General features: G+C 69.9%; 50 protein-coding genes, 4 pseudogenes and 1 riboswitch. Of the genes and pseudogenes, 33 read left to right on the top strand and 21 right to left on the bottom strand.

Going from position 1 to position 52,110, the window contains the following annotated elements; all coding sequences use genetic code 11:
- The coding region (locus ACFOYX_RS01285) for a DUF2637 domain-containing protein (protein ID WP_377533759.1) at positions 1–883 on the bottom strand (883 nt) is incomplete at its 3' end.
- A gap of 594 nt (positions 884–1,477) precedes the next feature.
- Here ACFOYX_RS01285 and ACFOYX_RS01280 point away from each other — a divergent pair.
- The 4 genes from ACFOYX_RS01280 to ACFOYX_RS01265 all read left to right on the top strand — a co-directional run bounded on the left by ACFOYX_RS01280 (position 1,478) and on the right by ACFOYX_RS01265 (position 6,357).
- Complete coding sequence (locus tag ACFOYX_RS01280; protein ID WP_377533758.1) at positions 1,478–3,277, top strand: RNA-guided endonuclease InsQ/TnpB family protein; 1,800 nt, start codon at positions 1,478–1,480, stop codon at positions 3,275–3,277.
- Between the two features lie 78 nt (positions 3,278–3,355).
- Positions 3,356–4,711, top strand: a complete 1,356-nt coding sequence (locus ACFOYX_RS01275; protein WP_322442941.1) for a hypothetical protein — start codon at positions 3,356–3,358, stop codon at positions 4,709–4,711.
- A complete protein-coding gene (locus ACFOYX_RS01270; protein WP_322442942.1) occupies positions 4,708–5,523 on the top strand; it encodes a hypothetical protein in 816 nt (271 codons plus the stop codon). The genes ACFOYX_RS01275 and ACFOYX_RS01270 overlap by 4 nt, the downstream gene beginning before the upstream one ends.
- Positions 5,524–5,853: 330 nt before the next feature.
- Entirely contained in the window at positions 5,854–6,357 is a 504-nt protein-coding gene (locus ACFOYX_RS01265) for a hypothetical protein (protein ID WP_322442943.1), read from the top strand.
- A gap of 82 nt (positions 6,358–6,439) precedes the next feature.
- On the opposite strand, the gene ACFOYX_RS01260 is transcribed toward ACFOYX_RS01265, so the two are convergent.
- The gene (locus tag ACFOYX_RS01260) at positions 6,440–6,829 is read right to left on the bottom strand and encodes a VOC family protein (RefSeq protein ID WP_322442944.1); all 390 of its coding nucleotides are present in this window, start codon (positions 6,827–6,829) and stop codon (positions 6,440–6,442) included.
- A gap of 515 nt (positions 6,830–7,344) precedes the next feature.
- Here ACFOYX_RS01260 and ACFOYX_RS01255 point away from each other — a divergent pair.
- Positions 7,345–8,208: an aldo/keto reductase family oxidoreductase gene (locus ACFOYX_RS01255; RefSeq protein WP_322442945.1), complete on the top strand. Its 864-nt coding sequence runs from the start codon at positions 7,345–7,347 to the stop codon at positions 8,206–8,208.
- A gap of 10 nt (positions 8,209–8,218) precedes the next feature.
- On the opposite strand, the gene ACFOYX_RS01250 is transcribed toward ACFOYX_RS01255, so the two are convergent.
- Complete coding sequence (locus ACFOYX_RS01250; protein WP_322442946.1) at positions 8,219–9,145, bottom strand: NAD(P)-dependent oxidoreductase; 927 nt, start codon at positions 9,143–9,145, stop codon at positions 8,219–8,221.
- A 353-nt stretch (positions 9,146–9,498) separates the two neighbouring features.
- On the opposite strand from ACFOYX_RS01250, the gene ACFOYX_RS01245 reads away from it, so the two are divergent.
- On the top strand, positions 9,499–10,407 hold the full coding sequence (locus ACFOYX_RS01245) for an EamA family transporter (RefSeq protein ID WP_322442947.1): 909 nt from the start codon (positions 9,499–9,501) through the stop codon (positions 10,405–10,407).
- Between the two features lie 596 nt (positions 10,408–11,003).
- On the opposite strand, the pseudogene ACFOYX_RS01240 reads toward ACFOYX_RS01245, so the two are convergent.
- Positions 11,004–11,552, bottom strand: a pseudogene (locus ACFOYX_RS01240) (GNAT family N-acetyltransferase); the annotation flags it as partial.
- Positions 11,553–11,599: 47 nt separating this feature from the next.
- Between ACFOYX_RS01240 and ACFOYX_RS01235 the strand changes: the two are divergent.
- From ACFOYX_RS01235 to ACFOYX_RS01205, 7 genes are all read left to right on the top strand, one after another.
- A complete protein-coding gene (locus ACFOYX_RS01235) occupies positions 11,600–12,187 on the top strand; it encodes a TetR/AcrR family transcriptional regulator (RefSeq protein ID WP_322442948.1) in 588 nt (195 codons plus the stop codon).
- A gap of 147 nt (positions 12,188–12,334) precedes the next feature.
- The gene (locus ACFOYX_RS01230) at positions 12,335–12,616 is read left to right on the top strand and encodes a hypothetical protein (RefSeq protein ID WP_322442949.1); all 282 of its coding nucleotides are present in this window, start codon (positions 12,335–12,337) and stop codon (positions 12,614–12,616) included.
- A gap of 12 nt (positions 12,617–12,628) precedes the next feature.
- Positions 12,629–12,883, top strand: a complete 255-nt coding sequence (locus tag ACFOYX_RS01225) for a hypothetical protein (RefSeq protein ID WP_322442950.1) — start codon at positions 12,629–12,631, stop codon at positions 12,881–12,883.
- 436 nt (positions 12,884–13,319) lie between these two features.
- Entirely contained in the window at positions 13,320–13,544 is a 225-nt protein-coding gene (locus ACFOYX_RS01220) for a hypothetical protein (protein WP_322442951.1), read from the top strand.
- The gene (locus ACFOYX_RS01215; RefSeq protein ID WP_322442952.1) at positions 13,544–14,017 is read left to right on the top strand and encodes an SUKH-3 domain-containing protein; all 474 of its coding nucleotides are present in this window, start codon (positions 13,544–13,546) and stop codon (positions 14,015–14,017) included. The genes ACFOYX_RS01220 and ACFOYX_RS01215 overlap by 1 nt, the downstream gene beginning before the upstream one ends.
- Entirely contained in the window at positions 13,908–14,459 is a 552-nt protein-coding gene (locus tag ACFOYX_RS01210; protein ID WP_322442953.1) for an SUKH-3 domain-containing protein, read from the top strand. Before ACFOYX_RS01215 ends, ACFOYX_RS01210 begins: the two co-directional genes overlap by 110 nt.
- Positions 14,460–14,537: 78 nt before the next feature.
- Positions 14,538–15,866, top strand: a complete 1,329-nt coding sequence (locus ACFOYX_RS01205; protein WP_322442954.1) for an AAA family ATPase — start codon at positions 14,538–14,540, stop codon at positions 15,864–15,866.
- Positions 15,867–16,157: 291 nt separating this feature from the next.
- Here ACFOYX_RS01205 and ACFOYX_RS01200 read toward each other — a convergent pair whose 3' ends face one another.
- The gene (locus ACFOYX_RS01200) at positions 16,158–16,907 is read right to left on the bottom strand and encodes a hypothetical protein (protein WP_322442994.1); all 750 of its coding nucleotides are present in this window, start codon (positions 16,905–16,907) and stop codon (positions 16,158–16,160) included.
- Between the two features lie 8 nt (positions 16,908–16,915).
- A complete protein-coding gene (locus ACFOYX_RS01195; RefSeq protein WP_322442996.1) occupies positions 16,916–17,602 on the bottom strand; it encodes a hypothetical protein in 687 nt (228 codons plus the stop codon).
- Between the two features lie 7 nt (positions 17,603–17,609).
- Between ACFOYX_RS01195 and ACFOYX_RS01190 the strand changes: the two genes are divergently transcribed.
- Positions 17,610–18,017, top strand: a complete 408-nt coding sequence (locus ACFOYX_RS01190) for a hypothetical protein (protein ID WP_322442997.1) — start codon at positions 17,610–17,612, stop codon at positions 18,015–18,017.
- Between the two features lie 24 nt (positions 18,018–18,041).
- On the opposite strand, the pseudogene ACFOYX_RS01185 reads toward ACFOYX_RS01190, so the two are convergent.
- A pseudogene (locus ACFOYX_RS01185) lies at positions 18,042–18,173 on the bottom strand (hypothetical protein); the annotation flags it as partial.
- On the opposite strand from ACFOYX_RS01185, the gene ACFOYX_RS01180 reads away from it, so the two are divergent.
- The 3 genes from ACFOYX_RS01180 (at position 18,111) to ACFOYX_RS01170 (ending at position 22,626) form a co-directional block, all read left to right on the top strand.
- Entirely contained in the window at positions 18,111–18,518 is a 408-nt protein-coding gene (locus tag ACFOYX_RS01180; protein WP_336636506.1) for a hypothetical protein, read from the top strand. The pseudogene ACFOYX_RS01185 and the gene ACFOYX_RS01180 overlap by 63 nt on opposite strands.
- A 119-nt stretch (positions 18,519–18,637) precedes the next feature.
- Entirely contained in the window at positions 18,638–20,239 is a 1,602-nt protein-coding gene (locus ACFOYX_RS01175; protein ID WP_322442955.1) for an AAA family ATPase, read from the top strand.
- Positions 20,236–22,626, top strand: coding sequence for a pentapeptide repeat-containing protein (locus ACFOYX_RS01170; protein ID WP_322442956.1), 2,391 nt, complete (start codon positions 20,236–20,238; stop codon positions 22,624–22,626). Before ACFOYX_RS01175 ends, ACFOYX_RS01170 begins: the two co-directional genes overlap by 4 nt.
- Here ACFOYX_RS01170 and ACFOYX_RS01165 read toward each other — a convergent pair.
- Positions 22,593–23,432 (bottom strand): SDR family NAD(P)-dependent oxidoreductase, encoded by an 840-nt coding sequence (locus tag ACFOYX_RS01165; RefSeq protein ID WP_322442957.1) that lies wholly within the window; start codon positions 23,430–23,432, stop codon positions 22,593–22,595. The two genes, ACFOYX_RS01170 and ACFOYX_RS01165, sit on opposite strands and share 34 nt — an antisense overlap.
- A gap of 225 nt (positions 23,433–23,657) precedes the next feature.
- On the opposite strand from ACFOYX_RS01165, the gene ACFOYX_RS01160 reads away from it, so the two are divergent.
- Positions 23,658–23,810 (top strand): aldo/keto reductase, encoded by a 153-nt coding sequence (locus tag ACFOYX_RS01160; protein WP_322442958.1) that lies wholly within the window; start codon positions 23,658–23,660, stop codon positions 23,808–23,810.
- A gap of 49 nt (positions 23,811–23,859) precedes the next feature.
- Here ACFOYX_RS01160 and ACFOYX_RS01155 read toward each other — a convergent pair whose 3' ends face one another.
- Positions 23,860–24,039: an NlpC/P60 family protein gene (locus ACFOYX_RS01155; RefSeq protein WP_322475141.1), complete on the bottom strand. Its 180-nt coding sequence runs from the start codon at positions 24,037–24,039 to the stop codon at positions 23,860–23,862.
- Between the two features lie 58 nt (positions 24,040–24,097).
- On the opposite strand from ACFOYX_RS01155, the pseudogene ACFOYX_RS01150 reads away from it, so the two are divergent.
- Positions 24,098–24,878, top strand: a pseudogene (locus ACFOYX_RS01150) (AAA domain-containing protein); the annotation flags it as partial.
- Positions 24,879–24,901: 23 nt separating this feature from the next.
- On the opposite strand, the gene ACFOYX_RS01145 reads toward ACFOYX_RS01150, so the two are convergent.
- Both ACFOYX_RS01145 and ACFOYX_RS01140 read right to left on the bottom strand, forming a co-directional pair.
- Positions 24,902–25,861, bottom strand: a complete 960-nt coding sequence (locus ACFOYX_RS01145) for a hypothetical protein (protein ID WP_322442960.1) — start codon at positions 25,859–25,861, stop codon at positions 24,902–24,904.
- Complete coding sequence (locus ACFOYX_RS01140; protein WP_322442961.1) at positions 25,831–28,284, bottom strand: NACHT domain-containing protein; 2,454 nt, start codon at positions 28,282–28,284, stop codon at positions 25,831–25,833. Before ACFOYX_RS01140 ends, ACFOYX_RS01145 begins: the two co-directional genes overlap by 31 nt.
- A 292-nt stretch (positions 28,285–28,576) precedes the next feature.
- On the opposite strand from ACFOYX_RS01140, the gene ACFOYX_RS01135 reads away from it, so the two are divergent.
- Positions 28,577–30,178, top strand: a complete 1,602-nt coding sequence (locus ACFOYX_RS01135) for a DHA2 family efflux MFS transporter permease subunit (protein WP_322442962.1) — start codon at positions 28,577–28,579, stop codon at positions 30,176–30,178.
- Between the two features lie 98 nt (positions 30,179–30,276).
- Positions 30,277–30,747: pseudogene (locus ACFOYX_RS01130) on the top strand (AAA domain-containing protein); the annotation flags it as partial.
- 45 nt (positions 30,748–30,792) lie between these two features.
- Here ACFOYX_RS01130 and ACFOYX_RS01125 read toward each other — a convergent pair.
- Positions 30,793–31,485, bottom strand: a complete 693-nt coding sequence (locus ACFOYX_RS01125; protein WP_322442963.1) for a C40 family peptidase — start codon at positions 31,483–31,485, stop codon at positions 30,793–30,795.
- 445 nt (positions 31,486–31,930) lie between these two features.
- Positions 31,931–32,081: riboswitch (cyclic di-AMP (ydaO/yuaA leader) on the bottom strand.
- A 303-nt stretch (positions 32,082–32,384) separates the two neighbouring features.
- Positions 32,385–33,149 carry an SDR family NAD(P)-dependent oxidoreductase gene (locus ACFOYX_RS01120; protein ID WP_322442964.1) on the bottom strand — a complete coding sequence of 255 codons (765 nt, stop codon included), beginning with the start codon at positions 33,147–33,149 and terminating at the stop codon, positions 32,385–32,387.
- 100 nt (positions 33,150–33,249) lie between these two features.
- Here ACFOYX_RS01120 and ACFOYX_RS01115 point away from each other — a divergent pair, with 100 nt between their 5' ends.
- On the top strand, positions 33,250–34,104 hold the full coding sequence (locus tag ACFOYX_RS01115; protein ID WP_322442965.1) for a helix-turn-helix transcriptional regulator: 855 nt from the start codon (positions 33,250–33,252) through the stop codon (positions 34,102–34,104).
- Between the two features lie 187 nt (positions 34,105–34,291).
- On the opposite strand, the gene ACFOYX_RS01110 is transcribed toward ACFOYX_RS01115, so the two are convergent.
- A complete protein-coding gene (locus tag ACFOYX_RS01110; protein ID WP_322442966.1) occupies positions 34,292–34,882 on the bottom strand; it encodes a hypothetical protein in 591 nt (196 codons plus the stop codon).
- Between the two features lie 577 nt (positions 34,883–35,459).
- Between ACFOYX_RS01110 and ACFOYX_RS01105 the strand changes: the two genes are divergently transcribed.
- The 4 genes from ACFOYX_RS01105 to ACFOYX_RS01090 all read left to right on the top strand — a co-directional run bounded on the left by ACFOYX_RS01105 (position 35,460) and on the right by ACFOYX_RS01090 (position 39,456).
- On the top strand, positions 35,460–36,773 hold the full coding sequence (locus tag ACFOYX_RS01105) for an AAA domain-containing protein (protein ID WP_322442967.1): 1,314 nt from the start codon (positions 35,460–35,462) through the stop codon (positions 36,771–36,773).
- A 221-nt stretch (positions 36,774–36,994) separates the two neighbouring features.
- Positions 36,995–37,570, top strand: a complete 576-nt coding sequence (locus ACFOYX_RS01100; protein WP_322442968.1) for a type IV toxin-antitoxin system AbiEi family antitoxin domain-containing protein — start codon at positions 36,995–36,997, stop codon at positions 37,568–37,570.
- Positions 37,571–37,597: 27 nt separating this feature from the next.
- On the top strand, positions 37,598–38,470 hold the full coding sequence (locus ACFOYX_RS01095) for a nucleotidyl transferase AbiEii/AbiGii toxin family protein (protein WP_322475140.1): 873 nt from the start codon (positions 37,598–37,600) through the stop codon (positions 38,468–38,470).
- A 692-nt stretch (positions 38,471–39,162) separates the two neighbouring features.
- A complete protein-coding gene (locus ACFOYX_RS01090) occupies positions 39,163–39,456 on the top strand; it encodes a hypothetical protein (RefSeq protein WP_322442969.1) in 294 nt (97 codons plus the stop codon).
- A gap of 230 nt (positions 39,457–39,686) precedes the next feature.
- Here the strand turns inward: ACFOYX_RS01090 and ACFOYX_RS01085 are convergent, their stop codons facing one another.
- Genes ACFOYX_RS01085 through ACFOYX_RS01065 form a run of 5 tightly spaced genes read right to left on the bottom strand, consistent with a single transcriptional unit; the run spans position 39,687 to position 43,670 of the window.
- A complete protein-coding gene (locus tag ACFOYX_RS01085; protein ID WP_322442970.1) occupies positions 39,687–40,664 on the bottom strand; it encodes an NAD(P)H-quinone oxidoreductase in 978 nt (325 codons plus the stop codon).
- A 19-nt stretch (positions 40,665–40,683) separates the two neighbouring features.
- On the bottom strand, positions 40,684–41,673 hold the full coding sequence (locus tag ACFOYX_RS01080; RefSeq protein ID WP_322442971.1) for a transketolase C-terminal domain-containing protein: 990 nt from the start codon (positions 41,671–41,673) through the stop codon (positions 40,684–40,686).
- Positions 41,670–42,521, bottom strand: coding sequence for a transketolase (locus tag ACFOYX_RS01075; RefSeq protein ID WP_322442972.1), 852 nt, complete (start codon positions 42,519–42,521; stop codon positions 41,670–41,672). The genes ACFOYX_RS01080 and ACFOYX_RS01075 overlap by 4 nt, the downstream gene beginning before the upstream one ends.
- Positions 42,518–42,904, bottom strand: coding sequence for a cupin domain-containing protein (locus ACFOYX_RS01070; RefSeq protein WP_322442973.1), 387 nt, complete (start codon positions 42,902–42,904; stop codon positions 42,518–42,520). The genes ACFOYX_RS01075 and ACFOYX_RS01070 overlap by 4 nt, the downstream gene beginning before the upstream one ends.
- A gap of 10 nt (positions 42,905–42,914) precedes the next feature.
- The gene (locus ACFOYX_RS01065; protein ID WP_322442974.1) at positions 42,915–43,670 is read right to left on the bottom strand and encodes an IclR family transcriptional regulator; all 756 of its coding nucleotides are present in this window, start codon (positions 43,668–43,670) and stop codon (positions 42,915–42,917) included.
- 285 nt (positions 43,671–43,955) lie between these two features.
- On the opposite strand from ACFOYX_RS01065, the gene ACFOYX_RS01060 reads away from it, so the two are divergent.
- From ACFOYX_RS01060 to ACFOYX_RS01030, 7 genes are all read left to right on the top strand, one after another.
- A complete protein-coding gene (locus tag ACFOYX_RS01060) occupies positions 43,956–45,137 on the top strand; it encodes an extracellular solute-binding protein (RefSeq protein ID WP_322442975.1) in 1,182 nt (393 codons plus the stop codon).
- Positions 45,137–46,051, top strand: a complete 915-nt coding sequence (locus ACFOYX_RS01055; RefSeq protein ID WP_322442976.1) for an ABC transporter permease — start codon at positions 45,137–45,139, stop codon at positions 46,049–46,051. The genes ACFOYX_RS01060 and ACFOYX_RS01055 overlap by 1 nt, the downstream gene beginning before the upstream one ends.
- A gap of 5 nt (positions 46,052–46,056) precedes the next feature.
- Entirely contained in the window at positions 46,057–46,866 is an 810-nt protein-coding gene (locus ACFOYX_RS01050; RefSeq protein ID WP_322442977.1) for an ABC transporter permease, read from the top strand.
- Positions 46,863–47,921, top strand: coding sequence for an ABC transporter ATP-binding protein (locus ACFOYX_RS01045; protein ID WP_322442978.1), 1,059 nt, complete (start codon positions 46,863–46,865; stop codon positions 47,919–47,921). The genes ACFOYX_RS01050 and ACFOYX_RS01045 overlap by 4 nt, the downstream gene beginning before the upstream one ends.
- 35 nt (positions 47,922–47,956) lie before the next feature.
- On the top strand, positions 47,957–48,568 hold the full coding sequence (locus ACFOYX_RS01040; protein ID WP_322442979.1) for a hypothetical protein: 612 nt from the start codon (positions 47,957–47,959) through the stop codon (positions 48,566–48,568).
- A gap of 20 nt (positions 48,569–48,588) precedes the next feature.
- On the top strand, positions 48,589–49,416 hold the full coding sequence (locus ACFOYX_RS01035) for an SDR family NAD(P)-dependent oxidoreductase (protein ID WP_377533756.1): 828 nt from the start codon (positions 48,589–48,591) through the stop codon (positions 49,414–49,416).
- An 84-nt stretch (positions 49,417–49,500) separates the two neighbouring features.
- The gene (locus ACFOYX_RS01030; protein ID WP_322442981.1) at positions 49,501–51,009 is read left to right on the top strand and encodes an NAD-dependent succinate-semialdehyde dehydrogenase; all 1,509 of its coding nucleotides are present in this window, start codon (positions 49,501–49,503) and stop codon (positions 51,007–51,009) included.
- 80 nt (positions 51,010–51,089) lie between these two features.
- Here the strand turns inward: ACFOYX_RS01030 and ACFOYX_RS01025 are convergent, their stop codons facing one another.
- Positions 51,090–51,491: an NAD(P)H-binding protein gene (locus tag ACFOYX_RS01025; RefSeq protein ID WP_322442982.1), complete on the bottom strand. Its 402-nt coding sequence runs from the start codon at positions 51,489–51,491 to the stop codon at positions 51,090–51,092.
- A gap of 21 nt (positions 51,492–51,512) precedes the next feature.
- Positions 51,513–51,878, bottom strand: a complete 366-nt coding sequence (locus ACFOYX_RS01020) for a GYD domain-containing protein (protein ID WP_322442983.1) — start codon at positions 51,876–51,878, stop codon at positions 51,513–51,515.
- Between the last annotated feature and the right edge of the window lie 232 nt (positions 51,879–52,110).

The following is a 52,110-nucleotide window of genomic DNA, read 5'->3' as shown; positions in this document are numbered from 1 at the left end:
AAGCCCGAGCCGCAACGACAAGCCGCTTAACTCCCGCTGGCCTCAATCCCTTGACACGTTCCGCGACGGCCTCGGCGCGTAGGACGCGCACGAGTGCTGAGGCGGTGGCGTTGGACAGGTGATGCCCGTCCGCGCGAAGTTGCCGGGCGAGTTCCTTGCGGGACAGCGGTGTCCCGTGGGCGGCGAGCGTGTGGGCGGCGGTCCGGGCGGCCGGGACCAGCGCGGTGATCTCCGGACCCCGGTCCCGGACCGGCGGGCCGCTGTCGCGGCGGTCCCGGACCGCCGGGTCCTGGTCCGCGGTAGCCGGAACCGCGGTGGTGCAGTCCCGGACCGTGGCAGTGGGCGTGGGGACCGGCAGCGGCGGTCCGGGGACCGGCTCGCGGGTGTCCGGGACCGCGGCGTCCACGATCAGCGGCGGTCCTGGCTCGCCCGGTGTGGGTCGGGCGGTCTGCTCGGGTGGGGCGGGGTCGGCACGGCCGAGGGTGATCTTCACCATCGTCAGGAAGCCGAGCGCCGGCAACGCGGCGGCGACCCAGCCGATCACCGACGCTTCCGCCTCCACGACCTGGGCCGACAAGGACAGGAACACCGCCACTGTCAGCACGATCGCCGGGAACGCGACGCTCTTTCCTAGGCGCCGGTCGCGGCGCAGTTCCAGACCGACGGCGATCGAGGCCAGTTCCAGGACCACCGCGCCGGCCCACGCGAGCCAGCCCGGCTGGCCGTGCGCCGCCGCAACGTCATGGACGTGACGGAAAGTGGCTGCGCCGGCCGCGCCGCCGATCAACAGCATGATCAGCACCTGGATCCGGTTCTCCAGCCGCTCCCGCCCCGACCGCACCTCGTTGGGCAGGTCAGGCGTCCGCTGCTCAAGTGGTGCCAATGGCCCACCACCTGTCGATACGTCGTCCGGGTAGAGCCTCGAATGGCGTCACCCTGGGCCGGCGAACCGAGAAGGCAGCCGCCAGCCTATTTGTATTGATGAAGGTCGAGGTCATGTTCGTGCTCCAGCTTCGTTTGTAGGGATTCAAGGGCGACGGGGATGCCGTCCAGGTCCCGCCTACCCACACAGGGCCAGTTCGCGGGCGGGCGCGACCCCTGCCGGGGGTTGCCCGGGCAAGGCGCACCCCTTGTGCGTGCAGAGGTCGGCCAATACCTCACTGTGATCGAGCCAACGAACAATCCAGGCCCCGCGCAGGGGCAAGCAGCCGGGCAGCAGGTGCCGCCACAACCCGTACCGCAGGCTGAGGTCAACGAGCGGACACGGGGCGGCCAAGCCGAGCCACAAGCGGTCGCAACTCTCGCCACCGGCAGCGCTCGACAAGCGCCACAGTGGTGCAGCTCAACTTGCCGACGAGTGATCCTTCATGTGGGACCTCCCATCTCTCGACGCCCCCCAACGCCAGCGCGAGCAACAGCCGGCACCCCGTCCTGAGAGTGCCTGCGGCCTCTTTCTGGCCGACCGCGCCAGCCGGCGATGCGAGAACGTATATCGAGTACGCCCCGGGAACACCCGCCGAGTCAACCCCGATTTCCGTGCAGCTCAGTCACCGAACCTTGGCGCCAGTCCGGTGGAGTGCTATCCGCCAGGGCATTCGCCGCCAGACTGGCGATAGGTGCCCGGTCCTTTCGCCAGAGCACGTCATCGCGCTGCATCCAAACCCGGCGGCCTGAAACAAGCGCTGAACGCTCTCGCCATGTTCTACGGCGAGCGCATCACCGGAAACTGAGAAGGCGACCACCGCCTCACACACAAAGATCCGGACAGTCCCAGGCCGTGTTTCAAAAGTGTCGTAGGTGGCGGGCATGCTGTGGGGTTGTGGGGAGGTTTACGGCGTTCCGGTTCACGGTTGACCCGTCACCGTCGCAGGTGGTGGTGTTGGCGCGTCATGCGGGGGCGTCTCGGTTCGCGTTCAACCAGTGCCTGGCTCTGGTGAAGGAAGCCCTGGATGCGAAACGTCGGGACGGGTCGGTGGTGGTGCCGTGGTCGGGTTTTGACCTGATCAACGCGTTCAACTCGTGGAAGACCTCGGCGCAGGCGGGTCGCCGGTTCGTGGTCGACCGGTCCCGCTCGACGGAGATGGTCGCGACGGGGTTGTCGTGGCGGACGCAGGTGTGTCAGCAGGTGTGTGAGGAAGCCGCCGTCGACCTGGGTCGTGGCCTGAGCGCCTGGACGGACTCCCGGGGAGGGAAACGGCCGGGCCGCCGGGTGGGGTTCCCGACATTCAAACGCAAGAGCCGCTCCCGTGCGTCGTTCCGGATCCGCTGCACAACGAAGGCGGGTCGGGCGAGCATCCGGGTGGGGGATCCGACGGCGGGACCTCGCAGTGTCTGTCTGCCGAAGATCGGGATCCTGAGGGTACGGGAGGACACCCGCCGGCTGCGGCGGATGATCCGCACCGGCCGAGCCGGCATCCGGTATGCCACCGTCTCCTGCCGGGCCGGCCGATGGACCGTCACCGTGACGGTGGAGGCGGCGGACCTGCACCCCGCCCACCGGCACCCGCCTCGGCCCGACGCCGACGGCGGTGGTTGGGTAGGCGTCGACCGCGGCCTCGCCGCCCTCGTCGTGGCCGCCGACACCACCGGCCGACAGGTACTGCGCGTCGATGATCCGCCACGCCCGCTGCGGACCGCCCTGCCGAGGCTACGGCGTCTGTCCCGCCAGGTCAGTCGTCGACAGCCAGGCTCCCGCAATCGGGCTGAGGCTGCCGCCCGGCTGGGCCGGGCCCACCTGCGTGTGGCGAATGTGCGTCGCCACTTTCTGCACACGGTCGCCAACCGGCTGGTCAAGACCCACGACCGGCTGGCTCTGGAAGACCTGCACACCGCCGGTCTGCTGCGTAACCGGCGTCTGGCCGCCGCCATCTCCGATGCGGGTTGGGCTGACCTGGCCCGCATCATCGGGTACAAACAACGCTGGCGCGGCGGGCAAGCCACCCCGGCACCACGGTGGTATCCGTCCACCAGGATGTGCAGTGCCTGCCGCACCACCGGCCCCGCCCTACCCCTCTCAGTGCGCATCTTCGGCTGCGACGAGTGCGGGCATACGGCCGACCGGGACGTCAACGCGGCGGTCAACCTCGCCGTCTGGGCCGAGCAACACGATGTCCAGACCCGGGACCCCGAAGCACGAGGCCCGGTCACCAACGCCCCCCGAGAGGCCGGCTCTGGCCAGCGCCCACGCGCCGGCGAAACCAGCCTCGACGACGGAGGAACCCCACCGCCACGAACACCCGTGACGGCAGGGACGCCCGAGAAGGGCGGTGTCTCATGACCCAAACGACTATTGAGACACGCTGTAGGGTCTCGTCTGGCCGTCGGTACGGCGGCTGGCGGACACGGGGAGGTGTCAATGCGGCGTCGTCAACTGCTGGCGTCCGGGATGTTCACGGCGATCGGGCTCAGCACCGCGGACCTACTGACAGCAGCACCGGCCGCCGCCGAGACGGCCCCGCTGAAAAGCGTCGGCGTTCAGCTGCCGGTAAACGACCTGCGGGCGATCGAACTCGACGAGGCGCGCGGCCGCTTCTATATCGCTCAGGGGGTCGGCGGCGGGCTGCCGCTGGTGGTGACCGACCTGGACGGCCGGCTGCTGAACCGGATCACGGCCGTCGCCGACCTCTCTGACCTCGTCCTCAGCGACGACGGGCGCATCCTGTACGCGGCCCAGGGCTTCAACCGGATCATCGCGTTGGACGCCGCCACCCTCACCATGGTCGCCAGCTACCCCGCACCCCCCGGCGCCCACTTGTACACCGTCGAACCGACCGGGGAGAAGGTCGTCGGCGGGTTCATCGACGCCGGCATCGGCTCCGGCGGTCTGCTGATCTGGTCCGCGCCCGGCACCCCGCCGGTGGTCTACACCGGGGGCCCCAACTACCACCCGATCATCGACGCCAGCCCCGGCGCGCCCGGCCTTCTCGTCGCCGGCGACACCGGGTATTCGCCCGTCACCACGTACGTCATCGACGTCTCCGGTGACAGCCCGACGATCGTCGCCCGGCGGGACAACACCGGCAGCAACCTGATCGACTACGCCGTGAGCCCGGACGGCACCGAGGTGGTGGAGACGGTCGGCCACCCGTACGAGCATCACTCGTACCGGCTGCCGGATCTCGCCGACGCCACCGTCTATCCCAGCGGGGTCTACCCGCAGGACGGCGCCTGGTCCGGGGACGGCTCGACCGTCGCCATCGGGCGCGCCTCGACGGCCTCCGGTGACGCCGATGTCTTCCTCTATGCCAAGGGCAGCACGGCCCCGACGTACGCCGTCGATTTCCGCAGCGGCGACAGCCTCTGGGAGGGCACGCTGCTGGTCAACCGGGACGGCACCCGGGCCTGGGCGGTCAGCTCGACGGATCCCTACCAGGAAACGCAGCTGCTGCACTCGTTCGGACCGGCGCACCCGCCGAAGCCCCCGGTCACCGACCTGGCTGTCACCGCCCAGGTCGGGACCGGCAAGGAGAAGGGCACCGCGCAGCTCACCGTGACCTGGAGCTCGCCGATCGGCGACGACAGCTACTGGTGGATCACCGCGTCGACCAACGGCGGGGCCGAACGGGAGTTCTGGCGCGGCAAGATGGACGTTAGCGGCAGGTACACCCTCACCTACTCGCTGCCACGCGGCGCCACCACCTTCACGGTCCGGTACCGCGACTACTACCAGTTCTACCCGGACGGCTACGCGACCGCGGTGCTGCAGCGGTGAGCGCACCGATCCGGCGCCGCTCTCCGCTCGTGCGCCGCAGCGCACTGGCGCTGCTGCTGCTCGCCACCGGCCTTGCGGGCTGCGCCCGACCCGGTACCACCGGAGCCGGCGCCGTCTGGGCCACCCAGGCGCCGACCGCCGCAGGGACGACGAGCGCCGCCGCGGCGACGACGAGTGCGACGGTGACACCAAAGTCGCGCAACCTGTCCGCGACCGCCTCCCCGACGCCGAAGCCCCGCCCGTCGGGGGCAGCGCGGGCCGGCTCGGCCGCCGCCCCGCCGCCGGCCCCGGCCGCCAGGCCCACTCCGGCCCCGGAGTTCCCCCGCGGCTACACGCTGCTGTCGCAGACCTGCACCCTCCAGGTCGGCCAGCAGGTGTACGTCTCGCGCGGCGGCAAGACGAAGGGGAATTTCCGCTTCTGCACCCAACGGCTGCGTAAGAACGACACGGGCGGCTACTACCTCAACCCGTACGTCTTCGTGGAGCCCTTCTTCCTCGACGGCGGCCGATGGTTCCCGGACTCGCGCGAGCCGCTGAGCCTGACCATCACCTGTCGGGTCATCCATTCCGGCGAGCAGGACTACTCCCTCACCGCCACCTCACCGAGCGGGAACGGGCCCGGGCACACCGCGTCCTGCGGCCGGCTGGTGCCGCACGCGGTCACTCCGACGACGGGCAGCGACGCCTACACGATCCGATTCAGCGGATACACCTCGGGCGGACACTACGGCGTGCTCGCCTTCGACACCGAGGTGCACTTCCCGGGCGCCGGCAAGCCGACGCCGGAGCAGCAGGTGACCGTAGCCCGCTGACGCGGACGTACCGCCATCCCGACGTGCGAGGCGCTTCGGCAGCGGCGACGCAACCGGCCCCGTTGCTCGCGCCGGCACGCGTAACCGGATCTGGCAGGCGTCGAAGCCTCGCTGATCCACGGCCTCACCCGCCGTAGAGCCGATCGATGCGATTGCGGGTCCGCGTCCGAGTGTCGACCGCCCACCGGCTGCTCGCGATGCTGGGATCAACCGAGGGCCAGGTCTGGGCTGCCGGGCCGGTGCGGTTGTCCGCCGCGGCGGCCGAACGGGCGTAGGGTCGGTGCCGTGGTAGGGGCGGGACGTCGATACCGGTACGTCGGCCCGGCGGACGTGTGGGCGTCGGTCGCCGACGCTCCCGAGGGCTGGCCCATCCGGTCACTGGTCGATCTCGGCACCTACCTGACGGCCGCGGATCCGCGCGACCGTGACGAGCCGTTCACGTACGTCATCGACCCTTCCGGTACGTTGCGGCTCGCGCCGAGACGCAGCGAGCATGTCGCCTGTGCCGGCCGTGGGGAGGTCCTCGGCGCCGGGGAGATCGCCTTCGCCGGCGAGCGGGACGGCTGGGTCGTGACCGAGGTGAGCAACCAGTCCACCGGGTACTGCCCCGATCCCACCTCATGGGTGGCGGTGGCGGGCGCCCTCGACCGGGCGGATATTGACCGTCCGGAAGGCTTTACCGAGGCGGTCGTCTTCCGGCGCTGCCTCGACTGCGGCGAGCGCAACCTCGTCCGCGACGACGACTACATCTGCGCGCTCTGTGGTGCTGAGCTGCCGGAGGATGTGGAACCTCGGCTGACGGCCCAGCCGTCGACCGACCAGCGTTCGCGCTGACGACCGAGCCGGCTGATCGTCACTTCAAGCAGGCATTGATGCCGCCACGGACGAGAGCGGAGCCGGGGGTGCGGCCGGATCGCTATCCCGCTGCCGCCGCGGCCTCAGGGGCCGTCCAGGTCTGCACCTCGACCAGGTTGCCCTCAGGGTCGCGCAGGTAGGCCGAACGCAGGCCCCACCCCGGCCGGTCGGCGGCGGCGGCCACCACCACCTCGGCCGGGAGAGCGGCGACTGTGGCGTCCACGTCCGGCACGGGGATCACCACCAGCACTCCACCGTCACCCCGGCCCACCGGCATAACCGCCTCCGCCGCGCGGCGGCCGAGGATGGCGAGGACGGTGTCGCCGCTCTGGTCGAAGCTGGCGTATTCGAAGTCCGGGACGACCTTCTCCGGCTCGCCGAGCAGATCGGTGTAGAAGCGCAGGGTGGCCGGAAAGTCGTTGGCGACGCGCGGGCGTGCACACTCACGCACCCGACCCTAGTCCTGCGAGCACCGGCGCAAACTGGCCATCCCGGTGGGCAGACCCGGGCTCGCTCCGGTGGATACCGCCATGTGCCGGGTCCGGCACAGCGGGTGGGCCGGCCGCGCGGATAGCTTCCCGGCATTCGGCCCGCGGCCTCGGCAGCGGGTACGCGGCCGCCCAGGAACAAGGAGGAGCCGTGACCCAGCTGCGTCGATCACCATCCAGATCGACCGCTGGCGTGCGGCGCTTCCACCTGATGCCTGGCCGGACGGGTTCCCGGAAACCGGATCGGTGTGGCGGCGGGACGTCTTCGCCGTCGCCCAGGCCTGGCGTGCCGGAGGGGCGAGCCCTCGGCAGCTGCTGCGCGGCGCTGATGTCGGGTTACGGCCCGATCGGCTGCGCCGGATCGCGTCCTACCCTGATGGTGGCGGGGTGCGGAGTAGCACCGGCTGACGCCGCGACGGTTTGGTGGTTGTGTCGGCGGGAAGGTTGCGGATTTGCCGCAACAAGGAGAGGAATTCCCATGACATCGACCAGGCTTCCCGGCGGCACGTTCCGTATGGGGGATCTGACGGTCACCCGGATGGGGTACGGCGCGATGCAGTTGGCCGGCCCGCACGTCTTCGGTCCACCGGCCGACCGTGACGCTGCCGTCGCCGTGCTGCGCGAGGCCGTCGATCTGGGCATCAACCACATCGACACGGCCGACTTCTACGGCCCGTACGTCACCAACGAGATCATCCGGGAGGCCCTGCATCCGTACCCCGACGATCTGCACATCGTCACCAAGGTCGGGGCGCTGCGCGACGCCGAGGGCAACTGGCCGCAGGCCCTGGCCCCGGAGCAGCTCCGCCAGGCCGTACACGACAACCTGGACCGCCTCGGCCTCGACGTGCTCGACGTGGTCAACCTGCGCGTCGGCGGCTTCGACCGGCCTACCCCCGGCACGATCGAAGAGCCGTTCACGGTTCTCGCGGAGCTGCAACAACAGGGGCTGATCAAGCACCTCGGGCTGAGCACCGTCAACGCCGATCAGGTCGCCGAGGCGCAGTCCATCGCGCCGGTGGTGTGCGTGCAGAACTTCTACAACATCGCCAACCGCGACGACGACCCCCTCGTCGACTCCCTCGTCGCGCAGGGTGTCGCCTACGTGCCCTATTTCCCGCTTGGCGGCTTCAGCCCGCTGCAGTCCGAGGAACTGCACGCCGTCGCCGCCCGCCTGGAGGCCACCCCGATGGCGGTCGCGCTGGCGTGGCTGCTGCATCGGTCCCCGAACATCCTGCTCATCCCCGGCACCTCCTCGGTCGCGCACCTGCGCGAGAACGTCGCTGCCGCCGCGCTGACCCTTCCCGACGACGCGCTGACCGAACTGAACATCATCGACTGACGGTGGATGCTCAGCGGGTCGCCCTCGCGACCAGCGGGATGCCCTCGCGGTAGGTCGGCACCGCCGGAGCCCAGCCCAGCTCGCGCTTGGCCTTGGCGTTGGAGACGCGCATCGAGGTGGTCATCATTGCGTGCGCGTACGGGATGGGCCGCAGCATCCAGCTCGGCACCCGCCACGGCCGGCGCGCCCCGAACGCGGCCGCCAGCGTGTCCAGGTAGTCGCCCCAGCGCACCGGCTCGTCGTCGACGATGTTGTACGCCTGCCCGGCCCGCCCCTTCTCCAGAGCGGCCACGGTCGCCGCGGCGGCGTCCTCCAGGTAGATGAAGTTGGCGAAGCCGCCCCCGGAGGGCACCGGCAACCGGCGCTTGCGCACCAGGTTGACGATCATGCTGGTCATGCGGTCCTGCCCGTAGAAGAACCCGTAGCGCAGCGCGACGCCCTCCATCTCGTCGGCCGAGAACACCTGCTCCTCGGTGGCACGAATCGCCGCCACCGCCTCGCCGAGCTTGCCGCCCACCGGCTCGGCGAACGGGTCGTCCTCGGTGAGCACGCGCGGGCCGTGGTCGCGGTAGCCGTAGCCGAGCACGATCGACTGGGTGAGGAAGCGGTGGGCGCCGACCGCCCGGGCCGCCGCGAGCAGGTTGGCCGTGCCGGTGGTACGCAGGGCGTTCGTGCCCTGAAGCGCCTCGCCCATCTTCGTGGTGCCCAGCGCCGTCAACTCATGGACGACCGCGTCGGCCCGCACGTCCCGTACGGCGGCGAGCAGACTCTCGCGGTCCAGCACGTCGGCCACCACGGCCTCGGCGCCGGCGTTGCGCAGCCGCTCGGCGTTGGACTGGCTGCGGCTGATGCCGATCACCTGGTGGCCGGCGGCGATGAGTTGGCGGGTGAGGGGCGTACCGATGGCGCCCGAGGCGCCGGCGAGCAGAACTCTCATGGCTTCGGTTCCTTCCTGCAGGTCTCACCCCTATGGACGGAGTACCGGTCGGGCGTGTGATGACCGTGCGGTGTGTCGTCTCGCACAGCCGTCGTCTTCCCTGGTGGCCCTGCCCATGAGATGCGTCGGCTCGGTGCGTCGCGAAAACGGGTTCGTGGCGTCCGGTGGCGGTGCATAGGATCGGGTCATGGGCCGGACCTTCGACATCATCTCCCCGCCGCGCTCCTGAGCGGGGCGCCTCTGCTGATCGTGTCCAGCCGGTGTCGGCTGGACGCGCGGTTCACCCAGCGCTGAGTCCGGTACGCCCCGCTTCCGCGACCCCCAATTCCTCTCGTCGCAGGAGCGATTTCCTCATGCTTGTCTCCGAACAACCGGTGGCTGCCGCCCGACGCTCCGCCACCGGCCTGTGGTCGCTTGTCCCCGCCGGCGTGCTGTGGGGCACCGGTGGCCCCACCGGCAGCCTCCTCGCCCACGAAACGGGGCTGTCACCGCTGGCGGTGGCGTCCTACCGGCTCGCCGTCGCCGGCATGCTCGTCATCAGCTGGCTCTGCTTGGCGCGAAAACCGCTGCCCCGCCGCCGGGAAGCCTGGGCTCGGATCGCCGTGAACGCACTGCTCGCCGCGGTTTTCCAGGCCTGCTTCTTCGCCGCGGTGTCACTGACCAACGTCAGCCTCGCCACCCTGCTCACCATCGGCGCCTCACCCGCCTTGGTCCTGTCCGCTGAACGGGTCGCCGGGCGGCGGGTCAACGCGTCGATGCTCGCCGCGGTGGCGCTGGCCGTGGCCGGTCTGGCCCTGCTCATTGGCACGCCTGCCGGCGGCATCACCACCACCGGGGCGCTCACCGGGGGCGGACTCGCGTTGCTGTCGGCCGCCGGCTTCGCCGCGATGACATTGATCGGCACCCGGCCCGTCACCGGTCTCGACGATCTCACCGCCACCGGCGTGAGCTTCGCCATCGGCGGGGCCGTGCTCGCCGCCGCGTCCACCTTGACGTCCGGCATGAACTTCGTCCCGACCCCGACGTCCGTGGGGTTGCTGCTCCTACTGGGCGCCGTCCCCACCGCGATGGCGTACGCCCTGTACTTCCGCGGCCTGCGCACCGCCCCGGCCAGTACGGCAGCGCTGATCGCGCTGCTGGAACCGCTCGTCGCCACCCTCCTGGCCACCCTGTTCCTCGGCGATCGCCTGAGCTCGGCCGGGCTCATCGGCGCTGGGCTGATCACCACCGCCATGGTGCTGAACACCCGCGGGCACCGGTGACAAAGAGGGGCCCGGGCAGGACCAACAGGACCTGCCCGGGCCCCGGGTGTCAGGACGCCGGCGCTTCCGCCAGAAGCAGCGATCCCCGGCGCTGCAGGGACCGTCGTGGCCGGGTTCGGTCCCGCTCAGGCACCTGCCGTGGCCTGCCCGAGGGTCGGCTCGTCGTCCCAGGCCAGTGAGCTCAATTTCCAGCCCGACGGGGTCATGACGAACTGGGTCGTCTTCACGCCCCGGCCCTCGAACCACTCGCCGTTGAGGTAGCCCGACTTGCGGTACTCGCTGAACCGGTGGGCGATCGAGCCGTAGATCTCGGTGGTCTCCGAGGTCTCCCATTCCCGGAACTCGGTCAGCGTCCCGTCGGTGAGGATCTTCTCGCGAGGTTCGACGAACTGGCGCAGGTCGTAGATCACCGGGGTCGCGCCGACGGTGCTGATGATCATCCCTTCGGGGATGAACACGTCTTCGATCGCCTGGATGTTCGGCTTGGTGCCGCCCGGGTTGGCGAAGGCGCCCAGGAAGGTGGCCATCAGGCCGTCGAGTTCGGCCTTCACCTCCACGGACATGCTGCCCTTGCTCGCAAGGCCGGGTTGGCCGGTGCGGTGGGCCCGCCACTCGTCGGCCAGCACGGACCAGATCTCGAGATCGATCCGTCCGCCTTCGTCGTCCGGGTAGACCTGACGCAGCGTTCCGTCGCGGCTCATTCTCAGCCGCTGGGCGACCGCGATGCTACGCGCGTTGCGCGATTTGGTGCGCCACTCGACGCGAGCAATGCCGCGTTCCTCGACGGCCCAGTCGATGATCTGCTCCGCGGCGCGGGTGATCAGGCCGTGGCCCTGTGCGCCGGGCTCCAGCCAGCAGCCCGCTTCGCAGACGCCCAGCGCGGTGTCGAAGGAGACGAACATGACACCGCCGACCAGGCGGCCGTCCAGCCAGATGCCCCAGATGCCGCCGGTGTCCTGAGCCCGCTTGTCCGCGTAACGCCGCAGTACCGCGCGAGCCCCGCCGAGGTCGCGGGCGACGAACGCGGGCGAGACCCACGGCAGGATGTGCTCGCGCGCCCGGTCCAGGTGGTAGAGGAACTCCTCGGCGTGCCAGGGCTCCAGCGGACGCAGCACGGCCGAGTCGGTGAGGGGCAACGCGAACATCACAGCCTCCGTACATAACAAACGTTTGGCATGTACGCTAACAGGCCATGACCCCCGCACGCACCGACCATGACTCCCGCCGCCAGGACGTCTCGGAGGCGGTCTGGCGGGTCCTGGCCGAGCACGGCTTCGGCGGCCTGACCATGCGCGCCGTCGCGGCGGCCCTGAACTCCTCGACCGGACTGGTCACCCACTACTTCGCGGGCAAGCGCGAGCTGATCGCCCACGCCCTCGACATTCTCGAGGTACGCACCGCGCAGCGCCCCCGGCAGACCGCTCCCGCGCCCGGACTGGCCGCGCTGCGCACGCAGGTGCTCAACATCCTGCCGCTGACTCCCGATGCGGCGGCGATGAACCGGATCTGGGTCGGCTCCTGGGACGTCGCCCTGTCCGACCCCGACCTGTTCGCCGCCCAGACCCTTCGCTACGAACGCGTCCGGGCAGGGCTGCGCACCTCCATCGAGGACGCCCAACGGCTGGGCGAGCTTCCCGACGGTGACTCGGGCCGGCTCGCGACGACCGTGCTGGCGTTCACTCACGGCCTGGTGGTTCAGGCGCTGTTCGACCCCGACCGGCTGCCGGCCGCGACACAGACCCGACTCGTCGACGACTTCCTCGCCGCGTTCACCCGCTGAACCGCGACGCCCTGGCACGGAAAAGTTGACGCGGAACGAGGCCAGGCCCCGGGGGACGGGATCGCCAGGGGCGAGCGGTCAGGTCCAGGCGGCGGGACTGGTGTGGTTTGTCCACTGCGGCCCGCCGCGCGGGCTAGTGTCGGTGCCGTGGTGGGGGCGGGGCGTCGATACCGCTACGTCGGCCCGGCGGACGTGCAGGCGTCGGTCGTCGGTGCCCCCGAGGGCTGGCCCATCCGATCGCCGGTCGATCTCGACACCTACCTGGCGGCCGCAGATCCGCGCGACCGTGACGAGCCGTTCACGTACGTCATCGACCTTGGCGGTACGTTGCGGCTCGCGCCGAGACGCAGCGAGCACGTCGCCTGCGCCGGCGGTGGAAAGGTCCTCGGCGCGGGTGAGATCGCCTTCGCCCGCCAGCGGGGCGGCTAGGTCGTCACCGAGGTGAGCAACCACTCCACCGGGTACTGCCCCGATCCCACCTCCTGGGAGGCAGTGGCGGTCGCCCTCGACAACGCGGGTATCTGTCGCCCGGAATGCTTCACCGTGGCCGTCGTCTTCCGGCGCTGCCTTGACTGCGGCGAGCGCAACGTCGTCCGCGACGACGACTACATCTGCGCGCTCTGCGGTGCTGAGCTGCCGGAGGATGTGGAACCTCGGCTGACGGCCCCGCCGTCGACCGACCAGCGTTCGCGCTGAGAGGCGGCTAACGCGGCGCGCCCAGTGAGGTGGCGCCGAAGCTCGCCATACCACCGGCGTGGCGGATTAGGGACATCCTGCGCGGGCGGGCGGGCGGGCCCTGGCCGGTAGGGGCGGGCCTGAACAAGGCCCGGGGCGGCGGTGCCCCCAAACCGTCGACCGCCGCTCCCAAGGAAGGGGCACCCAGCTCCCCGGCCACGCCACACGCGGGAACCCCGGAACCCACCGTCGCCCCCGCGAAGCCCGCTCCCGCCCGGCGAAGCCGGCCGCGGCTCCGGCGAAGCCGGCGTCGCTGAAGCAACATGCGGACAGCTTGCGCGGGCCCAACAAGGCGTCGACCCCGCGGGTGGCGTCGGAATACACCTCACGGTCGGGTCAGACGTACTACGGGCGCAGCGGACACCGACTCCCGATTCCTGCGCCACTCCGCGCGATCATGGAGAAGATCGCACCGCTGAGCAACCGGCACGGCGCGTGCGGCGAGGTCCACTGCCTCATCCAGGCGTTCAACCAGGAGGGTGTGAGCGGGATCTACGGTGGCACCATGCGATCGGTCCAGGTACGGTCCCAGCAATCCGGGGGTGACGCGCACGGCACACCGATCGATCCGTGTCCCGACTACTGCACCCCACTCCTGGGAAGGCTGGGTATCAACTTCTGATGGCACAGGATTTCACCAGCCGGCTGCCCGCAGCCGCAGTGCAGGCGCTGCGGGCGGCCGGCTGGGCCCCTGACCGCTCAGTCGACGTTCGCGCCTGGCACGAGATCCTCGGAGCCGAGGGTTTCGTCCTGCATCTACTGGCCCGGCAGGTGCTCGAGAACTTCGGTGGCCTCCGCGTGACGCCGCCCGTCGCGGTCGGGGCCTTCCGGAACAGTGACGTCCTCTTCGAGCCCGAGCTCGCCGGCAGCGGGATGTTCGACATCGCCGTGGAGCTGAAGAAGATGTTCGGGCAGGACTTCTACCCGATCGCCGAGTGGATCACCAACAGTACGGTCTTCCTCGGTTCGGCCGGGATGGTCGTGGATGATCACGACGTGGAAGTGCTGCACGTCGCGGACAGCTTCGAGGACGCCTTACGGGTCATGCTCCTGGCCGACCGTGAGCCACCGGTGCTGCACACCTACAGCCGCTGATCCCCGTACTGTCGTTCGGATACTGACCGAAGCCGGCTGGCAGCCGGGCCGACGGGTGGACACCAGCGCATGGCGGACGCAGCTGGAGGCGGGTGGGTTCGACATGCACCAGGCGACCGAACGGTTCCTCGCCGAGTTCGGCGGGCTGACGGTCGCCCACCGCGGGCCGAGCATCTCGCAGGCGCGTGCCCCGTTCGAGCTGGACCCGCTGCTGTGCCTCGGCGAGGACGAGCGGTTCGCCGACTGGTCGTCGGTCATCCACCGATCGCTGTTCCCGCTCGGCGAACTCGACGAGGGGCGGTTCTTCCTGGGGATCGACGAGACCGGAGAGGTGTATCTGGTCGCCGACTGGTTGGCCAGTTACGGACCGGCTCGGCAGGCCGTGGAGAAGCTCATTCTCGGCGTCGCTCCGGACACCAGATGGGACGCGTATCCAGGCTGATCGGATGTGAGGTCTGGGCGACCTCGCCACGGCTCGTATGGTGGCGGGGCGTAGCAGTCGGCTCGGGGAGGTTGGTCCATGCTCGCGGAACTGGCAGCTCCGCCGGCCGTCGCGGCCGAGCAGGTGATCACCGCCGTGCTGGCCGACCTGCGCTCCGGCGACCACCGCGGTGTGGTGGTCGACTCCCCGCCCGGCGCCGGCAAGTCCACCCTCGTGGTCCGCGCCGCCGTCGAGCTGGCCGCCGCCGGCGAGCCGCTGATCATCGTGGCGCAGACCAACGAGCAGGTTGACGACCTCATCGACCGGCTCGCCCGCAAGGCCCCCGAGCTGCGCATCGGCCGGCTCTCCGCGACCGACTACCAGCCCACCGACCGGGTGAAGGGTCACGAGACGGTCCGGGTCGCCGCCAAGGTCGCCGACCTCGGCGGTCCGGCCGTCATCATCGGTACGGCCGCCAAGTGGGCCACCGTGGCCGAGGGCGTCTGGCCGTGGGCGATCGTCGACGAGGCGTACCAGATGCGGTCGGACGCCCTGCTCCGCGTGGCCGGGAGGTTCGAGCGGGCGCTGTTCGTGGGCGACCCTGGGCAGCTCGACCCGTTCTCCACCGTCGAAACCGCGCGGTGGACCGGGTTGACCTGGGATCCGATGCAGTCGGCGGTGGCCACCCTGTTGCGGCACAACCCGGAGCTGCCTGTGCACCGGCTGCCGGTGTCCTGGCGGCTGCCCGCGACCGCCGCGCCGGTGGTGGCCGCCGCGTTCTACCCGTTCACCGGGTTCCGGGCCGGCACCGGGGCGGCCGAGCGGGCGCTGACGTTCACCGAGCCGGGGTCGGGCGACCGCTTCGACGCGACGGTCGAGGTGGCGGCCGCCGCCGGCTGGGCGCTGCACGAGCTGCCCGCCCGGCACACGCTGCGTACCGATTCCGAGGCCGCTGCGGCCTGCGCCGCCCACGCCCTGCGGTTCCTGGCGCGAAAGCCGGTCGGGTTCTCCGAGCAGGCGCCCGGCGGTGCGCCGGTGACCGCGGACCGGATCGCTGTCGGGGCCGCGCACCGCGACCAGGTGGCGGCCATCCGGTCGCACCTGGGTGCGGCCGGCGCGGGCATCACCGTCGACACCGCCAACCGGCTCCAGGGCCGGGAGTACGACGTGACGATCGTGCTGCACCCGCTCTCGGGCCGGCGGGACGCGACGGCGTTCCATCTGGAGTCGGGGCGGCTCTGCGTGCTGGCATCCCGGCACCGGCACCGGCACGCGTGCGTGGTGGTGGCGCGGGCCGGGATCGCCGAGCTGCTGGACGCGCACCCGTCGACCGAGCGGGTGCACCTGGACGTGCCGGTGAAGTTCCCGGACGGCTGGGAGGCCAACCACACGATGCTCGCCCACCTCGCCGCGCACCGGGCCACCTGACTAGGGACGGCCGGGTCCCGGGGCGGACCAGGGGAGCTGTCCAGTGGGACTTGTCGTGGCCGGATGCAGGGCGGCGACCGTCAAGTCGCTGTTCTTGGTGAGCTGATCGGAGTGCAGACACGGACGGGTGGCCGAGTTGACGCTCGCGGAACGTGTCCGTAGCCTCTACTCATAGGGGAGATGGTGGCTGGCGATGATGAGCTGAAACGTAGTCATCGTTCGATCCGTCTCAATACCCGGCCCCAGCCTCCGTGCTGGGGCTTTCACTTTCCCAGGGTGTCCGGAGCGCGATCAGAGCGTTCCCGGCTCGTGTCCCTGCACGTAGTGCCAGGCACCGATCCCGCTCGGGTCGAAGAGCGCCGTCGTCCGCCGAGGGTTCGCGAAGACGTCGGCATAGTCGAGATCGAGCCAGTAGGCGACACTCGGCCCGTCGTCCGAGGCTGTCATCGAGCCGAACTCCTCCGGCAGTGGCCGTCCGTCGGCGTGGAGCACGGCTGCCAGCACGCCGGTCCGGCCCACCCCGAGGGCCGGCACGCCTGCGACGGGTCCGTTGCGCCCGTCCGAGCACCACAACGTCCCTCGGATGCGCAGTGCCGGCCCCTCGCCGACGTTCTCCACCGGGACGACGAACCTGTCCTTTGTGATCGCGAGGAACGCGTACGCCGGGGCGGGCGCGGAGGTCAGGGCGAAGCGCTCCTGGGCGGGTGGATGCTGGGCGAGCATGCCGCCGGAGTCCGGGAACGCCACTGACTGGTGGATGGGCAGCAGGAGCGGGTACCTGCTCAGCACCAGGGCCCGGCGGGTTTCCGTGAGCTGCCGGTCGGTCCGGGACAACGCCTGTCGGGACAGGTAGATCGCGGCCAGCACGCCGATGGTGGACGCGACGGCGGCGAAGGAGCCGGCGACCGCGGCCGCTCGGTCGGCCCGCCAGGTGAAGGCCACCACGACGGCCGTTCCGGCGGCGCAGACCGCCACCGTCCCGGCGAGCGCCAGCCCGCATCTGCCGGCGCCGCGCAGCAGGGGCCTCGTCCAGCGCGGCACGGGCGCTCCTAGGCGAACGACGATCCGGCGTCGCCCCAGCGGGTCTGGGGGATCGTGACCTTCTCGCTGCGCCAGGTGATGGCCCGGGACTGGGCCAGGACGCGCAGGATCCGGTGCCGGTCGCGGGGGTCGTAACCGAACACCGGCTCTGCCCGCGTGCGGTCCTTGACCGCCATGAACTCGAGGATCTCGCTCTCCGGTATCGGGCTCGGCGCCCGCCCGACGAAGGCGCGGTAGAGCTCGTGGTAGGCGTCCTCGATCGGACGGGCGAGCGGTGAGTTCGTGGCCAGCGCGTGGCGGGCGCCGCCGACCGCGACGGCGTCCACGACGCCTGCCGCGCTGGCGTACTTCATGACCTTGTTGATCAGGCCGGCGGCGAACTTCTCCTGGCCCTGCCCGACGCCGGTCGCGCTGAGCAGGCCGGGCAGGCGCCGGAACGGGATGGTCCGGCTCTGCGTCCGGAAGCACTCCATGGTCAGGCCGGCGTGGACCCGCCACAGCGGTTCCAGGTAGCCGAGGCCCAGATCGTCCACGGTCACCGCGTACGTGTCGTCCGCGCCCTTGCGCACCAGCTGCACGGCGGTCAGCGCGTCGAGCACGCGCAGCAGCCGGGCGCCGTTGTCCGCCTGGAGGGGGCCGGTGCGCAGTTCGGTGACCGTCAGGCCCTTGGGTCGGGCGGCGAACCGACGGACCACGTAGTCGATGGCCGTGATGTCGCCGAACCGGCCGGAGCCGGTAGGTGCGGGTGGCGTTGCGCGGCAGGAACTGTTCCTTGGCCCGCACGGCGGCGTCGGTACGGACGACCTTGTGCCCGAGCGACTCGATGAGCGCCCAGTACCGGCTCTCGTCCTCGTTTTCCAGGATGCCCCAGCGGGCCAGGGTCGCGGTGCGGTCGGCCTGTTCCTTGCCGCCCAGGATGATGCCGCGGCGCTGCAGTTCGAGCAGGCCGAGCAGCGCCCGGCAGGTGACCGGCGGCGGCTTCTTCAGGGTGTAGATATCGTCGATGCAGATGGAGTCCAGCCCGGGCAGGGTGAGGATGCCGCGGAACTGGGTGGAGAGCCGGTCCTTGTCGCCGTACACGACCGTGACCCGGCAGCCGTCGCGCAGTAGGCGACGGATCAGCGGGATGAAGTCCTGGTCGCCGGTGACCAGGACGAACTGGCCGCAGTCCTGGTAGAGGTAGTCCATCGCCAGCACGGTCAGATGGATGTCGGCCTGCTCCTTGGTGCTGCCCACCACCTCGTCGTCGATGAGATGCTCGGTCATCGCCGTGGAGATGCTTCCGTCGAACTTCGCCGCCGCCATGTGCTTGTACTGCAGGTGGCCGCCGCAGCGGGTCGTCGCGTCGCTCCAGAGGGCGTCGACGATGCCCCGCTCCACCACGTGGCCGCGGCCGATGATCGCGCCGGCCAGGTTGTCCCAGTCGACGAGCAGGACACCTTTGTTTCCGACGGCCATCTGCGGCTCCTCCGTGAGCTCATCGAGGCGCGGTTGATTTCCGAATTCTGCCTCCGTGTCCCCACCCTGCTTCTTCATCCGTTCGGCCACGATGTTCATCACTTGTGCGAGGTCGTCGGGGCGTTCGGTTTGCTGTGCGTGACCTCCAGATGACCGATCGTTCAGGGAAGACCGCAAGTCCGGTGGAGCGCGGCAGCCGCTAAACGGGCGGACAATGTGGATGCTCGCGTCGTCACCCCAGTCGTCGAACGGCCCGTGTTGCGGAGGCGGATTTGGCGCGCTTCTATCCGAAGAACCTGCGAGCGAACGCCACTCGCGGGGAGCGGGCCGTCTTCGACAAGCTCCGGTCGCTCAACGACTCGTGGTTCGTGCTGCACAGCCTCGCGTACTTCGACGCCGGCCGGCCGAGGTGGCGGATGGGCGAAGCGGACTTCGTCCTGCTCCACCCCGGGCGCGGTCTGCTGATCATGGAGGTCAAGGACGGTTCCTACCGGGTCGCGGGCCGGCAGTGGTTCGCCCAGCGCCGCGGCGGCGATGTGCCGCTGCACGTCGACCCGTTCGACCAGGCCGTGCGGAACAAGTACGCCCTGGCCGGGTGGCTGCGCGACACCGCCGGCATCCGGCACGTCCCGGCCGGGCACTGCGTCGTCTTCGCCGACGGCCGGCCGTCGGGCAATCTCGGTCCGCACGCGCCGGACACGATCGCGCTGAGCGCCGCGGCGTTGGAGCACGCGCCGATGCTCGTGGAACGCGTGATGGCCCACTGGGACCAGCATGGCTGGGCCAGCCAGTCGGACTTCGAGAAGGCCCTGGCGGCGCTCGCGCCGACCGCGGTCGTCGCCCGCACCCTCCGCTACGACGTCGATCTGGCCTCGGACGACCTCGCCCGCCTGACCCAGCGCCAGATCCGCCTGACCGGTCGTCAACTGGAGGTGCTCGAAGGGACCTCCAAGAAGCGCGCCTCGCTGGTGCTCGGTGCGGCCGGAACGGGCAAGACCGTCCTCGCCCAGGAGCGGGCGCGTGAGTTGGCCGCCCGGGGGCTGCGGGTCGCGGTGATCGGACAGCAGCGCAACCTGCGCCTGGAGATCCGCCGCAGGTTGCGGGTGGAAGGCGTCAGCTCCGGCGACCCGGAGGACGTGCTGTGCGACCTCTACGGCGCTGATCGCCTGCGCGACTACGAGGGCGAGCAGCTGTGGGCAACCGTGCTGGGCCTGGCCGAGGCGTACGGCAAGCCGCTGGACTGCCTCATCGTCGACGAGGCGCAGAGCCATGACGAGGATCTCCTGGAGGCCCTGCGCGAACTGGTCCGCCCCGACGGCTCGGTGGTGCTCTTCGCCGACCCGTACCAGCGCGACTCGTCCGGCACCTGGCGCCCACGTCCCGACGGCGGGTTCAACGAGTTCTGGCTGACCGAGAACTGCCGCAACGTCCTGCCGATCGCGAAGCTCGTCGCGCGCATCTCGGGAGCGCACACGCCGGTCACCGGGCCGGCCGGGCGGGCGCCGCAGTTCAGCGGCGGCTCCGCGGATCTCGCGTCCACGTGCGCGGACGCGGTCCTGAAGATCCTGAAGGACCTGTCGGCCTCCCAACTGGTGGTGGTGACGTCGACGCAGGCGAACCATGCCGCGATCCGCCGGACCCTGGCGGAGCGGGGCGTGCGGACGACGAGTGGGCTGCGCGGCGACGAGCTGGCGGTCTGCACCGTGCGGCAGTTCCACGGCTGTGAGGCGCCGGCCATCGTCTATGCCGACGACGGCGAGGAGGACTGGACGACCAGCTACATCGCGGTCAGCCGGGCCTGCGCCTACCTGCACGTGGTCGGCCGGCCGGACCGGTGGGAACCCTTTCGATTCCTGATGGAGGACTGTTCATGACGCTGTACGACGAGGCTGTGACGTTCCTCGAGTCGGAAGGCTGGTCGGTTCCCGGAGAACTACGGGGCGAGGTCGTCCGAGCGAGGCGGGCGGCGTACGCGGACAACAGCGAGCACATGACGGTGTGGTGCCCGGCAGCCCCGGACGCCGAGGAACTGCATCGCCGCGAGGCGACCCTCCTGCAACGCTTTGCCGAGGAGGCGCGTACTCCGGGCGCGAAGTTCCTGCTGGTCGAGTCCACCCAGGGTCTGTCGACGGAGTTCCGGCGAGTCGCCAAGCACGAGTACAACGTCGACATCCGGGTCCCGATCCAGTTCTTCGACGCCCGGTTCAAGTGGGACGACACGTCCGTGTCGGCGGTGGCCGGGACGGCTGCGCAGCAGCTACGCCGCGACGGGGAGACGGAGGCGCGCCGGCGTACCCCGCAGCCCTTCGAGGCGGTGGGCACCGGAGTGGTGGGCAGCGACCTGCTCACCGAGCTGGCTCGCCGGTTCGACAGCCCGGGCGACTGGGACCGCCCGATCGTGCTGGTGACCGCGCCGGCGGGCTACGGCAAGAGCATCCTGTTCTCGTCGCTGTTCGCGACGCTGTACACGAACTTCCAGAAGGCGAAGAAGCAGCTACGGCGGGCGTACCGGCCGCTGCCACTCCTGCCGGACTACGCCGCGCTGGCGAGTGCGCCCGCACTCGGGCCCATGGTCGACGCGCTACTGCAGACCGAGGTCGCGCGGCCGGTCAAGCAGCCGACGTTCCAGTGGATGCTCACCCGGGGGTTCGCGAGCTGGCTGCTAGACGGGCTCGACGAGGTCATCGCCCAGGACCCGGGCTTCTTCGAGTACATCCACGAGATCGTCGCCCGGCCGGACAACCCGACGACCCCGCGCATCCTGCTCTGCGTCCGTGATTCGCTGCTGAGCTCCAACCAGGCACTGCGGGACTTCCTCGCGGTGGCCCACGAGTACGTCGAGGAGTTTCGCCTGCTGCCGTGGCGGCCCGAGTCGATCACGACCTTCGCGCGCATCCGCTTGCAGGACAAGGACCGCGAGCTGCTGTCGATCCTCGACGCGAAGCCGGAGCTGATGAAGCTCTGCGGCACCCCGTACTACGCCGAGCTGCTCGCCGAGCGGGTCGCCGAGGGCAAGACCGACGGGATACCGAACGACTACTCCGAGATGGACCTGGTCCACGACGCCATCGACGCGATCATGGACCGCGAGTACAAGAAGGAGCAGTTGCAGGAGAACGTCGTCTCCCGGCACGACCTGCTCGACGTCATCAGCCACGTCGCGGTCGCCGAGCTGGAGAACGACAACCGCGGGGTGCCGATCGACGAGATCGGCCAGCTCGCCGAGTTCGTGCTCCCCTCGGACCTGTCCGATGCCGAGCGGGAACGGTCCACGGCGGCCATCTGCCGCCTGCCGGTCTTCCGTGCCGCCTCCGAGCGGCAGCGGGTGCGCTTCGCCCAAGATGTGATCTTTGAGCACCAGATCGGCATCCGCGCCGCCCAGTACTTCGCCGTCAACCCGGTGCGCTTCGCGCAACTGCTGGATTGTCGCCCCTTCCCGCCCGACTCCTTCGCCCTGCGGGTGCTCTGCGCCCGGATCCGGGAACTCGCCGCCGGTGAGGAACTGCTCACCCGGCTGGCCAGCGCCACCGCGACCCCGACCGCCTTCCGCAACATCCTCCAGGTGCTCCTCGGGCTTCCCGACTGCGCGCGGCTGCTGATCCACGCTCCGCTGGAACGCCAGGACCTCTCCGGGCTCACCTTCTCGGGCCTGTCGCTGGCCGGCGTCAGCTTCCGCGGCGCGAACCTGGAGTCGACCCGCTTCACCAGCTGCGTCATGACCGGCTGCGACCTGTCCGACGCGACGTTGCACGGCACCCGGTTCGACGCCTGCCTGCCCACCCTCGCCGAGGCCGACTTCGGGCATCTCACCGGCTTCGTCTCCGTGGAGATCGACTCGCGCACCGCCATCGAGGACGTCGCGGACTTCGTCAAGCTGCTGGGCGCGGACGGGCGTCGGGAGCACCCCTTCGTCGGCCCCTGCCCCACCGCCCTCCAACTGCGGTTCCTGTTCCTCAAGTTCGTCCGGCCCGACGGCCACTACCGTCGTGACTCGCTGGACGAGAAGGGCCTGCTGTCGGGGCGGCGCATCGTCGATCCGGCTTCGGTGCTCAACGGTGCCGTGCGGGCCGGCTTCCTCACCGCCATTCCGAAGCGCCGCCGGTACGAGCGCACACACAGCCAGCTCTACGCGGACATGGTGGGGTTCGCCCAGAACCTCAGGGTGACCCCGGCCATCCGGTCGCTTCTGGAAGACACCTGCCGGGTCGAGGGGTGTGCCCACGTCGTTCAGGAGAACCTGACGACGGCGACCTTCGACTGAGTGTCGATCCGTCGTCGCGCTCCCGGCGCGAGCGGATGCGTGCTGTTACCTACCGTGTGCGGGTCGGCGCCGTTGAGGGTCGCGACCACCTGGTCGTAGTCGCCGCGCGCCTCGCCGTACCGGAGGAACTTGACTCGCTCGACCTGGATCTCCCTGGCGTCCGGCTGCGACTCGATCAGCGCGACGACCTCCGCCACGAACTCGTCGAGCGGCATGGCGAACTCGCTGGTCTCCGGCCCGGGCAGCAGCGCGGTACGCACCGACCGCGGCTCGAGCTCCACGACCTTCACGCTCGTGTCGGCGAGCTGAAGCCGGAGCGACTCGCTGAGCATGTGGATCGCGGCCTTCGACGAGTTGTAGCTCGGGGTGACCTTGAGCGGCGCGAACGCGAGGCCCGAGGAGACGGTCATGATCGTCGCGTCTGGCTGTGCCTGAGGGTGCTCGATGAACGCGGCGATGAGGCGGATCGGGCCGAGCACGTTGGTGGTCACGACCTCCTCGGCCGAGGTGAGGAACGATTCGGGCCGGTGCCAGTCCTCGACGCGCATGATGCCCGCCATTGTGACGAGGACGTTGAGGTGCGGGTGCTTCGCCAGCACCTGCGCGGCCGCCGAGGCGATGCTCGCGGGGTCCGCCGTGTCGATCGTGAGGGTGTCGATGTCGGGGTGCTCCGCAGCGACCTTCTCGAGCAGGTCGGTGCGCCGGCCACCGATGATGACGGTGTTGCCCCTGGCCGTGAGTTCGAGGGCGAGTGCGAGGCCGATCCCGCTCGTGGAGCCGGGGACGAAGATGGTGTTTCCGGCCAAGCATCTCGGGCTGAGCACCGTCAACGCCGAGCAGATCGCCAGGCACAGTCAATCGCGCCGGTCGTATGCGTGCAGAACTTCTACAACATTGCCAACCGGGACGACGACGACCTCATCGACTCCCTCGCCGCGCAGGGCATCGCCTACGTGCCCTAATTCACGCTCGGCGGTTTCTCCCCACTGCAGTCCGAGCAACTGAACGCCACCCGCCTCGACGCCACAGCGATGGCCGTCGCGCTGGCGTGGCTGCTGCAGCGCTCCCCGAACATCCTGCTCATCCCCGGCACCTCATCCGTCGGGCACCTGCGCGAGAACGTCTCCGCTGCTGCACTGACCCTTCCCGACGACGCGTTGACCGAACTGAACGGGATGGCTTGACGAACTACCACCTCGGCCGGACCGGCCGCAGCGGACCTGGACCGGACGGTCAGCTCGGGCGGCGAGCACCGCTGTAAGGCATGTACGACATCTGGGCCATGCGGACCACGTCCCCGGTATGCGGGGCGTGGACGATCAGTCCATTGCCGACGTAGATCCCCACGTGGTGGTGATCGGAGTAGAAGAAGACCAGGTCGCCCGTGCGAAGGTTGTCTCTGCTCACCGCCACACCTGCGGTCCATTGATCGCCTGTGTAGTGGGCCAGCTGCACCCCGGCGGCAGCCCACGCCACCGTCGAGACCGCGCGGTGGACGGGCCTGACCTGGGATCCAATGCAGTCGGCGGTGGCCACCCTGCTGCGGCACAACCCGGACCTGCCCGTACACCGGTTGCCGGTGTCGTGGCGGCGCCGGTGGTGGCGGCGGCCTTCTACCCGTTCACCGGGTTCCGCGCCGGCAGCGGGCTCGCCGACCGGGCGCTGTCGTTCACCGCGGCCGGGCCGGGGGACCGGTACGACGCGGCCGTCGAGACGGCGGCCGCCTCGGGCTGGCCGCTGTACGAGCTGCCGGCGCACACGCTGCGTACCGATGGGGAGGCCGCGGCGGCCTGCGCGGAGCTCGCGCCGCGGGTGTTGCGGCGCGGCGCGGTGGCGGTGTCCGAGAAGGCGCCGGAGGGCGCGCCGGTGAGCGCGGACCGGATCGCCATCGGGCCGCCCACCGGGACCAGGTGGCGGCGATCCGGTCGCAACTCGGCGCGGCCGGCGCGGGCATCACCGTCGACACCGCCAACCGGCTGCAGGGCCGGGAGTACGACGTGACGATCGTGCTGCATCCGCTGTCGGGGCGGCGGGACGCGACCGCGTTCCACCTGGAGTCGGGGCGGCTCTGCGTGCTCACCTCCCGGCACCGGCACGCGTGCGTAGTGGTGGCGCGGGCGGGAATCCCGGAGCTGCTGGACGCGCATCCGTCGACCGAGCGGGTGCACCTGGACGTACCGGTGAAGTTCCCGGACGGCTGGGCCGCCAATCAGACGATGCTCGCCCACCTCGCGACACACACCGTCTCCTGAGGACCGACGGAAGGGCGGAACCGTCACTTCCGCCAGGCCGGGGCCATCCGCTCCGACATCTCGCGCCAGAACGTCCGCAGGTCCTCCCGGTTGACCGCCTGCCAGTCCGCCCGCCCCGGCGACCGGAACCAGCGCCCGACGAGGTCGATCTGGTGGGCGCAGAAGGCCTCGTCCATCTGGTACGGCAACTCGTCTCCCTTCGGCGGCAGCGGGCACAGCCGGAACGGGCAGTCGTCGATGCAGGTGGCGCCCGGTTGCACGTCGTGGGCCTGGCGGCGGGTCAGGGTGACCCGCATGGCGCTGCGGTCGATGGTGAGGCACGGGGGCAGCTCGGCCCGGCTGGCCCGGCTGAGCCGGCGCGCGCGCTGATCGTTGTCCCGTCCCCGGTCGGCGAGGTTGAGCAGCAGCATCACGTCGGCCAGCAGCCGTTGGGCCCGCGGTTCCAGGACGGCCCAGCCGTGCGAGGGCGGCAGCCAGGATTTCTGGAGCCGGCGAATGCCCGGCTGGGGGCTGACCGACCCGACCCGCCCGACGATCTCCCGCTCGTCCAGCCAACAGTGCCGCTCGGGATGGCGGTCAATGAGCGCCTCCACGCACAGCTCCGCGACCTCGAGGACGAGCGGGTGGGCCGTGCCGCTGCCGGGTTGCGGGGCGGGGTTTCCGCCCCCGGCGATGGAGGTCCAGAAGCCGACCAGCCCGCGCGGGTCCGAACCGTGACCCCGCTCGCGCAACGTCTCGCCGGGATCGTGGGGGAGGGCGAGCAGGGTGAGCGCCTGGATGAGCACCAGATGGGAGTACCAGAACCGGGAGTGTCGCAGCGCCTTCTCGGCTTCCTCGATCAGCACGCTGCGGTGCGCCGGGTACGTTCGGCAGTTGGCCGCCAGCCGGAACCCCTGCGCCAGGGTGAGCTCGTAGACGCGGGCCCCCTCGCGGAAGTCGGTGGCCAGGCGGTCTACCCAGCGCCGCAGGGTCTCCCGGGCCACGCCCTGCCAGTCCGGTTCGCCGGGGGCCTGTGTGGCGTCGGCGAAGAGGAAGAGCGACGGCGCGATCCAGGTCCGCAGCTCCTCCAGGCGCTCCCGGCCCTGTGTGTTGGCCGCCTGCGGCGGCTGGTCGAGCAGGTCGCGCAGACGGCCGCGTTGCCGCCGCTGGCGATCTGGCGGGCCGCGGTCAGTCGGGGCAGGTACGAGGACTCGTACGCCATCAACTGGAACAGCTGCCGGTACTGCGGCGTGGGTTGCTGCCCCCGCGGCCGGGTGGGTTCCGGGGGTCGGTCCCGCAGCTGCCGCGCGGCGTCGCCGTACCGGTGCACAAGGGCGATCTTGGCGTCCTCGAGGGGGCGGTCGGTGACCGAGCCGTCCCCCTGGTACTGCGGCCAGGTCTGGCGGATGGCGTCGGCCAGTTTCTGGTGGGTCGCGTGCCCGCTGGCGGCGTCCATCTCCAGCGCGGCGGCGAACATCTCCAGAGCCCGGGTGCGGTTGGGCGTCCGGGTCGCCGCGTCACAGAGCCGGTGTACGAGAGCGATCGACCGGGTCCGGGTGTCCTTCGCGTTCCCGGCAGCCACGGACAGTCCCACCGTCTGCCGGACGGCGTCGCCGAGGCGGAGCAGGCTCGCGTGCCGCACCGGTGGCTTTCGTCGCCCGTCCAGCCGTTCGAACGCGCCTGCGCTGCGGGTGTAGAGGGTGAGGGCGGAAAGCAGCTCTCGTCCGGGGCCGTGGTTGCGGGTGAAGGCCTGCTCCAGGAAGTCGTCGTCGCGCAGGGCTGCGGCGAGGTAGCGGGAGCCGAGGTACGCCTGGATCACCCCATGCTGGAAGCGGATTCCGTCCTGCCGCTTCACCACGATGTTCAGCGCGTCCCCGGTGGTCTCGGCGAGTCCGAGGTCCTGCGGGTTGTCGGCGCTGAGCTTGTGCAGCCGGGCCCGGAGCTCGGCCAGGATCCACTGGCGGCCCGCGTCCCCGGTGCCGGCGGCGCTGGTGAGTTCGCTGGTACGCACCGACAGCCGGTTGTCGCGCAGTCCGATGCAGGCGAGCGCGGAGAGCACCTCGATCGCGTCGGACCGCTCGGTTTGCGGCACGCCGTAGTCCTCGTACAGGTCCCCGGCGACGATGGCGGCCCACCACTCCTCCAGCAGACACCAGCGCAGCGCAGATCTGCCCTGGTCCGTCGGCGCGACCCGGTCCAGGCGGTCCACCTCGTGGAGTTGGCTGATGATCCGCAGGTAGAACGGTGAGTCGGCGACGTCGGCGGCCGTGACCAGCCCGGTGATCCGGTCCCACTGGTGACCGGCGTCGGAGCGGCGGCTGCGGGCCTGCACGTACTCCAACGCGGCCCCCTGGGAGAGCGGCTCCAGTTGCAGCAGCAGCGCGTCCAGCCCGCGCAGCGGATCGTCGGGTCGCGACGCGACCACCAGGGGGAGCCGCTCGCGGACCGCCCCCCGGACGGCCTCGCGGAGCACGCTGTCCCGGTCGGCGGGCTGGGCGGAGTCGGCGAGAACCTCCTCCAGGCCGTCGGCGAGCACCACGATGCGGTTTTCCAGCCAGAGCCGCCGCCACACCTTGTCGGCTTCGCCGGCGGAGTGCAACTGGGTGTCGATGGTGCGGGTGAACTGGTCGAGGGCGAGCTGGTGGAAGTTCAGCTTCTCCGGGTCCGTGACGGTGCGCAGGTCGATCCCGATCGGTACGACGTCGGTGGCCATCAGCATCTCCGCGAGCCGGACCAGCGTGGCGGTCTTGCCGGTGCCGATACCGCCCACCAGCAGCAGCGGGCGCCTTGTGGGCTCGTTCCGGAGCCGCTGGATCATCAGTTCGCACAGTTCGTCCCGGCCGACGACGTAGCTGGCGCTGGTATCGCGTTCGGCGGTGGGTAGCACCATCCGGAGGTTGCGCACGGCGTTGCGGTCGTACCAGCGACGGACCGGGACGTACCGCCAGAACAGGAAGACCGCGAGGCCCAGCGCCAGGATCAGCGGGCCCTTGACGAAGCCTTCCACCTGCCCGCAGTAGTACGACCGGGGCGGTTGCCCCGCGCACCACTTCGACATCGGCAGGAAAGCGGGCTCGGCGTTGAGGACCGTCAGGACCAGGGAGAAGAGGGTCCACGCCACGAGCAGCCCGGCGGTGCCGACGATCGCCCACCGCAGCCCGCGGTGGTGCCGCCAGCTCATCCGGTGGTCAGGCCGCTCGTCCGTCCGCCGGCGGCGGGTCCGCTCGGCCTGGCGTTCCCGTCGGGTACGCCACCTGCGCCGGCGCTGGCGTAACCACAGCTGGGCCGCCCAGACCGGACCACGTCTCGGCCCGCGCATGGACACCCCCATGATCGACATGGCCGGCAACCGGGCGGAGGTGCCGTACCTCCTCGCCAACGCCCACGCTAGTGCCCGCTCCTGCAGGTCAGTGCCCGCTTCCGGCATTCTCGCGAAGGTGCGGCGGCCACGGGCGGGCTCAGCCGCCGTGGAGCCCCGGACGGCGCTGTGCCGAGAACAACAGCGGACGTCAGGTGGCCAGAGGATTGCCGGTAGCCACCAGGCCGTAATCGTCCTCACAAGTCGAGGCGCTGGGAGCTAATCCAAGGGCGGAGTGTCGGTGGCGGCGGCTAATCTGCCTGCGAGCGTCACCCCTCCGCACGTCGCGCCCGCCCATCGGCCGGCGCCGCGCCGCCACCACCGCTCACCCGTTCGGTCAGATCCGACTTCAGGAGACTTCGTGACACAGCAAGCTGTCGCGGCACCGCAGCCTGTCCCGACATCGGACAAGCTCGACGCCGCGGTTCTCAAGGTGGCCGGCGTAGTCGTGCTCGGTGCGATCATGTCGATCCTCGACGTGACGGTGGTCAGCGTCGCGCTGCCGACGTTCCAGAGCGAGTTCGACGCGTCCTACGCCCGCGTCGCATGGACCATGACCGGCTACACGCTCGCGCTGGCCACGGTCATCCCGCTCAGCGGGTGGGCCGCCGACCGGTTCGGCACCAAACGCCTCTACATGGTCGCCCTGGCGCTGTTCACGATCGGGTCCGTGCTGTGCGCCACCGCCGACACCATCGGGGAGTTGATCGGCTACCGCGTGCTGCAGGGCCTCGGCGGCGGCATGCTCATGCCGATCGGCATGACGATCATGACCCGTGCGGCCGGGCCGCACCGGATCGGCCGGTTGATGGCCGTCCTCGGCATCCCGATGCTGCTCGGCCCGATCGGCGGCCCGATCCTCGGCGGCTGGCTGATCGACGTGGCGAGCTGGCACTGGATCTTCCTGATCAACCTGCCGATCGGCGCCATTGCGCTGATCTACGCGCAGCTGGCCCTGCCGAAGGACAGCCCCCAGCCGTCGGAGTCGTTCGACTTCCTCGGCATGCTGATGCTTTCGCCGGGGCTCGCCCTGTTCCTCTACGGCGTCTCCTCACTGCCCGAGGCCGGCACGTTCGCCGACCCCGAGGTGTGGGCGCCCATGCTGATCGGCGCCGCGCTGGTGGTGGCGTTCGTCCTCTACTCCTTCAAGCCGCGGCACCCGCTGCTCGACCTGCGGCTGTTCCGCAACCGCAGCCTGACCATCGCTGCGGTGACCATGTTCGTCTTCATCATCGCGTTCATGGGCGCCGGCTTGCTGTTCCCGAGCTACTTCCTGCAGGTGCGCGGCGAGTCGACGCTGGCCGCCGGCCTGCTGATGGCACCACAGGGCATCGGCGCGATGATCACCATGCCGATCGCCGGGACGCTGGCCGACCGGGTGCCCATCGGCCGTACGGTGCCGTTCGCGCTGGCGCTCATCGTCCTCGGGTTCTTCGCCTTCACCCAGGTCGACCCGAACACCTCGTACGTGCTGCTCTGCGGCTCGCTGTTCGTGATGGGTCTGGGCATGGGCGGCACGATGATGCCGATCATGACGTCCGCGCTGAAGACCCTGCACGCGCAGGAGGTCGCCCGCGGCTCCACGCTGGTGAACATCCTCCAGCAGATCGGCGGCTCCGTCGGCGCCGCGGTGATGTCGGTGATCCTCACCAACGAGCTGAACGGCTCCCAGCCGATCCCCGGTGTGACCGATCCGAGCGGCAAGCCGATCACCGAGGCCGGGCTGGCCATCGCCGCCCAGCAGCGGCCGGAACTGACCCAGCAGTTCCCGGTCGACCCGTCGCTCATCGAGCGCGGGCTCAACTTCGCCGCCAGCTCCTTCGGCACGACGTTCTGGGTGGCGTTCGCGCTGGTGCTGTTGACGTTCATCCCGGCCGCGTTCCTGCCCCGCCGGCGTGAGCGGTCGCACCTGCTCGACGACCAGCCGGGGGAGCAGGGGAAGACGCCCGTCGTCATCCACTGAGCCGACCTTCGGGGCCGTCGGGTACGTCCCGGCGGTCCCGCTTCGGGCGGAGGAGGGCACCGCACGTGTGCGCCGAGACCCACGTCGGCGCACACCGTTCATCGGCCTGCGCGGAGCTGGCGCTGCGGGTGCTGCGGCGCAGCGCGGTCGCGGTCTCCGAGCAGGCGCCCGACGGCGTGCCGGTCACGGCGGACCGGATCGCCATCTGCGCTGCCCACCGGGACCAGGTGGCGGCGATCCGATCGCAACTCGGCGCGGCCGGCGCGGGCATCACCGTCGACACCGCCAACCGGCTCCAGGGCCGGGAGTACGACGTGACGATCGTGCTGCACCCGCTGTCGGGGCGGCGGGACGCGACCGCCTTCCACCTGGAGTCGGGGCGGCTCTGCGTGCTCGCCTCGCGGCACCGGCACGCCTGCATCGTTGTGGCGCGGGCGGGGATCGGCGAGCTGCTGGACGCGCACCCGTCGACCGAGCGGGTGCACCTGGACGTGCCGGTCAAGTTCCCGGACGGCTGGGCGGCCAACCAGACGATGCTCAGCCACCTCGCCGCGCACACCGTCACCTGACCACCGCAGAAGCGTCAGCGGTGTCCGGTGGCCGGGACCGGACGGTCAGCCGGGGCGGCGAGCACCGCTGTACGGCATAGCCGCCAGCTGGGCCATTCGGACCACGTCGCCGGTATGCGGGGCGTGGACGATCAGTCCATTGCCGACGTAGATACCCATGTGATGGTGATCGGAGTAGAAGAAGACGAGGTCACCCGTGCGAAGGTTTGTTCTGCTCACCGCCGTACCTTCGGTCCATTGCGCACCTGTGTAATGGGTCAGCTGCACCCCTGCGGACGCCCACGCGTACTGGGTCAGGCCGGAGCAGTCGAACGAGTCCGGACCGTCGGCCGCCCACACGTACGGCTCGCCGATCTGATTGCACGCGGTTTTCGCCGCGACGCCGCCGCTTCCCGTGATGGGGACGGCGGGACACTTCCCACCGATGAACAGCGAACTGGTCGACGTGATGGGTGAGGTGCTGCTCGCGGTGGCGGCGGACTGCGCGGCGGCTGCGGCTCTGGCCGCCGCGGCGTCCGCGGCCGCCTTGGCCGCTGCGGCCTTCTCCGTGGCGGCGATCTGTCTGTGTAGCGCATCCAGCCGCTTGATCTCGGCGTCGATGGCCTTCTTGCGAGCCGCCAACTGGGCCTGCTGGCGCTGCTGTATCGCGATCAGCGCGTCGACCTTCTCCTTGTCGGCGTCGTAGCTCGCCTGCTGGGCCGACAGTCGGGTGATCTGTCGCTGCTCCGAATCTGCCATTCGATTCACGAGCGCGAGCTGGTCTCCCAACGCGGTCGGCGACGAGCCGCGGGACAGCAGGGCGTTGAATGTGGAAAGACTTTTCCTGCTTGTAGTACCCCGCCACAATCCCCTGGACCCGCGTCCTGCTGACCTCCACCGACTTGCCGAGTGGCTCGATCCTCCGGCTCAGTTCGGCCGATCTCCGCTGGTTCGCGGCCAGTTCTGACCGGACCTTGTTGTACTGCTCGATGACGGGTTCGAGCTTTTGCCACGCCGCTTCGATCTGCTGCTGCACATCGGTGGCCGACGGTGCGGCGTGGGCGGGGGCCGCTGGCCCGACGGCCACCATGGCCGCCGCCGCGACGGCGAGGATTCTGGTGAACAGACGCGATCCGGCGGGCCGGGTGCGCACGGGTGGCAACGGGTTCGGCTCCTTCCACTCGAGGCCGACGCACCCCAACGGTGCACCGACCTCGACCGCCTACCGGGTTAGCTGACGGGTTCGGGCGTGGAAGGCGCCCTACCGCTGATGCGGATTCACCCCGAAACCTGCGGTGGTTCCCCGGCTCGCCTGGCGACGCCAGTGACGTCCAGCGACTCGGCGGTGGCCGTCCCGGGGCACTCCAGGTGGAGACCGACATCCGGAACGGACGCTGACCAACATTAGTGAGGACGGCCCAAAGAAATCAACGAGCCGGCGACGCCAATTCACTGTGCTGTCAAGCGGGCACATTGGGTGCCGGAATTATGCGTACGTAAGGCTCCGCTAATCGAATTCTTAATCTTCCCTAATCTTGGCCTTCAAGCTGCGCGCTATTTTTCTTCGGCAACCCTCAGGTGACGCTTGACCGTTTCCCGACGTCATGGCGGCTCCATGGTCCCGTAAGCGAGCCACCCGCCGCCGGGGCCGGCCGAGGCTACTTCCCGTGGGGGTCGGACGCGTTGAGGGTCGCGACGACCTGGTCGTAGTCGCCGCGCGCCTCGCCGTAGCGGAGGAACTTCACCCGCTCGACCTGGATCTCCTTCGCGTCGGGCTGCGACTCGAGCAGCGCGACGACCTCCGCCACGAACTCGTCCAGCGGCACCCCGTACTCGCTCGTCTCCTGCCCGGGCAGCAGCGCGGTGCGGACGGCCGGCGGTTCGAGCTCCACGATCTTCACGGTCGTGTCCGCGAGCTGCAGCCGGATCGACTCGCTGAGCATGTGGATCGCGGCCTTCGACGCGTTGTAGCTCGGGGTGACCTTGAGCGGCGCGAACGCGAGGCCCGAGGAGACGGTGACGATGGTGGCGTCCGGCTGCGCCTGCAGGTGCTCGATGAACGCGGCGATCAGGCGGACCGGGCCGAGCACGTTGGTCGTCAGCACCGCCTCGGCCGAGGCGAGGAACGATTCGGGCTTGTGCCAGTCCTCGATGCGCATGATGCCGGCCATCGTGACCAGGACGTTGAGGTCCGGGTGCTTCGCCAGCACCTCCTTCGCGGCGGCCTCGATGCTCGCGGCGCTCGTCGTGTCGATCGCCACGGTGTCGATGTCGGGGTGCTCCGCGGCGATCTGCTCGAGCAGGTCGGTGCGCCGACCGCCGACGATGACCGTGTTGCCCTTGGCCCGCAGCTCGAGCGCCAGGGCGAGGCCGATCCCGCTCGTGGAGCCGGGGATGAAGATGGTGTTTCCGGAGATGTTCATGCACCGAGCTTCGGCCGTCGTCCCTGGTTTGGGGCAGAGACCGGTCATCGGGGGATCCGCAATCCCTGGTTCGCGCCCGCCGCAGCCGGATACTGGGATCATGGATCGTGCAGCACTGGCCGATTTCCTGCGCCGCCGCCGCGAGGCGCTGCAGCCCGGGGACGTCGGGCTGGCTGCGGGCGCGCGCCGGCGCGCACCAGGCCTGCGCCGTGAGGAGATCGCCGCCCTCGCCGCGATGTCGACCGACTACTACACCCGGCTCGAACAGCAGCGCGGCCCGCAGCCGAGCGCGCAGATGCTCGCGTCACTCGCCCGGGCGCTTCGGCTGACGAAGGACGAACGCGACTACCTGTTTCGGGTGGCGGGGCACAACGCCCCGGCAGTCGTGTCCGCGGCGACGCACGTCGCCCCGGCGCTGCTGCGCGTGCTGGACCGGCTCGACGACACCCCGGCGCTCATCCTGTCCAACCTCGGCGAGACGCTCGTGCAGAACCGGATGGCCGCAGCCCTGCTCGGCGACAAGTCGGGCTACACGGGCCTCGCCCGCAGCGAGATCTACCGGTGGTTCACGGCTCCCGCGGAGCGGCTGCGCTACCCCGAGGAGGACCGCGACCGGCAGAGCCGCGCCCAGGTCGCCAACCTGCGTGCCGCGTACGGATCGATGGGCCCGCAGTCGCGGGCCGGTGAGCTGGTGCGGGCGCTGCAGAAGGCGAGCCCGGAGTTCGCCGAGCTGTGGGAACGGCACGAGGTCGCCAAGCGCTTCGCGGACCACAAGACACTCATCCATCCCCAGCTCGGTGCGATCGAACTCGACTGCCAGGCGCTGTTCACCGAGGACCAGTCCCAGGCACTGCTCGTGCTCACCGCGTCCCCGCGCAGCGAGGGCTACGAGAAGCTGCAGCTGCTCGCCGTGCTGGGACACGAGCGCTTCCCCGCCGACACGACGCCCCGTTAGCCCTGCCGGAGAAATCCGCTACACCTGCAGACGAGGGCCGTCGGTGACGCACTCGTCTATCTGGATGGCCCGTACCGCGGCGGGAACTGACCGCAGTAGCGGCCACGCTCCGCGGCTTTCCTGTCGGCCACCCACGTGAGGCGGATCAGCCGCCGTAGAGCCAGCGGGCAGGGTCCGGGTACGGGGCCTACCCAGTCAATTCGTCACCGAGTTCAGGCTTGAGGGCTTCGCCACGCCTCCGCAACCGGTACGCCGCGATCGCATTGCCGACGCCGAGCAATGCCAGGATGCCGACCGCCAGCCAGAACCCGACGGCCGGTACGGCGGACATGGCCTCGTCGTAAGGCGGCGGATCAAAGCGACGCAGTACGCCCCGTAGGCCGAGCGCAAGCGCCCCCGCCGCGACGAATGCCGCTACCGCCGATACCACCAGGCGGGACTTGACACCGGCCAGGATCCTGGCAAGCACGCCGGCCAGGACACCCAGCGCGGCGACCATGAAGAGCGGTTGCCCCGGCAGGTAGATGGGCTCCTCGGGACCGATCTGCGGCGCCTCGTTCGGCACCTCCTGCATGACGTACTGACCACGGTCGCCATCCCAGAGCAGGGTCTCCAGGTGGACCTGAGCCCCGCCACCGACGGTCAAGCCCCAACCAGTCCAGGTCACCGCCACACGCCATTCCTCGGCCTCACCCTTCAGCGCCGCGAACGGTAGGGCGAACAGGAGAGCGACCGCGGCGAACGCCAGCGGACTCAAGTTCGTGCGGGCCCAGTGCATGGCCGCCTCCTCGACAGATCGACAACGGCAGGATGGGGCGCGGACATCTCCCCCCGATCGCGCTCGGATCTCGGTTCGCATATGCCTCCATTGACCTGACCACGGCATCGTTCCGGGAGTGGAGCCGAGGGGACTCGAACCCCTGACCCCACAACGCCAGGAGCCGGCCAGGCTTGGGGGTCAGCCTGGTTCTGCGCTGCTCGGCGGTCCGCTGAGGTCCGGGCTCGTCCTGGCGGTGGTTGCCACCGCCACCGGGAGCCCGCCGAAAACCGCCGCCGCCCTCATGCTTGCCTGGTGCGCGCGCCATCCCGCCACCGCCTCGTCCCAGTTGCGGGCCCTGGCCAAGCGCACCGACGACCACGAACATCGCATACGCCTGAATCGGCGGTGGAGGACCGGCAGGCGAATGCCCTCGAATGGCCGGGCTGGAGGTAGAGCGACCGGAAGCACTCCCAGGTGCGCTGACCATCGACGAGGTTGTCGAAGTTCAGGCAGGGCGCGTCCGGTCCCGACCCGGCGGTATCGCAGGAGGCGCGTGCGCGGCCGGTAGGGTGCCGGGTCGGGAGGTGACGGGTCCATGCTCGCTGGGTTGGCCGTGCCGCCGGGGGTGGAGGCCGACCGCGTGATCAGCACGGTGCTGGCCGACCTGCGCTCCGGCACGCATCGGGGTGTGGTGGTCGACTCCCCACCAGGGGCCGGCAAGTCGACCCTCGTGGTCCGCGCCGCCGTCGAGCTGGCCGCCGCCGGCGAGCCCCTGATCATCATCGCGCAGACCAACGAGCAGGTCGACGACCTCGTCGACCGGCTCGCCCGCAAGGCCCCCGAGCTGCGCATCGGCCGGCTCTCCGCCGCCGACTACCGGCCGTCCGACCGGGTCAAGGACCACGAGACGGTCAGGGTCGCCGCGAAGGTCGGCGACCTCGGCGGTCCGGCCGTCATCATCGGTACGGCCGCCAAGTGGGCCACCGTCACCGAGGGCTCCTGGCCGTGGGCGATCGTCGACGAGGCGTACCAGATGCGCTCGGACGCCCTGCTGCGCGTGGCCGGCAGGTTCGAGCGGGCGCTGTTCGTCGGCGACCCCGGGCAGCTCGACCCGTTCTCCACCGTCGAGACCGCGCGCTGGACGGGCCTGACCTGGGATCCGATGCAGTCGGCCGTGGCGGTGCTCCTGCGGCACAACCCCGACCTGCCGGTGCACCGCCTACCCGTGTCCTGGCGACTGCCCGCCTCGGCGGCGCCGGTCGTCGCGGCGGCCTTCTACCCGTTCACCGGGTTCCGCGCCGGCACCGGCCCCGACGACCGGGCCCTGGCGTTCACCGCGTCCGGACCAGGGGACGCGGTCGACGCGGCGGTGGAGCTGGCGGCCACCTCCGGGTGGGCGCTGTACGAGCTGCCGGCCCGGCACACCCTGCGTACCGACGCGGAGGCCGCCGCGGCCTGCGCGGTCCTCGCCCTGCGGGTGTTGCAGCGCGGAGCGGTCGCGCTCTCCGAACACGCTCCAGCCGGCGCGCCGGTCACCGCGGACCGGATCGCCGTCGGGGCCGCCCACCGCGACCAGGTCGCGGCCATTCGCGCCCACCTCGGCGAGGCCGGCGCGGGCATCACCGTCGACACCGCCAACCGGCTCCAGGGCCGCGAGTACGACGTGACGATCGTCCTGCACCCACTCTCCGGACGGCGGGACGCGACGGCCTTCCACCTGGAGTCGGGGCGGCTCTGCGTGCTGACCTCCCGCCACCGGCACGCCTGCATCGTGGTGGCCCGGGCGGGCATCGGCAAGTTGCTGGACGCCCACCCGTCGACCGAGCCGGTCCACCTCGACGTGCCGGTCAAGTTCCCCGATGGCTGGGCCGCGAACCAGACGATGATCGCCCATCTGGGCGCGACGTAGCCGAGCGGCCGAAGCTGCTCATGATTGAGAACGGTTCGCGCACTTCGCTGGCCGCTTCAGGTATCAGACCAAGGGCGCCTCGTCTCACGTCAACGCGGATCTTGCACGCCCCATCCCGGCGCCATCGGCCGAAGCGCATCAGGTAGGAAATCCGCTACAGGTGGCGGCAACGTGTATAGAGTTTCCCCATGGGGTCAGCGGATGAACCGGGGGCTGAGAGCATGTTGCTGAGCATGCTCCCGGCCACCTTCAGCTATACCCAAGCTCTTGAAGCTGGCCTGCCAGAGCGGCAGCTGTACCGGCTGCGCGATCACGGGCTCATCGAGCCTGTCGGACGGGGGCTCTACCGGCGACATGACGCTCAGACGGCGGATATCGACCTCATCGAGGTCGCCCGCCGCGCCCCGTCTGCCACCCTGTGCCTGACCACCGCGCTGGCTCGGCACGGCCTCACCGACGAGATCCCCTCCCGTATCGACGTTGCGCTGCCTCGCGGGCGGCATCGACCGGCCACTACCGCGCCGGTCGCCTGGCACTGGTTCGACCCGGCCACCTTCGATACTGGGCGCACGGAACTGCGACTCGACCCGGAGACCTCGATCGGGCTCTACAGCCCCGAACGCAGCATCATCGACGCCGTTCGTCTGCGGCACCGGGAGGGGCCGGATGTGGCGTACGCGGCGCTACGGCGATGGCTGAGGCGGAGCGACGCTTCGCCGTCGAAACTACTGACGATGGCTCGCCGGTTCCCCAAAGCCGAGCGACCGCTCCGAGAGGCACTGGAGATCCTGCTGTGACCGTACGTCCCACGCGTACCACCGTCGCTGGCCGCGCCTACCTCGACCTCCAAAACCTCGCTCGTCGCACCAGTCGGCCCACAGACGAGCTGCACCAGGTCTACGCCCTGGAAGGCTTCCTCGCCCGCCCGCCTGTCCCAGTCCCCGTACGCGGACAAGCTCGTCCTCAAGGGCGGGGTTCTGCTGGCCGCCTACGCCGCGCGCCGGCCCACCCGCGACGTAGATCTTCAGGGCCGATGGATCTCGAACGACACGGATCAGGTGCTCGGCATCGTCCGCGACATCGCCACCCTGCACCTCGACGACGGCCTGGTCTTCGACGCGGCGAGCGCCAGCGCGGACACGATCCGGGACGACGACGTCTATGCCGGAGTGCGGGTCAGCCTCACCGGCAGTCTCTCCGCCGCACGCTTGACCTTCCATGTCGACGTCAACGTCGGCGACCCGATCTGGCCCGATCCGCAGCCGATCAAACTCCCGCGGCTGCTCGACGGGGAGATCGTGGTCACCGGCTATCCGCTCCCGATGGTGTACGCGGAGAAGTTGGTGACGGCGTTGCAGCGAGGCGAGGCGAACACTCGCTGGCGTGACTTCGCCGACGTTTACCTGCTGTCCTGCCGCCACGATGTTGACGGCGACCAGCTGGCGGCGGCAGTGCAGCGGGTGGCCGAATATCGTGTAGTGACGCCCGTGCTGCTGAGCGAGGCCCTCGTCGGCTTTGCGACGCTGGCGCAATCACGGTGGGCGGCCTGGCGACGTAAGCACCGCCTCGACGACCGTCTTCCCTCGGATTTCGGCACCGTGCTGCAGCAGGTGTTCGCGCTCGCCGACCCGGCCTTGCTCGGGAACTGCCGTGGGCGGACCTGGACCGCAACGGCTCAGGGCTGGAGGGCTATGTGACTGACGCCGGGTCGCAGTCCAACTCATCGCTGCTGGGCTCGGGCCCTCCCGGCCGTCGATGGCGGTGCAGCCGCGCCCGGGCAGGCAAAGCTGGATCGGGTCGGGCGACTCGCCGGGGACGCCGGCAGCACCGGAAGCTCCATGGCGATGTCGTGCTCCCGGTCCTTCCACAGCCACCGCCGGTCAACCCGTCGTAGCTCAGAGACTGCGCGTTCGCGCTGGCCAGCCCGGCTTTCGTTCCGTCGCCGTGAGTCGCCGGTCGGCCGCCGGCGATCGTCGCCATGAGTTCGTTGGCCATCGCCAAGTGTGCTGCCGCCTCGGCGACGGTCCACGACGCACCGGGGATGGCGATGTCGGCGGTGGGCAGCCCGCCGATCAGGTCGGCCAGCCGCTTCGCCACGGCAAGGATTTCGTCGGGTAGTTGGCCGCTCTCGGCGCGGTCAGCCACCCTCTGGGCCATGACTGCCGATCTTGATCGATCCCGATCCTGTTCGGGCGATGACCGGCGAAACCGCCGAGGATGGCTCGGCAGTTTCCCAGAGTCGAGCGACCACTCCGAGAGGCACTGGAGATCCTGCGTTGACCGCACGGCCGACGGGGGCCACCGTTGCGCCCCGCATACCTCGAGCCGTCGCGTCCGTCGATGGCGGCGCGGCCGCGGCGGTGGCCGGCACAACCGATCGGGTCGGGCGGTGCGCCGCGCCGCCGGCAGCACACACGTCGCGCTCGCCGCGGCGGCCGGCTCGGACACGCCGGTCGAGGCCCGCTACCGGCTCGCCGGGCCGTGCGTCACTTCGTCGTGCGGCTTCTCGACGGGTGACCACTGTGGGCTGGGCGCCCGGATGGCCGCCTCCTACCAGGAGACCGTGGGGCCGGCGGAAATCGAGCTTCCCAAGTGCGCGATTCGGCGTAGCTGCCGGTGGTTCGCCGAGCAGGGGCCGGCGGCCTGCCCGGCCTGCTCTCATGTGGTCACCGACGCCCGCTGATCAACCCCGCCGCCCGGACACCGCGATCTGTTGCTCCTTCGCCCGGTGGCGAGGCCCCGCGCGAACACAGTGTGGCCTCAGCACCCGGCTGGCGAGAAGCTCCCCGTACGCGACGACGTCCCGGAGGGCGTTCTCGTCCAACTCGGCGTCGCCCCCCGCTCCAGTGGCAATGCCAGCGCGGCCGACTGCCCGCTCCGCACTATCAGACGTGCGGAGCGGGCAGTTCCTGCTCAGCCGCCGAAGTCCAGCAGGATCTTGCCGACCTTGCCCTTACCCTCAAGCCGGTCGAATGCCGACTGCACCTGCGCCACCGGGAAGATCTGGTCGATGACCGGCCGGACGCGTCCGCTCGCGAGCGCGGGCAGCACCTCCCGTTCGAAGGCGCGGACGGCTTCCGCCTTCTGCTCGATGGGCCGGGCGCGCAGGACGGTCCCCTGCACGCGCACCCGCTTCTGCATGAGCCGCAGCAGTGGCATCTCAGTCTCACTGCCGGCACCGACGCCCACGACGATGATCCGTCCGCGTACGGCGATCGCGTCGAGGTTGGCCGGGAAGTGCGGGGCGCCGACCAGCTCCAGGATGACATCGGCACCTCGACCGCCGGTGAGCTCGGCGACCTCGGTCGCGAAGTCGGCGTCGTGGACGACCTCCGCGCCGAGCGCCTTCACCGCCTGGTACGACGATTCGCTGCGCACGACGCCGATGACCCGCGCACCGGCCGCGAGCCCGATCTGCACGGCAGCGCTCCCGACACCGCCAGCGGCCCCGTGAACGAGGAGCGTCTCGCCCATCTGCAGCCCGGCCTGCGACCGGATCGCGTCGTGCGCGGTCATGTACGCCTCCGGCACTGCCGCGGCGTCGGCCTCGGACAGCGAGTCCGGCACGCGGGCCAGGTGCCGCTCGTTGACGATCACCCGGTCGGCGAGGCCGCCGCCACCCACGAGGCCGAACACCCGGTCGCCGGGCGACCACGTGGTCACCGCGTCACCGACGGCCTCGACGACGCCCGACACCTCCAGACCGGGAATGTCCGCGGGGCTGCCCGGAGGGGCCGGGTAGATCCCGTTGCGCTGCTGCGCGTCCGCCGGGTTCATTCCGGCGTAGCGGACGCGGACCCGAACGTCGTTGCCGGTCGGGATCGGGTCTGGCCGCTCGACGAGGTCGATGACCTCGTTGCCGCCCGCCCCGGTGAAGACAACCGCCCTCATGACTGATCAACCTTTCCGTTCACGCGTTCAGGAAACGCAGGGCGACCTGCGCGATGCCGTCGGCATCCAGCTCGTAGTGCCGATAGAGGTGCGTCGGCGGCCCGATCAGGCTGTACTCGTCCTTGATGCCGTGCCGGTGCAGCTTGGTGGCCACGCCTTCCTCGGTGAGCACCTCGGCGACGGCGCCGCCCAGCCCGCCGAGCACGTTGTGCTCCTCGACGGTCATGAGCCGGCCGGCCCCCCGCGCCGCGGCCAGCACGGCGTCCCCGTCGAGCGGCTTCACGGTGTGCATGTCGAGCACGCCCACCGAGATGCCCTTCTGACGAAGCAGTTCGGCCGCCGCCAGCGTCGGGTGGACCGACGACCCGGTGGCGATGAGCATCAGGTCGCTGCCCTCGCCGTGCGCGATGGCGCGTCCGAGCTGGAAGTCGACGCCGTCCCCGTAGATGATCGGGTCGCGGCCGCGGCTGGCGCGGAAGTAGATCGGCCCGGGGTGGTTCACCGTGGCGCGGATCGCCGCGTGGAACTGGGCCGGGTCCGACGGCGCGATCACGGTCATGTTGGCCATGCTGCGCATGATGGCCAGGTCCTCGGTGGCGTGGTGCGAGGTGCCGTAGAAGCCGAGGCTGATGCCGGCGTGGTGGCCGATGAGGCGGACCGGCTGGTTGCAGTACGCCAGGTCGGTGCGGATCTGCTCGCAGCACAGCAGCGCCAGGAACGACGCGAACGTCGCGGTGTAGGGCAGCAGGCCCGTGGTCGCCAGCCCGGCCGACGCCGAAACCATGTTCTGCTCGGAGATGCCGAACTGCAGGAACCGCTCCGGGTGCTTCTCCTGGAAGCGCACCAGCCCGTTGGAGTACTTGAGGTCGGCCGTGGTGACCGCGATGTTGTGTCCCTCGTCGGTCAGCTCGATGAGGGCCTGCGAGATGGCGGCGAACCCGGGGGCCTGGTCCAGCAGCATCAGCAGGTGCCAGGAGTCGGGGTGCAGCTCGGGCTCGGTGGTGGTCACGCGTTGCTCCTCAGGTGCGCGAGGGCGGCTTTCTCGTCGGAGGGGTGCAGGTAGCCGAGGTGCCAGCCGAACTGGGTCTCCATGTAGGGGATGCCCTTGCCCTTGACGGTGTGGGCCACGATGACCGTCGGCTTGCCGCCGTCGCTGGCGGCGGTCGCGTCGCGCAGGGCCTGCAACACCTGCGGGACGTCGTGGCCGTCGATGTCGATGGTGTTCCAGCCGAAGGCCTGCCACTTGTCGAGCACCGGCTCGATGCCGATGACGTCGTCGACCTTGCCGTCGAGGCTGTACTCGTTGCGGTCGACGATGGCGATGAGGTTGCCGGTGCGGTGGTGGGCCGCGGACAGGGCGGCTTCCCACACCTGACCCTCGTGCTGCTCGCCGTCGCCGAGCAGCACGAAGACGTTGTAGTCGATCTTGTTGAGCCGGCCGCCGAGGGCCATCCCGAGACCGGCGGACAGCGCATGCCCCAGGGAGCCGGAGCTGAAGTCGATGCCCGGCACCTTGCGCATGTCCGGGTGGTCGCCGAGCGGGTTGCCGAGGCGGGTGTACTCGTCGAGCACGGACTTGTCGAAGAAGCCGTAGTCGGCGAGGAACGGGTACAGCGCGATCGCCGCGTGGCCCTTGCCGAAGAGGAAGCGGTCGCGTTGCTTCCACTGCGGCTCGCCCGGCTTGAGCCGCATGATGTCGCCGTAGTAGAGCGTCGCGAGGATCTCCGCGCACGAGAAGGCCGAGGCGTAGTGCCCGGTCTTCGCGATGCCGGTCAGGCGCACCGTCTCCTCGCGGGCGAAGAGCGCCTTCTCCTTGATCCGGGCGATCAGCTCGCCGTCGTCGGCTGCTGCACTCACTGGTCCTCCTCCACGAATTCCGGAACCTGTCCCTCGACCGGTGGAGGCGACAGGGAGCACACGATCTCGAGCGTCTCCGAGCCGTCGTTGACCTGTCCGTGCACGCGGTTCGCCGCGATGTAGACGGACAGCCCGGGCTCGAGGCGGATGGGCTCGTGGTCCTCGAGATACATCAGGCCGGTGCCGCGCACGACGTAGTAGGCCTCTTCGTAGTCGTGCCGGTGGCGGCGGACCTGTTGGCCCGGCTGCATGACGCACAGCGAAACGCCGACCCCGACGGAGCCCACGGTCTTCGGATGCACCAGTCGGTAGACCGGCGCACCGAGCGCGAGGAACTCTCGTCCCTGATCACGACGTACGACGGGGGTTGATCCGTCAGACAAAGGGTTTCTCCTAACTGGAGTAGCCGAGCGAGCGGGAGACCTCCGCGGCCGCCTCCCGCACCATCGACTCGTGTCGCTGTTGGTTGTCACCGAGCAGCACGGGAGACACGCCGGCCAGTGACAGCGCGGCGCAGACCGTGCCGGTGTGGTTGAAGACGGGAGCGGCGATCGACGCGATGCCGGGGGTCACGTCCTCGTCGCTGATCACGATTCCCGCGTTCACGTCCGCCGCGAGGGACTGCCGCACCAGCTCGGGGGTGTTCAGGGTCTTGCTTGTGTAGGTGGTGAGCGGCGAGCGGAACAGGTACTCGTCCCAGAGGGATTCGCCCCCGAAAGCGAGGAGGGCACGAGGTGCCCCGCCGACGTGCAACGGCAGCCGGCCGCCGAGCCTGAGCTCGAGAATCTGGACGCGCGCGCCGTCGATGCGCTCGATGCACACCGCCTCGAGCCCTTGACGTATGCACAGGAAAACGGTTTCGCCGGTCTGCTCGTGCAGCCGCTCCATGACGGGCAGCGCGGCCTGACGTTCGTCGAACCGCTGAGCAACCGCCGCGCCCAGCCGGAACACCTTGAGCCCGAGCCGGTATTGCCCCCGCCGCCCACCGGGCTCGACCCACCCGAGTTCCTGCATGCTCTCGAGAAGGCGGTACACGCTCGTACGAGGCTCCTCCAGCGCCTCGATGAGCCCGGCGATCGGCATCTCGCCCTGGTCGGCGAGCAGTTCCAGCACCCGGTCGGCCTTGCTGAGTACGTTCACCGGCGGCATGACGTCTCCCGTTGTCCCGCTTAGCGGTCAGGATGACCGTAGGGCGGGACTATATCGGAGCGAGGCGGCTGCTGTGAAGACCACAGTGCATATCTGTTTCCGACGTGTCGTAGCCGAACTATCGCAGGTCGTAGGGGTGCGTCCGCCGCATCCGGCCACGAGTGTCGGGATCGCGGGTCGGTGCCGAAGCAGCGACGTCAAGAAACTCTGTACCGCCCTATGGACAACTAGTCCGTGCGGTGGAACAGTAGCGCCCACCAAGTCGATGTGTGACAGGAGGAACACATGGCTGAAACGCCGATGAAACCGCAGGGTCTGACTCGCCGCGGTCTGCTGCGCCGTGGAGGGCTCCTCGCCGCCCTCGCCGTGTCCGCGCCGACCCTCCTGGCCGCCTGCGGCGACGGTGGGGAGTCCGCAGCGGTGCCCAAGGTGGGTGACAAGGTCGGTGGGGCGCTGAACTTCCTGTCCTGGGAGGGCTACGACCTCACCGGATCACAGAAGATGAAGGCGTGGCAGGGCGCGAAGAGCGTCAAGGTCAACCCCACCTACATCTCGACGAGCGACGACATCCTCGCGAAGATCAAGTCCGGCTCCAGCGTCGGCTACGACCTCATCACCTATTACCAGGCGTACGGACCCCTGTACTCCAAGCAGCCGCTGGAGATCATCGAGCCGCTCGACCTGGCGCACATCCCGAACGCCGCGAAGCTCTTCCCGTTCTTCCGCGAGGGTGACGCCGCGGCGAAGTTCTGGAACATCGACGGCAAGCAGGTGGGCATCCCGATGTTCTGGAGCGCCACCACGCTTGACTACCGCACCGACCGCATGGCGAAGCCCGAGTCGTGGCTCGACCTGCTGAAGCCCGAGTTCAAGGGCAAGATCGGCTGGGTCCCGGACGCGACGGCAGCGTTCACCCTCGGCGGCCGGATCCTCGGGTTCGACGTCCCCAACTACACCCAGGACCAGTTCAAGCAGATCGTCGAACTGCTCCGCCGGTTCCGCGGGCAGATCAAGGGCTTCGCGCCCTCCTTCGGTGACCTCACCAACCAGCTGGTCAGCGGTGAGGTGATCGCCTCCTTCGCCGGCTGGTCGACGGTCGGGCTGTGGGCCGGGGACAAGGGCGCCAAGGTGGAAAGCATCATCCCGAAGGAGGGCACCTACACCTCCTGTGACGCGTGGGCGGTGCCCAAGACGACGCAAAACCGCGACACCGCGTACGCCTGGGTCAACCAGGCCCTCTCGCCAGAGGTGCAGGCGGAGGCCGCGGTGGCGCTCGGCACGGCCGTGACCTCGCCGGAGGCGGTCAAGTTGCTGCCTGCCAAACAGCAGAAGCTCTACCCGTACGACAACCTCGACGAGTTCTTCACCAAGGCCCCGGTCTTCGGCTTCCCGGACAAGGGGCGGTCGGGGATCGTGCAGCACGAGGAGTGGCTCAGCGAGTGGTCGAACATCCAGGGAGGCGTGTGATGGTTGCGGCCGTCGTACCGCCTCAGGCGGACGTCGCCGCGGCACAGCCACCCGCACCGGCTCGTCGGCGCGGGTGGCTGCTGACCCTGCCGGCCGTTGTCGTCCTGGGCTTCCTCCTGGTGGCTCCCTTCCTGGTGTTCACCGTCTACGCGTTCCTGCAGGGCGGTTTCTACGAGGTGACGGGCACCGTCACTTTGTCGAACTTCACCTCGGCCGTGGGTTCGGAGTTGACCCGCCGGCTCACGCTGAATGCGCTCGGGATCGGGTTCGTCACCGCGGCCCTGACCCTGGCGCTCGGGGTGCCGCTCGCGTACGCGATTCGCTACCGCGCCGGGCGCATGGAATACCCACTGCTGGCGCTCGTGGTGTTCTCGATGTTCACCAGCTACCTCGTCCGCATCTACGCGTGGCGGGTGATCCTCGGCAAGGACGGGCTGCTCACGCAGGTCCTCGGACCGATCGGTCTGGCCCCGCAGGACGGATCGCTGCTGTTCTCGAAGCCGGCCGTCGTCATCGCGCTGGTCCATATCTTCGTGCCGTACGTCGCTCTCGTCGCCTATGCCGCGTTCCGCAACATCCCAGGCGACTTCTTCGATCTCGCCGCCGACCTCGGCGCCGGCCGGATGCAGCGGTGGCGCCGCGTCGTCCTGCCGCTGGTCGCGCCGGCGGCGGCCTCCGGCTTCCTCTACACCTTCGTGTTGGCCGCCAGCGACTACGTCACCCCGCAGTTCCTCGGAGGAACGGACGGGAACATGGTGGGGCTGCAGATCTCGCAGCAGTTCACGCAGTTCGGCAACTATCCGCTCGGCGCGGCGACCTCGATCATCGTGCTGCTGCTGTTCATGCTCGCCTACGCCGTCGTCACCGTGTTCCTCCGCGTGCTGGGCCTGAACTCCGTGGTTATCAAGGGGTGAGCGGCATGAGTCTTCTGCGGAGCAGGCGCCGGTCGCCGGGTCTCTACCTGGCCGTCGTCCTGGCCTTCCTGTACCTGCCGATCGCGGTCGTCGTGCTGTTCTCGTTCAACTCCAGTAGCACCCTGAACCTCCCGATCAAGGGGTTCTCGCTGCGCTGGTACGAGGCGGTGCTGACCGACCCGACCTACACCTCGGCCCTGCGGAACAGCCTGATCGTGGCGGTGGTCTGCGCGATCATCACCACCGTTCTGGGCACGCTGGCGGCGTTCGGGCTGACCCACGTGTCCCCCCGGGTGCGCCCGTGGCTCGCGGTGCTGTTCTTCGCGCCCATCACGCTTCCCGGGCTCTTCCTCGGGTTGTCGCTGCTGGCGTGGTTCGCCAAGCTCGACATCGAGCTCTCACTGTGGACCGTGGCCGCCGCGCACGTGGTCTACACGTTCCCGTATTTCCTGCTCGTCGCCCAGTCCGTCCTCGACCGGATCGACCCGCAGTACGACGAGTTGGCGGCCGACCTGGGGGCGTCGTCGCTGCTGAGGTTCAGGAGGGTCACGCTGCCGATGACGTGGCCGGTGCTCGTCGCCGGCGGCATGCTCTCCTTCGTCCTGAGCTTCGACGAATTCTTCATCACCTTCTTCGTCATCGGCCCGCAGAGCACGGTGCCGCTCGTCATCTACTCAGCGATGCGACGCGCGATCGACCCGTCGATCAACGCGTTCGCGACCCTCCTCCTGCTCGTCACCTTCCTGTCCGGCGTCGTGATCGCCGTCCTGGCACGGACGGGCAGGGCTGCTCGAAAGGGAGTCAAGGCCTCGTGAATACCGTTCTCAGCCTGACGGGCATCAGCAAGAGCTTCGGCAAGGTGCCGATCCTGCACGGCGTGGACCTCGACGTCCACGAGGGTGAAATCCTGTCGCTGCTGGGCCCGAGCGGATGTGGCAAGACCACCATGCTGCGCATCATCGGCGGGTTCGAACGGCCGGACCGCGGCCGCGTGGTCCTGGCCGGCAAGGACATCACCGACGTGCCACCGCACCGCCGCCCGGTCAACATCGTGTTCCAGCGCTACCTGCTCTTTCCCCATCTGTCGGTCTTCGACAACGTCGCCTTCGGGCTGCGGATCGACAAGGTCGGCAAGCGGGACATCGAGCGACGCGTGCGGGAGTCGCTGGAGCTGGTAGGGCTGGAGGATCTTGCCGATCGGCGGGCGACGCAGCTCAGCGGCGGCCAGTCGCAGCGGATCAGCCTGGCCCGGGCGCTGGTGAAGCGCCCACAGGTGCTCCTGCTCGACGAGCCGCTCTCGGCGCTGGACCAGAAGGTCCGAATCAGCATGCAGGCCGAGCTGCGGCGCATCCACCGAGAGACCGGCACGACCTTTGTCTATGTGACGCATGACCAGCAGGAGGCCATGTCGCTCTCCAACCGGGTCGTGGTGATGAACGCGGGCCGCATCGAGCAGATCGGCACGCCGGCGGACGTCTACCACCGCTCGGCCACCAAGTTCGTGTCCGGCTTCGTGGGTGACGCGAACCTGGTCGCCGTCGAGGCCCTCGACAGCGCGGGGGACGGCACCGAGGTGAAGGTCGTCGAGACCGGGCAGCGCCTGCGGCTGCGGCAGACACTGCCGCAGCGTGAGGCGGTGTTGGTGGTGCGTCCCGAGCTCCTTCGACTGTCGGCCACCGGTGACGACGGCCTGTCCGGAACCATCTCCGACATCGCGTTCCTCGGCTCCGCTGTCCAGTTCCACGTCGACCTTGACGGCATGACGCTCCGCGTCCAGGAGCCTGCGGGCGCTGCCCCCCTGACACTCGGCGTCGGTGACGTCGTACGCGTCGTTCTGCCCGATCACCCCGTCCACGTCCTCACCGACTGACCGCCCGCTGAGAGCAGAGCAGGAGCTGTTACCACATGATCTACATCGAATTCATCTCCCGCCGTCCGGGCATCTCCATCGAGCACTTCCACGCGATCGCGGGCGCCGGGCAGACGGGGTGGGCCAAGCAGTACGGCGACGACGAGCTGCTGCTGAACCTCGGTCGGACGTGGCGAATCGGCCCGGAGCCGGAGTACCTCGCCGTGTGGCTCAACCGCAACGCGGGCCTTGAGCTGCTGGGGGAGTGGGAGCGGGCCTTCGGGTCCGGCGAGGCCGACGCGTTCGAGAAGCCCATGGAGGTGGTTGGCCGGCTGGACCGCGCGGGCTGCTACCGGCCACTGCGGGAGCCGGTCGCCGGCCGGGTCGGTCCCTACTACGCCGAGTTCCTCGACTTCGCCCCCGGCGCCACGCCCGACGAGGTCGCCGCCTTCTTCGACAAGCGCGCGGGCGAGCACCCGGCACTGCGGCTGCACGTCGTTGCCGACCGCATCGGCCACCTCGGCCCTGACCCGCGGTGTATCGCGGTGTGGGGCCTGCCGGACTACGGACACCTGGACGAGATCGCCAGCGAGCTGCAGGACGTGACGGCGCCCGTCGTGCTCCGTACCGCCGGCGTCTACGCGAACCTCGGCGAAGAAATCCTCTAGCCCGTACCAGGAGCGAAATCATGCGATTCGAAGGTAAGAATGCCCTGGTCACCGGTGCCAGTAACGGCATCGGCGCGGCCATCGCCGAGCGGTTGGCGGCGGAGGGTGCCTCGCTGTGCCTGCTCGCCGCGCCGCAGGACGAGGCCCACCTGGAAGCGGTGGCGGAGAGGCTGCGCGCCGAGGCAGGGGCGAAGGTCGTCACGGTGACCGGCGACGTCGGTGACGCCGACACCGCGGAGCGTGCGCTGACCGTCGCGTGCGACGCGTTCGGCCGGGTCGACCTGCTGGCGAGTAACGCCGGGATCGGCATCTGGGAGAACGTGCTCGAGACGCCGATCGAGGACTTCGACCGGGTGATGCGGGTGAACACCCGCGGCCAGTACGCGGTGACCAGCGCCGTCGCCCGGCACATGAGCCGGCGCGGTGGCGGCGCCATGGTGCTCACCGCGTCGACCGCCTCGCTCTTCGGCGAGGAGGGGCAGATCATCTACAACACGTCCAAGGGCGCGGTGATGGCGCTGGCCCGGTCGCTCGCCGTCGACCTGGCCCGGTACGGCATCCGCGTCAACGCCCTCGCGCCCGGTTGGGTACGCACCCGGGCGACACTGGCCGAAGTGGACGACGTCGCCATCTGGAGCAAGCACCGGACTCGAATTCCGCTCGACCGTCCGGGCGAGCCGGCGGAACTGGCGGCCGTCGCCTGCTTTCTGCTGAGCGATGACGCCTCGTACATGACCGGCTCGGTCGTGATGTGCGACGGCGGACTCACCGCCGGCTACCGGGCGAGCGACTGGGACGCGGTGGAGCGCCCGCTGTCCCCGCGTACCCCAGGGCTGTCCGACAGCTGACCATGGATGACACCCGGTCACGCACCAGTCCCGGCCGTCGATGACTGATGCGTTGAGCGGTCAAGTAGTGACACGGAGGAAGAAGTGGGTCGGTCGGCCAGCGAAGAGGGCGTGTGCAGGTTCCTCAACCCCTCGAAAGAAGACGAACGGGCAGTCGTCGAGGCGGTGCGGAAGGAGCTTCTGATCGCCGGGCGGTGGCGGCCGGCTACGGATGGGCGCCAGTTGCCGGTGCACGACCCGTCGACCGGTGAGGTTCTGTGCCACGTGGCGGATGCGGGGCCCGCCGACGCGGTGGCGGCGCTCGACGCGGCCGCCGCAGCCCAGCCGGGTTGGGCTGCGTGTCCGCCTCGGGAGCGCTCGGACATCCTCCGACGCGCGTTCGAGCAGCTCATTGCCCGGGCTGACGAGCTGGCCCTGCTGATGACACTCGAGATGGGTAAGCCGCTCGCGGAGTCGAAGGCGGAGATCGTCTACGCGGCCGAGTTCCTGCGCTGGTTTTCCGAGGAGGCCGTACGGATCGACGGGCGGTACGCTGTCGCGCCGAACGGTCAAGGCCGTCTGATGGTGATGAAGCAGCCCGTCGGGCCGTGCCTGTTGATCACGCCGTGGAATTTCCCGATGGCGATGGGTACGCGCAAGATCGGGCCCGCGATCGCCGCTGGATGCACCATGGTGGTCAAGCCCGCGCGTGAGACACCTCTCTCGATGCTCGCGCTGGCCGAAATCCTGTCCGACAGCGGTCTTCCCGCTGGTGTCCTCAATGTGATCACCACCTCCACAGCAGGTGACGCGACTGCACCGCTTATCACCGACCCGCGGCTACGCAAGATGTCGTTCACCGGGTCGACGGAGGTTGGTCGCACGCTCATCGCTCAGTCGGCCCATCAGGTGCTCCGCGTATCGATGGAACTCGGCGGCAACGCACCGTTCATTGTCTTCGACGACGCCGACCTGGATGCGGCCGTCGAGGGAGCGATGATCGCGAAGATGCGGAACATCGGGGAGGCGTGTACGGCAGCGAACCGGTTCCTCGTCGCGGAGTCCGTCGCGGCCGACTTCGCCCAACGCCTGGCCGTCCGGATGAGCGCGTTGAAGGTCGGCCGCGGCACCGAACCCGGCGTCCAGGTCGGCCCGCTGATCACGGCGAAGGCGCGGGACAGCATGCGGGCGTTCGTCGCCGATGCGACCGAGCGAGGCGGTCGGGTGCTCGCCGGGGGCAACGCTCCCGAAGACCGTGGCTACTACTACCAGCCCACCGTCATCGCTGACGTGGACCCGGGCGCCCGGGTATTCACGGACGAGATCTTCGGTCCCATCGCACCCATCGCGTCCTTCACGAACGAACAGGAAGCGCTGGCGATCGCGAACTCCACGCAGTACGGCCTCGCCGCCTACGTGTACACCTCCGATATGCGGCGATGCTTCCGGGTCGTTGAGGCGCTGGAGTTCGGCATGGTCGGCCTCAATCAAGGCATTGTGTCCAACCCCGCAGCCCCATTCGGCGGAATGAAGCAGTCGGGGGTCGGACGAGAGGGTGGCCGCGAGGGCGTCGAGGAGTACCTGGAAACCAAGTACATCGCCGCGAACGTGTAGCGGTCGGATGCGCTGCGGCGTGGTCAGGGGTGCCCCTCAGTGAGCCCGTTCGGCGAGGAAGTCCTCCCAGGTCCGCCGACCTACGGCCTGCTCCGGCGCCAGGTTCGCCCCGCCCCGGATTCGTAGTAGCCGAACATGCCGCGGTCGACCGGGCTGCTCATCGGAATCCGGTCGACTCCGACGATGGAGATGTACACCAGGTGCGGCGTACCAGCCCGCGACGCCGCCCGGACGAGATTCCGAGCGGCGTCGGGGTCGCCCTGGTAGCTGCTGGCGCAGTGCACGATCCTCTCGACACCCGCCACGGCCGCGTCGACGCCTGCGCCGCTGGCCAGATCGCCGGTGACGAACTCGACTCCGTCCTCGGCCGGGCGGCCGCTCCGGGTCAGGACGCGTACGTCGCAGCCGGCGTCGCGCAGACGTGACACGACGTGGCGGCCGAGCGTCCCCGTCCCGCCGGTGACCAGGATGGGTGGCATCATCGCTCGCTCATCGGACAGTGGTCATCTACCCGGCGGCTGGTAGGCCTCTTTCGCCCGGACCGCCTCGTCGACTTCCTCGGCGGTCAGCACCGGTGTGATCCGCGAGTCCACACCGCCCGCCGCCCGGATGGCGATGGCCAGTGCGGCCGCGGCCTTGTGGTCCGGCAGTTCACACAACACATAGGTGTCGTTCTTACCGAATGAGAAGTACATCGACTCCAGCCGGCCGCCGCTGGCCTCGATCGTGTTTCGGACGACCTCGACGCGCTTGGTGCCACCGTCGGTGATCAGCCCCTTGAGCCCGTCGATGGTGTACGTCGACTGCAACAGGAATTTGGGCACCTCGGCATCAACTCCCAGATGTGCTGGCGGCCGCTCGACGGCCACCAGTGCCTGCTCGGTTCGTGGATCGGATCGCGCCTCAGCGCGTCCCTTGGCGTTGGACCCGCTCAGCGCCCTCGACCTTGGCCCGGCCCTGGTCGCGTTCCGTGCCCGATGTCCCGGTCGCCGCCCGCAGGTGCCGGCGGTCTGGCGAGTGTTCGACCTCGGAGCCCTGCCGGCCCCGTGCCCCGCTGCCCGGATTCCGCCCCGCGCGTGCTGACTCGCCGCCGGGGTCGTG

It is taken from the genome of Micromonospora sp. GCM10011541, assembly GCF_042650725.1.
Taxonomy (GTDB): domain Bacteria; phylum Actinomycetota; class Actinomycetes; order Mycobacteriales; family Micromonosporaceae; genus Micromonospora; species Micromonospora sicca.
The sequence above is the reverse complement of the archived record's forward strand: the minus strand, read 5'-3'. Positions and strand labels throughout refer to the sequence as shown.

Excerpts from the sequence above, each read along its gene's own strand:
- ACFOYX_RS01280 (WP_377533758.1), top strand. The coding sequence starts at position 1,478 with ATGCGAGAACGTATATCGAGTACGCCCCGGGAACACCCGCCGAGTCAA.
- ACFOYX_RS01275 (WP_322442941.1), top strand. The coding sequence starts at position 3,356 with ATGCGGCGTCGTCAACTGCTGGCGTCCGGGATGTTCACGGCGATCGGG.
- ACFOYX_RS01255 (WP_322442945.1), top strand. The coding sequence starts at position 7,345 with ATGACATCGACCAGGCTTCCCGGCGGCACGTTCCGTATGGGGGATCTG.
- ACFOYX_RS01250 (WP_322442946.1), bottom strand. The coding sequence starts at position 9,145 with ATGAGAGTTCTGCTCGCCGGCGCCTCGGGCGCCATCGGTACGCCCCTC.
- ACFOYX_RS01245 (WP_322442947.1), top strand. The coding sequence starts at position 9,499 with ATGCTTGTCTCCGAACAACCGGTGGCTGCCGCCCGACGCTCCGCCACC.
- ACFOYX_RS01235 (WP_322442948.1), top strand. The coding sequence starts at position 11,600 with ATGACCCCCGCACGCACCGACCATGACTCCCGCCGCCAGGACGTCTCG.
- ACFOYX_RS01220 (WP_322442951.1), top strand. The coding sequence starts at position 13,320 with ATGGAGAAGATCGCACCGCTGAGCAACCGGCACGGCGCGTGCGGCGAG.
- ACFOYX_RS01215 (WP_322442952.1), top strand. The coding sequence starts at position 13,544 with ATGGCACAGGATTTCACCAGCCGGCTGCCCGCAGCCGCAGTGCAGGCG.
- ACFOYX_RS01210 (WP_322442953.1), top strand. The coding sequence starts at position 13,908 with ATGATCACGACGTGGAAGTGCTGCACGTCGCGGACAGCTTCGAGGACG.
- ACFOYX_RS01205 (WP_322442954.1), top strand. The coding sequence starts at position 14,538 with ATGCTCGCGGAACTGGCAGCTCCGCCGGCCGTCGCGGCCGAGCAGGTG.
- ACFOYX_RS01190 (WP_322442997.1), top strand. The coding sequence starts at position 17,610 with ATGGCCGTGATGTCGCCGAACCGGCCGGAGCCGGTAGGTGCGGGTGGC.
- ACFOYX_RS01180 (WP_336636506.1), top strand. The coding sequence starts at position 18,111 with ATGGATGTCGGCCTGCTCCTTGGTGCTGCCCACCACCTCGTCGTCGAT.
- ACFOYX_RS01170 (WP_322442956.1), top strand. The coding sequence starts at position 20,236 with ATGACGCTGTACGACGAGGCTGTGACGTTCCTCGAGTCGGAAGGCTGG.
- ACFOYX_RS01160 (WP_322442958.1), top strand. The coding sequence starts at position 23,658 with ATGGCCGTCGCGCTGGCGTGGCTGCTGCAGCGCTCCCCGAACATCCTG.
- ACFOYX_RS01140 (WP_322442961.1), bottom strand. The coding sequence starts at position 28,284 with ATGCCGGAAGCGGGCACTGACCTGCAGGAGCGGGCACTAGCGTGGGCG.
- ACFOYX_RS01125 (WP_322442963.1), bottom strand. The coding sequence starts at position 31,485 with ATGGCAGATTCGGAGCAGCGACAGATCACCCGACTGTCGGCCCAGCAG.
- ACFOYX_RS01120 (WP_322442964.1), bottom strand. The coding sequence starts at position 33,149 with ATGAACATCTCCGGAAACACCATCTTCATCCCCGGCTCCACGAGCGGG.
- ACFOYX_RS01115 (WP_322442965.1), top strand. The coding sequence starts at position 33,250 with ATGGATCGTGCAGCACTGGCCGATTTCCTGCGCCGCCGCCGCGAGGCG.
- ACFOYX_RS01110 (WP_322442966.1), bottom strand. The coding sequence starts at position 34,882 with ATGCACTGGGCCCGCACGAACTTGAGTCCGCTGGCGTTCGCCGCGGTC.
- ACFOYX_RS01105 (WP_322442967.1), top strand. The coding sequence starts at position 35,460 with ATGCTCGCTGGGTTGGCCGTGCCGCCGGGGGTGGAGGCCGACCGCGTG.
- ACFOYX_RS01100 (WP_322442968.1), top strand. The coding sequence starts at position 36,995 with ATGTTGCTGAGCATGCTCCCGGCCACCTTCAGCTATACCCAAGCTCTT.
- ACFOYX_RS01085 (WP_322442970.1), bottom strand. The coding sequence starts at position 40,664 with ATGAGGGCGGTTGTCTTCACCGGGGCGGGCGGCAACGAGGTCATCGAC.
- ACFOYX_RS01065 (WP_322442974.1), bottom strand. The coding sequence starts at position 43,670 with ATGCCGCCGGTGAACGTACTCAGCAAGGCCGACCGGGTGCTGGAACTG.
- ACFOYX_RS01060 (WP_322442975.1), top strand. The coding sequence starts at position 43,956 with ATGGCTGAAACGCCGATGAAACCGCAGGGTCTGACTCGCCGCGGTCTG.
- ACFOYX_RS01055 (WP_322442976.1), top strand. The coding sequence starts at position 45,137 with ATGGTTGCGGCCGTCGTACCGCCTCAGGCGGACGTCGCCGCGGCACAG.
- ACFOYX_RS01050 (WP_322442977.1), top strand. The coding sequence starts at position 46,057 with ATGAGTCTTCTGCGGAGCAGGCGCCGGTCGCCGGGTCTCTACCTGGCC.
- ACFOYX_RS01040 (WP_322442979.1), top strand. The coding sequence starts at position 47,957 with ATGATCTACATCGAATTCATCTCCCGCCGTCCGGGCATCTCCATCGAG.
- ACFOYX_RS01035 (WP_377533756.1), top strand. The coding sequence starts at position 48,589 with ATGCGATTCGAAGGTAAGAATGCCCTGGTCACCGGTGCCAGTAACGGC.
- ACFOYX_RS01025 (WP_322442982.1), bottom strand. The coding sequence starts at position 51,491 with ATGATGCCACCCATCCTGGTCACCGGCGGGACGGGGACGCTCGGCCGC.